Genomic DNA, 57,671 nt, shown 5'->3' with positions numbered 1-57,671 from the left:
TGCAGTTATTTTTAATCACATTTGGACTTTTTATATTAGTCATTTTGGGTATGTCTCTTGGCTACATTATTAAGAGAAAGTCAATTACAGGAAGTTGTGGAGGAATCTCCGCATTAGGTATGGAGAAAATGTGCGATTGTGAAGTACCTTGTGATAATTTACAAGCTAAGCTTGATGTGGGCGATGAAAAAGCTCAGAAAGAGTTTGAAGAAAAGTTTACTCAGAAAAAATCTGATTTTTATGAAGTGAAATAAAATGCTTTATGTCATATTAAATTGACTAATAGTTTAGAAGCTTCTGCACAAAAATAGAACGTAGAGCTTATCCTAAGGACTTACCAAATTATTGGCTCGTGTTCTTAATAAAAATCCGGAAATTACCGTTGTTGTAACTGACGAGGTAAATATGGATAACTGGGGAATTGCTTGAAAGACTGCGATTGAAAAATCTAAAAAGTAATTTACGATAAAACGTTGTAAAAAATGACCGCACTTTATTAATAGTATAGTAGATAATAATGATTTCAAAAACTTATAAACAATATTTTCCTGAATTGACAGAAGAACAATTACTAGCAAATTCACAAAAAAAAGTGATTTGTGGTATGTCTGGTGGTGTTGATTCATCAGTTTCTGCCTTTATTCTTCAGCAACAAGGCTATCAAGTAGAAGGGCTTTTTATGAAGAATTGGGAAGAAGATGATGATACCGATTATTGCACAGCAGCAGTTGACTTAGCTGATGCACAAGCGGTGTGTGATAAGCTTAATATCAAGCTACATAAAATTAATTTTGCAGCAGAATATTGGGATAATGTATTTGAACTTTTTCTTGCAGAATATAAAGCTGGGCGTACGCCAAATCCTGATATTTTGTGTAATAAAGAAATTAAGTTTAAAGCTTTCTTAGAATATGCCGCAGAAGATTTAGGGGCTGATTATATTGCAACGGGGCATTATGTTCGTCGTCGAGATATTAATAACGAAACCCAATTGCTTAGAGGTTTAGATAATAATAAAGATCAAAGCTATTTTCTTTATACGTTAAGTAAAGAGCAAGTCGCACAAAGTTTATTTCCTGTTGGTAATATTGAAAAATCGGTTGTCCGATCGATAGCAGAAGATCTTGGGTTAGCAACAGCGAAGAAAAAAGATTCCACAGGTATTTGTTTTATTGGTGAGCGTAAATTTAAAGATTTTCTTGCTCGTTTTTTACCCGCTCAACCGGGTGATATTAAAACAACCGAAGGTGAAGTTATCGGTCGCCATCAAGGTTTAATGTATCATACTTTAGGACAGCGTAAAGGGCTTGGTATTGGTGGCGTAAAAGGTAAAGATGAGAATGCGTGGTATGTAGTTGAAAAAGATCTGATAAATAATGTGCTTGTAGTTGCACAAGGATTAGATAATTCCGCATTATTATCATCCGGTTTAATTGCTCAACAATTACATTGGGTAGATCGTAAAGTTATTCTATCGCCTTTTCGTTGTACAGTAAAAACGCGTTATCGACAAACTGATATTCCTTGTGAAGTTATACCAATTAATAATGATTGCATTGAAGTGCGGTTTGATGAACCACAAATTGCTGTTACGCCTGGACAGTCTGCCGTTTTTTATTTAGACGATGTATGCCTTGGTGGTGGAATTATTGAAAAACAAATTAAGTAATTAATTTTGTTTACTATGGATAAAGAGTAAATTAAAAGATGATACGTTTTGAGAATGTTAGTAAGGCATATCTTGGTGGTAAGCCAGCATTACAAGGATTAAATTTTCATTTGCCCGTTGGAAGTATGACGTATTTAATTGGTCATTCAGGCGCTGGTAAAAGTACCTTATTAAAGCTCATTATGGGAATGGAAAGAGCGAACGGTGGGCGGATTTGGTTTAATGGGCATGATATTACTCGGTTATCAAGATATGAAATTCCTTTTTTACGACGCCAAATTGGTATGGTTCATCAAGATTACCGATTACTTCCAGATAAATCTATTATAGAAAATGTTGCTTTACCTTTGATTATTGCTGGAATACATCCAAAAGAAGCAGATGTTAGGGCGTTAGCTGCTTTGGAACGAGTAGGGTTGAGAGAGCGAGCTAAACATCTTCCAAGCTATCTTTCAGGGGGAGAACAGCAACGTGTTGATATAGCAAGAGCGATTGTACATAAACCACAGTTGTTACTTGCGGATGAACCAACGGGAAATCTAGATGATGCGCTCTCATTAGATATATTTAGTCTTTTTGAAAGTTTTAATCAATTTGGTATGACTGTTTTAATTGCTACTCACAATATTAGTATTATTCAACAAAAACCAAAACCTTGTCTTATGCTTGAAAATGGTTATTTACGTTAGCTAAGGAAATTTTATGAGTTCTCGCCCTGTTTATGCTTCATTTTTGGTACAATTTATTTATAGTTTAAAAAGTGTTTTAAATGATTTATTTCATAAAAAATATACAACATTACTTACCGTATTTGTCATTTCTGTATCACTAACTATTCCTACTGTCGGCTATTTGTTTTGGAAAAATATTAATAATACTAGTCTTTCCTTTTATCCAGATGCTGAGATAACAGTTTATTTACATAAAAATTTATCAGAAAGCGATGCTAATCTTGTCGTAGATAAAATTCGAGATCAAGATGGCGTTGAAAGTTTGAATTATATTTCTCGCCAACAAAGTTTAAATGAGTTTCGTAATTGGTCTGGTTTTTCTGATGGATTGGATATTTTAGATGATAATCCCTTACCTGCAGTTGTTACTGTTAAACCAACCACTGATTATAATCAACATGAAAAGCGTGATGAATTGAGAAGAAAATTAAATAGTATTAAAGGTATTCAGGAAGTTCATTTAGACAATTCTTTATTTGGAAAATTTACCGCACTTTCTTGGCTGGTGGCTCAGATCACTATTTTAGGTACTATTTTGATGTTTTTATCAGTATTTCTTATTATAAGTAATAGTATTAGTGCCGATATTTATAGTAAGCGAGCTAATATAGAAGTTTCTAAATTATTAGGTGCTACCGATCAGTTTGTTTTAAGACCGTTTCTATATACTGGTATTATTTACGGCATCTTAGGGGGGCTGTTTGCTTGTATATTTAGTGCCGCAATTATTCTTTATTTTAAAAATGCTATTCAATATGTGACTGATTTATTCTCAGTAACATTTCAGTGGCAAGGAATAAGAATTAGTGAACTCTTTTTCTTAATGATTGTTTGTTCATTAATGGGATATGTTTCGGCTTGGATTTCTGCTAATAAATATATTAGGATTTTAGAAAAGAAAAATTGATTTTTCTTTAACTTTCCCGAAAGCGATATTTTTTTTATAAAATACTTGATTTTATTTGTAGATTCTGTAATTAATTAAGCTTTAAATTTTATTAAAACACAACATCAAAAATTAAGGAAAATTAAAATGAAAAATGTCGGTTTTATTGGTTGGCGTGGAATGGTTGGCTCAGTATTAATGGATCGTATGGTTCAAGAAAATGACTTTGCAAATATCAATCCTATCTTTTTTACCACTTCTCAAGCAGGACAAAAAGCCCCTGTTTTTACAGGAAAAGAAGCGGGTAATCTTAAAAATGCCTTTGATATTGAAGAGTTACAAAAGTTAGATATTATTGTAACTTGTCAAGGCGGCGATTACACAAATGAAGTCTATCCAAAATTAAAAGCAACAGGTTGGAATGGCTATTGGGTCGATGCAGCATCGGCGTTGCGTATGGAAAAAGACGCTATTATTGTTTTGGATCCTGTCAATCAAAATGTGATTACTGATGGCTTAAAAAATGGCATTAAAACTTATGTAGGTGGAAATTGTACTGTAAGTTTAATGTTAATGGCATTAGGTGGATTATTTGAAAAAAATCTTGTGGAATGGATCTCTGTTGCTACTTATCAAGCCGCTTCTGGTGCTGGTGCTAAAAATATGCGTGAGCTTCTTTCACAAATGGGTGAATTGGAAGATTCTGTTAAAGCGGAACTTGCTGATCCTGCTTCTTCTATTTTAGATATTGAACGTAAAGTTACAGCAAGAATGCGTGCTAGTGATTTTCCAACAGATAATTTTGGTGCAGCATTAGGCGGTAGCTTAATTCCTTGGATTGATAAATTGCTCCCAGAAACAGGGCAAACAAAAGAAGAATGGAAAGGCTATGCTGAAACAAATAAAATTTTAGGATTAAGTGATAACCCTATTCCGGTTGATGGATTATGTGTGCGTATCGGAGCATTACGTTGTCATAGCCAAGCATTTACCATCAAATTGAAAAAAGATTTACCATTAGAGGAAATTGAACAAATTCTTGCAAGTCATAATGAATGGGTAAAAGTAATCCCTAATGATAAAGAAACTACATTAAGAGAGCTTACACCAGCTAAAGTAACAGGCACATTATCTGTACCAGTTGGGCGTTTGCGGAAACTTGCAATGGGACCTGAATATCTTGCTGCTTTCACTGTTGGTGACCAATTATTGTGGGGGGCTGCTGAGCCTGTTCGCCGAATTCTAAAACAGCTTGTTAATTAACATATTGATATCAAAAATGCGGTCAAAATTGACCGCATTTTTTTAGATGAATTTAAATCTAATTAAACATCGTAAGTTGTTGATGCCGTATTACCGCCACGACCAGTCCAGTTAGTATGGAAAAATTCGCCACGTGGTTTATCTGTACGCTCATAAGTATGAGCACCAAAGTAATCACGTTGTGCTTGCAATAAGTTTGCAGGAACACGCTCAGAAGTATAACCATCTAAGAAGGTAATTGCAGATGCCATACAAGGCATTGGAATACCCACCTCAATAGATTTTGCTACCACTTTACGCCATTCGCCTAATGCATTTTCTAAGATATCTTTGAAATAAGGATCTGAGCCTAAGAAAATCAAATCAGGATTGGCTTCATAAGCGTCACGAATATTACCTAAGAAACGGCTACGAATAATACAACCTTCACGCCATAATAATGCTGTTGCTCCGTAGTTAATATCCCAACCAAAGTTTTCTGATGCTTCACGTATTAACATAAAACCTTGTGCATAAGAGATAATTTTTGAAGCAAGTAATGCTTTACGCACAGCTTCAATCCAAGATTTTTTATCTCCTTCTATTTTTCCAATAGTCTTATTGAATAATTTTGAGGCTTCAACACGTTGATCTTTGAAGGAAGATACGCAACGAGCAAAAACAGATTCAGTAATTAATGTTAATGGAATACCAAAATCTAAGGCATTAATTCCTGTCCATTTACCTGTACCTTTTTGACCAGCGGTATCAAGGATTTTTTCCACTAATGGCTGACCATCCGTATCTTTATGACCTAGAATATCTGTCGTAATATCAATTAAATAGCTATCAAGTTCCGTTTTTTTCCATTCTTGGAAAATAGCTTGCATTTCATCGTAGTTTAACCCTAAACCATCTTTTAAGAATTGATAAGCTTCACAGATTAATTGCATATCACCATATTCGATACCATTGTGTACCATTTTTACAAAATGCCCTGATCCTTCTTTTCCAACCCAATCACAACAAGGCTCGCCTTTATCTGTTTTTGCGGAAATAGCTTGTAAAATTGGTTTTACATATTGCCACGCCTCTTCGTTTCCACCCGGCATAATTGAAGGTCCGTGTCTTGCTCCTTCTTCTCCACCAGATACGCCAGTACCGACAAAACGAATCCCTTTTTCAGCTAATGCTTTTACACGGCGATTAGTATCTGGATAGTTTGAGTTACCACCATCAATAATAATATCGCCTTCTTCTAAGTGCGGTAGTAATGAGTCAATAAATTTATCTACCACTTCACCTGCACGCACCATTAACATTACTTTACGCGGTTTTTCTAATTTATTAGCAAGTTCTTCTAATGAGTAAGCTCCAATAATATTAGTATCTTTTGCAGGACCCGCCAAAAATTCATCCACTTTTGAGGTGGTACGGTTATAAGCGACAACTTTAAATCCGTTATCGTTCATATTTAAAATTAAGTTCTGTCCCATTACCGCTAATCCGATAACACCAATATCGCCTTTTGTTGACATATTTTTCTCCTGTTGTTAATTTTTATAAATCTTTTATATAATTACGGTTCTATTCCACCTTAATTAAATACTTATTAGTTAAGTTTTATTTTGTATCACAATATAGTCTTGTAAAATAATTTCCTTAAATTCTGATGAAGTTGTTGCCCAATCTATAATATCTACTTTCCAAGGTAAATCACTTTCAGAAAAAGCATTCACTAAATCAGCATGTGTCGCTAAATCTAATGGGGTATTGGTAATAATTGCTAAATCTAAGTCAGAATAAGGTTTAGATTGTGCCTTTATTCTTGAACCAAATGCCCAAATAGTAAAGTGCGGTACAAATTTTTGAAGAATATTTTGCACAATTTTCAGTTCTTCGTTTGTAAGGTTTAGTCCCATTATAAACGTTCCTGTAATACTTTAACTAAATGTTTAACTTCTAACAAAAATTTTGGAATACCACTCACTACCATAATAGCAGTCTCTTCATCATAAGTATGGCTAGTACGGCTTCGCATATCTCGATACTGTTTCCAATCAGTCCAATTTCCCATTAATAAACCATATTCATTGGCTGAACGAATTAAATCTTGAAAATTCATTTGATCGTATATTTCAGGATTTGGCGAAATATATTCTAAATAACGTTTTAATATTTTATGACTAATTTCATAAGTAAATTCAAAACGTTGAATTAAACCATCACGAATTTGTAAATCATTAATATTTTGTTGATAACGAATTAAACCTTCATCTAATCGATTAACGATATTTTGTAACGGTAAAACACTGAAATTAGTCATTCTTTCTCCACTAAATAAAACGTATTGAAAAACAACCGCACTTTATAATAATCTTGCTGCATCCTTATCCAAATACCATTCTGTAACCCCATTTTTTGCCTTAATTTTAGCAGCAGGATAAGGCAAGTCTTTTGCATCTGTTGTTGCAATTTCTTGTAAAATTTTTGCTTTACTTTCGCCTGTTACTAGATAAGTAATACGTTTTGCTTTCTCAATGAGTTTAGCAGTTTTTGAGATACGAATTTGTCCTGTTTCTGGGTGTTTAGCTATCACTGCCAAATTAGGATCATCAAAATTAGTTTGATTTGGGAACAATGAAGCGGTATGTCCATCGGTTCCCATACCTAAAATAATCCAGTCAAAAACTTGATCAGAAATGACCGCACTTATTTCTTCTTGGAAACGTTTTAATTCACTCTGTGGATCCGCTTCACCACGAATACGATGAATATTTTCAGCAGGAATATTAATGTGATCAAATAGTAGCTTTTGCACTTCACCATAGTTACTTTCTGGATCTTGTGGCGGAACCATACGATCGTCGCCCCACCAAAAATGCAAGTTTTCCCATTGAATTGCTGTATTATGTGGTGCTTGAGCGAGGGTTTTAAATAATAATTTTGGGGTGCTACCTCCCGATAGGGATATATGCACAGGGCGACCTTGTTCGCTATAATCTTGAAGCTCTTCTGCTATTTTTTCTACCGCACTTTGGGCATTTTCAAAAATAATGGTTTTCATTTTATTCCTTAATTTTTAGGTTATACTTTTTTCTTCATACAACCACTAGGTTTACGCCAAACACGTCCTGTTCTGGCGATCAATTTATCTGCTTGAGTTGGTCCCCAAGTGCCTGCTTCGTATTCATAAATACGATTATTTTCTGCTTTATAATCAATGATAGGTTGTACGAATTTCCAACAAGCATGCACTGCATCAGTGCGAGCAAATAAAGTTGCATCGCCTTTTATAGCATCTAGAAGTAAGCGATCATAAGCTGTAAGAACACTTGGTGAGGCGAGATCTGCATATCTAAAGTCCATCGAAACTTCTTTTGCTTCAAATCCAGCACCTGGTTTTTTCAAACCAAATCGCATTGAAATCCCCTCATCTGGTTGAATACGAATAATTAATTTATTCTCAGGGGCTTTTTGGCTAAAAACTGGGTGTGGGGTAGTTTTGAAATGGATAACAATTTCAGTTACACGAGTGGGTAAGCGTTTACCTGTTCTCACATAAAAAGGCACACCAGCCCAACGCCAGTTGTCAATTTCACAACGTAATGCCATATAGGTTTCAGTTGTTGAGCCTGCTGGCACGCCAACTTCTTCAAGGTAACCATTAACTTTTTTATCGTCAATAATTGAACTTGTGTATTGACCTAGCACAAGATTATGTTCCAAATCATCATCACTTAATGGGTGTAAGCTATGTAATACTTTTGCAACCTCATCACGCATTGAGTCAGCATTTATAATTGCAGGCGGCTCCATTGCGACCATTGCGAGAACTTGCAACAAATGATTTTGGAACATATCACGCATAGCACCAGAGCCATCATAATAGCCACCTCGTTTCTCTACACCCAGTTGTTCAGCACCAGTGATTTCCACATAATCAATAAAGTTACGGTTCCATAATGGTTCAAATAGTCCATTGGAGAAGCGTAAGACAAGCAAATTTTGTACAGTTTCTTTACCTAAATAATGGTCAATACGGTAAATTTGGTGTTCTTCAAAAAAGCGATGAATTTGTGTATCAAGTGCTTTTGCTGTTTTCATATCGTAACCAAATGGTTTTTCAACAATAATTCGTTTCCAACCAAATTCTTCGGTATTTAGTCCATGAGCAGCTAAACATTCGGGAATAATGCCATATAGGCTTGGTGGAGTAGATAGGTAATATAATGTATTTCCACCTGTTTGATATTTATCATGTAACTCATCTAAACGGGGAACAAGTTTACCATATTCTAGTGCATCTGAAGTATTAATCGCAATGTAGTACAAGTGTTGACAAAAATTATCTAGCTTTTCGCCTTCTGCACCTTCAAATTCAATGAGTGCAAGTCGCATTTTTTGGCGAAAATCGTCATCTGTTAATTCTGTTCGTGAAACCCCTAATACTGAAAAATTTTCAGTTAATCGTCCAATTTTATAGAGATTGTAAAGTGCTGGAATGAGTTTTCTATAAGTTAAATCGCCAGAAGCACCAAAGATGACGATACAGTTATTTTCGGCATTTATATTCATGTTGTGTTTATGTCCTTTATTTTTATTAAAGTATTTATATCATATTTTGATAAATAGTGAATAGCTAATAGGTTTAATAAATTGAATTAACAGTTATTTATGATTTTGTATTGAATATTGTTCTCCAATCAAATTTATTATCTATGACCATTATAAAATCTGGATTAATCAGTGTCTCTCGTTGATTATAGGTTAATGGTTGAAATTGTAAATCATAGATTGCACCACCTATTTCGGAGAGTAATATTTCAGCGGCAGCAGTATCCCATTCTCCTGTTTTTCCTAATCGGATATAACAATCTGCATCACCATTTGCAACTAATGTTGTTTTTAAGCTACTTGAGCCATAAATTTTGAATTCATATGCTTGATTAGGATTTAATAATTTTTGCAGTTGATTTTTTGTGCCTATACTACCAATACTAATTTTTATTGGTGAAGCTTCAGATAGTGTCTTAGGATGTAATTGAATCTCTTTATTATTTACGAGTTTATGTGCACCGTAGTTTTTCATAGCATAATAAGTTTGTTTTAAAATAGGAGAATGGATTACACCTAAGGTTGGTATATGGTTTTGTACTAAGCTTATGATGATAGAAAATTGATCCGTTTTATTAATAAATTGTTGTGTACCATCAAGTGGATCTATTAACCAGTAAGCATCCCAAGTTAATCGTTCGGATAGTGGAAGATTACAACTTTCCTCTGATAAAACGGGAATATTAGGCGTTAATTTATTAAGTTGTTCAATAATAAACTGATGAAGAAAAAGATCCGCATTAGTAACGGGAGTTTTATCTGATTTAATATAAATATTAATATCTTGTTTATAAAATTCTTTAAGATATTCACCTGCTTGTAATGTTATGTTGAGTACAGATTGAAGAAGTGATTGACTTAAAAGCACGGTGTTTTCCTTAGTAATTTGATAACTGGAAAGAAACTTCTATTTAACCTTTTCAGTATATCAAAATTATTAAAAAAAATACCGCACTTTTAGTTTAATTAATGACTATTCTGGTTTTGTTGATAAAAATCCATATTTATATTCAGGAATCATATTATAGTCCGTTGTGACTTCTGGAGCCCGCCCCAAACGAGTAAAGTCAATATCATGATAATCAATAATAGGGTATTTCATCATTTCATCTGTAGCATTTGCTAATTGAATATCAGAGTTAAAAACAGGTTTATTATTTTTTTGAAAAACTAACTTAGCTAATGATTTGCTAATTTCATCTTCTGTTGGTTTTTTTATTGGTATTAATGATGCTAATGACATATTTTTATATTGATAAACATAAGGATAAACAGATTTTGATGTATAAAATGAATCGTGAAATCCTGTGGTGTTAAAATAAATAAATCCATTAGGATTTAACCTTTCTTTTGCTAGAGATAGAAACTCTTTACTTAATAGATTAGTTGTATAGCTACGCCAATACCAAGTTGTATTCATTAAAATATAATCAAATTTTTTATCTGGATGTTTATTTAACCAACGACGTCCATCATCAGCAATAACGTTTACGCGTTTATCTTTTAGTAATTCAGCCATTGGCGGATAAAAATCTGCAAACTCATTGTAATCAGGGTTAAGTTCTACTACGGTGATGGATTCAAGAGTAGGAACTGATGTTAGCACATCAACCCATGATCCTGTACTTAATCCAATAACAAGTATATTTTTTGCATCTGGCGCAATAATTGGGAGCATATAAGCTCTATCAATCATGTTAGTATTATTGAGTAGATCAATATTTAATTTTCCATCATAAACATTATTGCCAAAAACAATCTGTTCATTATTTTTATCTCGATAAATCTGGATAAAACCATGTTTATTCTCAATTAGTTTCTCTAATTTTATTCCTTCATTTTGGGCTAAAGCTGTAATGATTTTTTCTGGTAATTGCACTAGAGAAATAATACTTAATGCCCCTAGGACAATCGCTGTTATTTTAAGGAGTTTTGATGATATACAAAAATAGGCAACGAAAAAAGTACTGGCAATAATCAATAAATAGGTTTGCTGAGTACTAAAAATATCTAGCAAATAAAATCCAACTATAATTGGAGCAAGGGTACAGCCTATAACATTAGAAAAGTAAACATTTGAAATAGCCGCCCCTGTTTTTTGTTTTTCTGAACCTAAATGATGAACAATTGGAAAAATAATACCTCTAACAACAGAGCATAGTAATACAGATAAACCTAACACTAGTAATGTAGTTGGTTGAACACTATATATAATGCCAAGGATAGCTAATATATCTAATAAAGCGGCTAGTATAAAAATACGACCAATATAATTGATAGAAGCTTTTTCTTCATTACATATACGTTTACCTATAAAAGCGCCAATAGCAATTCCAACTAAAAAAATAGCTAAAGTTAATGAGAAAAACTGTGGTAAAGGGTAACTGAATGTAAATAAGCGTATCCAAATAATTTCAATACTTAAACTTAAAAAACCACCTAAAAAGGAAAGTAACATTGCTTTTCTAGTCATTTTTTGTTTCCTTTCTTCCATATGTAATAAAAACAGTGAATGCAACGAGATAATTTATTATTCCTGCAATATAAATTACATCTATTAAAGTAAAACTATTAAATAAAATAAATCCTGTTACGATACAAGCGGTCGCTGCACCTAAAGTATTTGTAAAATATAACCATCCAATGTTATGACCTACATTATTGAAATATTGATTTAAATATTGAGTAAGCAATGGAAGAGTTGAACCCATTAAAAAAGTGGGAAATAAAAGTAAGATAAAATTAGCAAAAGCGATCGTTAGTGTGCTTGAATGTAGGAAATAATTTTGCGTAATTTCAATTAGCGATGGGCTTAGGATTCCAAAAGAACCAATTCCTATTTCAGTTAGTGCAAAGAAGCCAATAATCTTAGTGGGGAATTTGTCAGCAATTCTCCCCCCCCCCCACGCACCAACGCCTAAGCCTGCCATGAAAACGGAAATGATGATTGTGATTGATTCAAGATCAACCCCAAAAGCAGTAAATAGCATTCGTTGCCAAGCAATCTGATAAATTAATGCAGAAAAGCCAGACATAAAGAACACTATTTTAATAATTCGTTCTCTTGATAAAATCATTTCAATATCCTTGATGATAATTACAACTGTAAATTTGTATGGTTATATTTTGTAGTACGATAGAATAAAAAAACTAGACCTATTTAGTCTAGTTTTTTACATATTTAGTTAATTATTTCTTTGCTCGTAAAATACGAGATGAGAAAATAATCATACCTAAAACAAAGACTACTAGTCCTAGTATTTTGGCAACATTATCCCAATTTTCTAATTGTAGAGCCAATGGGGCTTCAGAACCACCAGAGGTAACTGATGCCGCAATAATGAATGCGAGAATAACGCCCATTAAACTTTCACCAACAATTAGACCAGCTGCAAATAATGTACCATATCTCTCGGCTTTTTTCTCAATATTACCTGTTTTATCACCTTTACGAGCAGCGTAGGCTTTCAGATGACGAGTGATTAACCAAGACATAATCGCACCAATAACAATAGGCATATTGATTGACGGCGGTAAATAAATACCCATACCGACAGCTAAAGCTGGAAGTGCGAAGCTATTATGACTGATTTTTTTCAATACAATATCAATAATGATAAGTAACACACCAAGTGCAATACCCATAAAAATATAAGTCCACTCAAGGTTACTGTTAAAAATACCTTGTGCGATGGTGGTCATTAATGTTGCTTGTGGAGCAGATAGTGCTTGTGTCGGATCCATATCTGGACGTGGTAATGCCCCTGTAAATCCATAAGCGTGGTAAAGAATTTCAAGAACTGGAGCGATAACTAATGCACCGACTATACAGCCGATAATCAAGGCAACCTGTTGTTTCCAAGGTGTTGCTTTGACTAATAAACCCGTTTTCAAGTCTTGTAGATTGTCATTAGAGATAGCGGCGGTACTTACTACTATTGAGCCAGAGAAAATGGTTAATGCCGTTAAAAATTGCTGACCTTCTAGTGTTTCTAATAAACCTGTTATTTTTCCTACTAGCATTAATGTTAATGAAATTAATACAATAGAAATAATACCAATACCTGAAATTGGGCTAGATGACGAACCGACAAGACCTGCCATATACCCACAAGCAGCAGCTACAAAGAAACCAATAAATACGGCAAGTGCGGTACAAACAATTACCAATAAAACAGAGGCTTCTGCAGAAATTGGTGCTTTCTCGATGAAATTATGTAGTGCAATTACGATTAAAATAATTGATACTAAAACTACTGCAATCATTGTTTTTGGAGAAAGATCTTGTTGTGTTCTATCTTGCGTTTGACCATTTGGATCTCTTAAGGCTTTAAATGATTGTGTCATACCTTCAATCATTGGTTTCATTAATACTAATAATGTCCAAATTGCCGCAATACCGATCGTTCCTACACCAATAAAACGTACTTTGGTTTTCCAAATAGTCATTGCATAGCCAACCATATCTGTATTTGCTGGTATTTCTGATGTGGCAGTAAAATATGGTACGGCAACTTCCCAAGTTAAGAAGATACCCAGTAAAATAGCGATACCGCCAAGAATACCAACGAGATAGCCAGCACCTAATAATGCAAGTGAGAAGCCCATTGGTATTTGGAATACGGCATTGCCACCTTTAAACCAAAGCCCAGCACTATCAGAAATAATGCGTAAACCGTTAGTTAAAAATCCAACAGTAGCGGCGATAAAACCACCAGTAGCAATTTCTTTGATACCGCTATCTCCAGTTCCTTCTTCTCCTTCGTGATTACCTGCTTTTAAGATTTCAGCAGCAGCAACACCTTCTGGATAAGGGAGGTTGGTATTGACAACCATTGCGGTTCTTAGTGGAATAGTAAAAATAACTCCTAGAATACCACCAGCGGTACAGATTAATAATGTTTGTAGGAATGGAAATCCTTGCCAGTATCCCATCATTAGTAGTCCAGGAATAACAAATATTACAGAGGAAAGTGTTCCTGCTGATGAGGCTTGAGTTTGAACCATATTGTTTTCTAGGATATTGGATCCTGAAAACATTTTTAATACTGCCATTGAAATGACCGCAGCAGGAATTGATGAGGCGAATGTTAACCCAACTTTTAAGCCTAAATAAACATTTGAGGCTGTAAAAATAACGGTAATTAACGCACCAAGCAACATTCCTCTGAATGTTAATTCTTGCATTGTTGGTGCAAGATTATTAGCTTTTTGCATAAATTGCTCCATATGTTGATATTATTTTAGAAAAACGCTTCAATATAACGCTAAATAATTAGGAATAAAAAAGTTTGTGCATAAAATGTGATTTAGATCACGATTTTATACTAAGATAATCTTTTAATAAATAAAGTGCGGTCAAATTTCTCGCCTCATAAAAATCAGGATCAGCGAGTAATTGATCAATTTTATTTAAAGGGTATCGGATAAGTTGTAATGGCTCTGGTTCATCGCCTTCTAACTTACAAGGATAGAAATCTTTAGCAATGAAAATATGCATTGGGTTATTCATAAAACTTGGCGAACTGTTAATCGTTCTTAAATGAGTGAGTGAATTTGCCCCTAAACCTATTTCTTCTTTTAATTCTCTATTGGCACTTTCTTCTGGCGTTTCATTAGGGTCCATTAATCCTTTGGGGAAACCTAGTTCATAACGTTCCGTTCCGACTGCATACTCTTTTATCATTAACAAATCATCACCATCAATAGCTAAAATCATTACTGCGGCACGACTACTTGGTTTGATACGCTCATAAACACGGTATTCACCATTAGAAAATTTTAGCTCGATACTCTGTATTTCAAAAATACGTGATTTACTTACAGTCGAAATAGACAGTATTTCTGGTTTTTGTAATATGTTCATATTGCCTCATAAAATAAGTTTTAATTTTGATATGAAAATAGGGGGGTAATTTGGTTATGATACTCTCTAAGTTGATGAAATGGAAAGGTTAAAAATAATATTTTTTAAATTGAAGATAAAGCAGAAAATAAAAAAACCAGAGCGTTTATGGTATTTATTATGCTCTGGTTTTGCTTACGATGTTGTGTTTTTACTTTATATTTATGCTAATTCTTTGCGTAATTTTTTTGTTACATCAATCATTGTACGTAGTTGTTCAATGGTTTCCGTCCAACCTCGTGTTTTTAATCCACAATCTGGATTGACCCATAAACGTTCTTTTGGTACCACTTTTAATGCTTTACGCAATAAATGCTCAATTTCATCTGCCGTTGGCACTCTTGGGCTATGAATATCATAAACACCTGGACCAATGTCATTTGGATATTTAAAATCTGAAAATGCTGTTAATAATTCCATATCAGAACGTGATGTTTCGATGGTAATCACATCAGCATCTAATGCCGCAATCGCAGGAAGAATATCATTAAATTCTGAATAACACATATGTGTATGAATTTGTGTATCGTCTTGTACTCCCATATAGCTTAATCTAAAGGCTTCTCCAGCCCATTTTAAGTAGCTATCCCAATTTGCTCGTTTTAGTGGTAAGCCTTCACGAATTGCAGGCTCATCAATTTGGATAACTTTAATGCCAGCTTTTTCTAAATCTAAAACTTCATCAGATAATGCGACACCAATTTGCTTACAAACAGTTGAGCGAGGAATATCATTACGCACAAAAGACCATTGTAAAATCGTAACTGGGCCAGTTAACATTCCTTTCATTACTTTTTTCGTTAAACTTTGTGCATATTGAGACCAGCGAACAGTCATTGGTGTTGGACGAGCGACGTCACCATAAATTACTGGCGGTTTAACACAGCGTGAACCATAGCTTTGTACCCAACCGAATTTAGTAAATGCGAAGCCATCTAATAGTTCTCCAAAATATTCGACCATATCATTACGTTCTGCTTCACCGTGAACTAGAACATCTAAATCAAGCTCTTCTTGACGGCGAACAACATATTCAATTTCTTTTTTCATTGCCGTTTCGTAGTCTTCAAGGCTTAGTTCACCTTTTTTGAAACTTGCACGAGCATAACGAATTTCAGGGGTTTGTGGGAATGATCCAATAGTTGTTGTTGGTAATAATGGTAAATTTAGCCATTGATTTTGTTCTTTAATGCGTTCTGCAAAAGGTGATTTACGTTTGTCTGCATTTTCTGGTAAATGAGCTAATCTAGCAGTGACTTCGATACGATGAATATCTTTACTTTCTGCTCTTGTTTGTGCTGCAAGTTGGCTTTGTTCTAATTCCGCTGCAACAGCATCACGACCTTGATTAAGTGCGGTCTTTAATATATGTAATTCTTTAATTTTTTGTAAAGTAAAAGATAACCAGTTGTATAAATCAGGTTTTTTATCTTGTAATTCTGTTTCAACACTTAAATCATAAGGCGTGTGCAATAATGAGCAGCTTGGTGCGATCCATAGGCGTTCACCGAGTGTTGCTTTTAATGGTTCTAATAAATTAAGCGTTTCATTGAGATTTGCTCGCCAAATGTTACGTCCATCAATTACCCCTAATGAAAGTACTTTTTCATAATCGGTAAAAGCAGATAATTGTTCTGGTGCTCTGACTAAATCTAAATGTAAGCCATCAACTGGTAGTGATTTTAATAATGGCGCGTGTTCAGCTACGGATCCAAAATAGGTGGTTAATAATAATCTTGCATTAACTTTTGCTAGTTCTGTATAAACATAATTGTAAGCTTCTAGCCATTCTTTTGGAAGATCTAGTGCTAATGCAGGTTCATCAATTTGAATCCATTCCACTCCTTCTGCAATGAAGGCATTTAAAATTTCAGTATAAATAGGCAGTAGCTTTTCAAGAAGTTGTAGGCGATTAAAGGTCTCTCCTTTTTCTTTACCTAACCATAGAAATGTTAGTGGACCGACAATAACAGGTTTGGTATTGAAACCTAATGCTTTCGCTTCTTTAATTTGCTTAACATAATGACTTGGATTTGCTTTAAACTCTGTATTTTTATGAAATTCAGGGACAAGATAATGGTAATTGGTATCAAACCATTTTGTCATTTCAATGGCAAATTGATCTTTATTACCACGAGCAAGTTCAAAATATTGCTCTAAAGTGAGTTTTTGGCTATCAAATCCAAAACGTTTTGGTATCGCACCTGTTGCAACTTGTAGATCTAAAATATGATCATAAAATGTGAAGTCTGCAACGGTAACATAATCGGCATTTTCTTTGGCTTGATTTTGCCAATTTATTTCTCGTAGTTTTTGTGCGATATCAAGTAAATCTTGTTCAGATAATTCTTTACGCCAATAACGTTCTTGTGCAAATTTAAGTTCACGTTTTGCACCCACACGTGGAAATCCTAAGTGATGAAGTGTTGTCATAAAATTTTCCTTTTTTAAAATAGTTATAATCAGAGTAATTGGTTTTAGAAGTCTAAACATCTAAACGTCTTTATGTATAATGACAAAAAAATTTAATTATGCAAGATAATAATTTTCACATTGATTATGAAAAATTTTAATAATCAAAAAATATCATTAAAATTATATGGTTATATTCTATTTTTGTTATTTTATTTGATCTGTAAGTTGTATTTTCTGATAAATTAATTATATTTTTTTGATTAAATGTTATAATTTTCATCAATATTTTATTAATTATGAGTATTTTTAATAATGAAACCAATATTTTTGGAGCTTCGTCATTTAAAAACATTGTTAGCACTTAAAGAAACTGGCAGTGTATCTCTTGCGGCTAAGCGAGTGCATTTGACTCAATCGGCACTTTCACATCAGATTAAATGTTTGGAAGATCAATATGATTTGGCATTGTTTGAACGAAAAACACAGCCCATACGTTTTACACCTGCGGGAGAACGTTTAATTAAATTAGCAAATGATGTTTTACCTAAAGTAATTGATGCTGAATTGGATCTTGTTAGGGTAAAACAAGGTAAGGCTGGAGAATTACGAATAGCAGTAGAATGTCATACTTGTTTTGACTGGTTAATGCCCTCAATGGATAGGTTTCGTCAAGGATGGCCATTAGTTGAGTTGGATATTTTATCAGGATTTCATACAGATACTATCGGTTTATTATTAAGTTATCGAGCAGATTGGGTGGTGGTTTCAGAATTAGAAGAGAATGCGGATATTAGCTATTATCCTTTGTTCTCTTATGAAATGGTTGGTATTTGTTCTAAAGATCATCCTTTAGCTGAAAAAAATGTTTGGGAAGCGGAAGATTTCCGAGAGGAAACACTTATTACTTATCCTGTTTCTGATGATATGCTAGATTTAATTCGTAAAGTTTTACATCCTAAGGGGATTAATCCCGTGCGTAGAACCAGTGAATTAACTATTGCGATTATTCAACTTGTGGCAAGTAAAAGGGGAATTGCAGCATTGCCTTATTGGACAGTAAAACCTTATTTAGAAAAAGGTTATGTTGTAGCCAAGCGTATTACTCAAGGTGGATTATATAGTAATCTTTATGGTGCGATTCGTAAAACGGATACGAAGGTGGCATATATTTCAGATTTTCACAACACGGTACAAGCTGAAAGCTTTGCTACTATACCTGATTTGTTAACACTTGAAAGTGCGGAAAAATAATACCGCACTTTTGATTATTGTGTTTATCAAGAAAAGTGCCATTTTAAGGACGTATTCCAAGGGTATGGCAGATAGCATAAGTCAATTCTGAGCGATTTAGTGTATAAAAATGAAAATCTTTTACGCCTTCTTTTGATAAAATTTTTACCATATCAATAGCAATACTTGCCCCAACTAAATTGCGGGTAGTCTGATCATCATCTAAACCTTCATACATTTTTCTCATCCAGCTAGGAATTTTTACATTAGTGATTTTTGCCATTTTATCCAATTGTTTAAAATTAGAAACAGGTAAAATACCTGGGATAATTTCTACATCAATCCCAACAGTTACACAACGATCTCGAAAGCGGAGGTAGCTGTCAATATCAAAGAAAAATTGAGTAATAGCACGATTTGCTCCTGCTTCAATTTTTTTCTTTAAATAGAGAAGATCCGCTTGTGCTGATTTTGCTTCTGGATGTACTTCAGGATAAGCAGCAACAGAAATATCAAAGTCAGCAACATCTTTGAGTAATTTAACCAAGTCAGAGGCATAAAATGGTTTTTTAGCGTATCCAGCTGGTTCATCACCTCTTAATGCAACGATATGGCGAATACCGCTTTCCCAATAATCTTGTGCAATTTGGCGTAATTCATCGGTAGTTGCATCAATTCCTGTTAAGTGAGGGGCGGCAATAATACCTGTTTCACTCTGAATATTTTTCACAATGTTGTGTGTTCGATTTCTTTCTCCTGAATTGGCACCATAAGTAACAGATACAAATTTTGGTTTTAGTACTTTAAGACGTTGAATTGAATCTTTTAATAAAACTTCCATATTTTCATTTTTCGGGGGAAAAAATTCAAAAGAAACATTTATTTTTCCTTCTAAATCAGCGATATTTTGGTTAAGTAGATCAATCTCTTTTGCATAGCTCATAATATAGTCCTTACCTGTATAAAATTATAATTAGATGTCTGGGCGTTTAGATGTCTTTATGGCTAATTTAGAGCGATAAGAATGTTATGTCAATTTTATTATTTTCATTTATCTATGAATTTGATTCATATTGGGTGTTTTGAAGTATTGGAATTAACGGGCTTTGAACAAGGGGATTTTTGGTGAGAATAATGATAATGTTCTGTGATAGAATGGTAAAGTAACCATTTTTATTAAATTGTTATAAATTAAGGGGGAGTGTTTGAAAATTAATTGGCAGAATATTGATACGGTAATTTTGGATTTAGATGGGACGCTAATTGACCTTTATTTAGATCATTCCTTCTGGAAATATATTGTCCCTGAAGCCTATTCTCGTAAGTATGCTATATCAATAGATGATAGTCATCGCTTACTTAAACGATATTATGATGAAATTGAGCATAGTATGGATTGGTATGATATTGATTTTTGGGAAAATAAACTTAATTTGCCTATAAGGGATTTATTGGCATTACAAGCTAAGCAAACTAAGGTTCGAGAAGATGTTTATCCATTTTTACAAGCAATAAAAACAAAAGGAAAACACTTAATTTTGTTGACGGATAGTCACCCTTTTAGTTTACAGGTAAAATTAAATCATTGTAATTTATCACCGCACTTTAATGCATTATTTTCGACACATCAGTTTGGTTTTCCAAAAGTAGAGCAAGCATTGTGGAATAGTTTACAGTCTTATTATCCTTTTGATCCCAGCCGAACTTTTTTTATGGACGATACAGAAAAAGTACTAGACAGTGCAAAACAGTTTGGTATTGCTTATACCATCGGGGTAGAAAATCCAGATAGCAGTGTGCCAATTAAGACATTCAAAAATCATATTAGTGTAAAAAATTATTTGGAGTTAATTTGATATATTATGGCAAAAAAGAATTTAGATGATATAAACCAAGATAATGATATTCGGTTAGATAAGTGGTTATGGGCAGCTCGTTTTTACAAAACACGTTCACTTGCTAAGGCAATGATTGATGGTGGTAAAGTACATTATAATAATCAGCGAGCTAAGCCAAATAAAACCGTGGAAATTGGTGCTATTATTAAATTACGTCAAGGAAATGAAGAAAAAGAAGTTGAAGTATTACAGTTATCTATTCAACGACGAGGGGCATCTGAGGCACAGCTTTTATATAAAGAAACACAAAAAAGTATTGAAACAAGAGAAAAATTAGCTATAGCAAGAAAAAATAATGCACTTTCTATGCCACATCCTGATCGTCGTCCAAATAAAAAAGAGCGTCGAGATTTGATTAAGTTTAAACATCAATAGGGTTGTAATTGTTAATTTTATCTCAATATTTCTTTTCATTATTAACAAAAATTGGATTTTATTATGAATAATTATATACAAGATAACGATAAGCTTTACCGTTATTTATTTAAAGACAGAGCTGTTCGTGGTGAATGGGTGAGATTAAATCAAACTTTTATTGATACCCTCAATACCCATCATTATCCCATAGCTGTACAAAATTTGTTGGGTGAAATGATGGTGGCAACCAATTTATTAACAGCAACTTTAAAATTTAAAGGGAATATTACTGTACAAATTCAAGGTGATGGACCTTTAAAATTAGCATTGGTTAATGGTACTGATACACAAAATATTCGAGCGTTAGCTCGTGTTGATGGTGTAATTGACGAAAAGATGTCGTTAACTGATATGATTGGCAAAGGTGTACTTGTTATTACTATTGCACCAGAAGAAGGGGAGCGTTATCAAGGAGTAATAGCACTTGATAAACCAACTATTACTGAATGTTTAGAGGATTACTTTGTACGTTCCGAGCAATTAAAAACCAAATTATTTATCCGTACAGGCGTTTTTGATGGAAAGCCTGTTGCTGCAGGTATGCTATTGCAAGTAATACCAGATGGTACTGGAACAGAAGATGATTTTGATCATCTAGCAACATTATGTGCGACAGTAAAAGACGAAGAACTGTTTGGTTTGACAGCAGAGGAATTGCTGTATCGTTTATACCACGAAGAAATGGTAGAAATTTACCCGTCTCATAAGGTGCAATTCTTTTGTGGTTGTTCAATGGAGCGATCAGGTGCGGCATTATTGCTGTTATCCGATCAGGAATTGAATGAAGTATTGGAAGAACATAAAGGCAGTATTGATATGCAATGTGAATGTTGTGGTACGCATTATTTCTTCAATAAAGAAGCCATAGATAAATTAAAGTGCTAGTCAAAGTGTTAAAGTAAAAGTGCGGTAATATTTTGTTGAATTTTGCTTAATTCTTGACTTTTGATTTTTTCAATATTAGAATTTGACGTCTATCTAATAATGGATAGGTTAATAAATATACATTTTATTATGAATAACTATTAAACTGGAGTTTTTAATGGCAACTATCAACCAGCTAGTACGCAAACCGCGTGTTAAAAAGGTTGTAAAAAGCACCGTTCCTGCATTAGAGGCTTGCCCGCAGAAACGTGGCGTGTGTACTCGTGTATACACAACTACACCTAAAAAACCGAATTCAGCATTACGTAAAGTATGTCGTATTCGTTTAACTAATGGTTACGAAGTAACCTCATATATTGGCGGAGAAGGTCATAACCTTCAAGAGCATAGTGTTGTGCTTATCCGTGGCGGTCGTGTTAAAGATTTACCTGGTGTGCGTTATCACACTGTACGTGGAGCATTAGACTGTGCTGGCGTAAAAGATCGTAAACAAGCTCGTTCAAAATATGGCGTTAAACGTCCTAAATCTTAATGGTTCTCCGTTGAGTAAGGCCAAACGCTAATTAAATTAATTAACCATAAACTCCAGTACATTTAGCAACTCGCTTATATATTGAGTTTTGGGTAATCCTGAAGATTATAAATACGGAGAAATTACAATGCCACGTCGTCGTGTTGTTGGACAACGCAAGATCCTTCCAGATCCGAAATTCGGTTCAGAATTACTTGCGAAATTTATTAATGTTTTAATGGTAGATGGTAAAAAATCTATCGCGGAAACTATTGTTTATAATGCACTTGATACCTTAGCAGAACGCACAGGTAAAGAAGCTCTAGAAGCTTTCGAAATTGCATTAGAAAATGTACGCCCTACTGTCGAGGTTAAATCTCGCCGTGTGGGTGGTTCTACTTATCAAGTACCAGTTGAAGTACGTCCAGTTCGTCGTAACGCATTAGGTATGCGTTGGATTGTTGAAGCTGCACGTAAACGTGGTGATAAATCAATGGCTTTACGTTTAGCGAATGAATTATCAGATGCGTCTGAAAACAAAGGTGCTGCGGTGAAAAAACGTGAAGATGTTCACCGTATGGCTGAAGCTAACAAAGCATTTGCTCATTACCGTTGGTAATAAGTTAGTAATCAGTTTTTCAGGCTTCATCTCATTATTATGCGATGGAGCCTTATCCATATTAAAAATTTATTTTATAAAATTCCAAAAAGGAAATATTAATGGCTCGCGTAACCCCTATTGAGCATTATCGTAATATCGGTATTAGTGCTCACATTGATGCAGGTAAAACAACTACCTCAGAGCGTATCCTTTTCTATACAGGCGTAAGTCACAAAATCGGTGAAGTTCACGATGGTGCGGCAACTATGGACTGGATGGAACAAGAACAAGAGCGTGGTATTACTATTACTTCAGCTGCAACAACAGCATTCTGGAGTGGTATGTCACAACAATACCCTAAACACCGTATTAATGTTATTGATACTCCGGGACACGTAGACTTTACTGTTGAAGTAGAGCGTTCTATGCGTGTTCTTGATGGTGCAGTAATGGTATATTGTGCGGTTGGTGGCGTTCAACCTCAATCAGAAACTGTATGGCGTCAAGCTAATAAATATAAAGTTCCACGTATCGCATTTGTTAATAAAATGGACCGTACGGGTGCGAACTTTTTACGTGTTGTTGAACAAATTAAAACACGTTTAGGTGGAACAGCTGTACCTTTACAATTACCAATTGGTTCAGAAGAAAACTTCAAAGGTGTTGTTGATTTGCTTAAAATGAAAGCAATCAACTGGAATGAAGCTGATCAAGGTATGACGTTTACTTATGAAGATGTGCCAGCTGATATGTTAGAAGCTTGTGAAGAATGGCGTCATAATCTTGTTGAAGCAGCGGCAGAAGCTTCAGAAGAATTAATGGAAAAATACCTTGGTGGTGAAGATTTAACTGAAGATGAAATTAAATTTGGTTTACGTCAACGTGTTTTAGCGACAGAAATTATTCTTGTTACTTGTGGTTCAGCCTTTAAAAATAAAGGTGTTCAAGCAATGCTTGATGCAGTAATTGATTATTTACCAGCACCAACAGACGTTGAATCTATTAAAGGTATTAATCCAGATGAAACAGAAGGTGAACGTCATGCGAGTGATGATGAGCCTTTCTCAGCGTTAGCATTTAAAATTGCAACAGACCCATTCGTGGGTAACTTGACTTTCTTCCGTGTGTATTCTGGTGTAATTAACTCTGGTGATACAGTTGTTAACTCTGTTAAACAAAAACGTGAGCGTTTTGGTCGTATTGTTCAAATGCACGCAAATAAACGTGAAGAAATTAAAGAAGTTCGCGCTGGTGATATTGCTGCTGCTATCGGATTAAAAGATGTTGCTACTGGTGATACTCTATGTGCAATTGATTCGCCAATTATCCTTGAGCGTATGGAATTCCCTGAGCCTGTAATTTCTGTTGCGGTAGAACCTAAAACAAAAGCTGACCAAGAAAAAATGGGGCTTGCATTAGGTCGTCTTGCACAAGAAGATCCTTCTTTCCGTGTTCACACTGATGAAGAATCTGGTGAAACTATTATCTCTGGTATGGGTGAGTTACACTTAGATATCATCGTTGATCGTATGAAACGTGAATTTAAAGTTGAAGCGAATATCGGTAAACCTCAAGTATCATATCGTGAGACAATTCGTGCACGTGTTAACGATGTTGAAGGTAAACATGCAAAACAATCTGGTGGTCGTGGTCAATATGGTCATGTTGTTATTGATTTATATCCATTAGATCCTGAAGGTCCAGGATATGAGTTTGTTAATGAAATCAAAGGTGGGGTGATTCCAACAGAATATATTCCTGCAGTTGATAAAGGTATTCAAGAACAACTTAAATCTGGTCCATTAGCTGGTTATCCAGTAGTTGATTTAGGTGTACGTTTACATTTTGGTTCGTACCATGATGTTGACTCATCTGAATTAGCATTTAAGCTTGCTGCATCTCTAGCATTTAAATCGGCGTTTAATAAAGCTGATCCTGCTTTACTTGAACCAATTATGAAAGTTGAAGTAGAAACTCCACCTGAATATGTTGGTGATGTAATTGGTGATTTAAGTCGTCGTCGTGCGATGGTTAATGGTCAGGAAGCAAATGAATTTGTAGTTAAGATTGATGCCGAAGTACCACTTTCTGAAATGTTTGGTTATGCAACAGATCTTCGCTCACAAACTCAAGGTCGTGCATCATATTCAATGGAACCATTGAAGTATGCTGAAGCACCTAAGAACGTAGCGGAAGCAGTTATTGAAGCTCGTAAAAAATAATATTTACCAAAATCTGTAGTGCATTGTGCACTACAGAATTTTAATTAAGGAAACATTAGTAATGTCTAAAGAAAAATTTGAACGTAAAAAACCACACGTTAACGTGGGTACAATAGGCCACGTTGACCATGGTAAAACAACTTTAACAGCAGCAATTACAACTGTATTATCGAAAAAATTCGGTGGTGCTGCACGTGCATTTGATCAAATTGATAATGCACCAGAAGAAAAAGCACGTGGTATTACTATCAATACTTCACACGTTGAATATGATACAGAAACACGCCACTATGCACACGTTGACTGCCCAGGACACGCGGATTATGTGAAAAACATGATTACTGGTGCGGCACAAATGGATGGTGCTATTTTAGTAGTAGCAGCAACAGATGGTCCAATGCCACAAACACGTGAGCATATACTTTTAGGACGCCAAGTAGGTGTACCTTACATCATCGTATTCTTAAATAAATGTGATATGGTTGATGATGAAGAATTATTAGAATTAGTAGAGATGGAAGTTCGTGAACTTCTTTCACAATATGATTTCCCAGGTGATGATACACCAATCGTACGTGGTTCAGCATTACAAGCATTAAATGGTGTACCAGAGTGGGAAGATAAGATTGTAGAATTAGCAGGTCATTTAGATAGCTATATTCCAGAGCCAGAGCGTGCAATCGATCAGCCATTCTTATTACCAATTGAAGATGTATTCTCAATTTCAGGACGTGGAACGGTAGTAACAGGTCGTGTAGAGCGTGGTGTTATCCGTACAGGTGAAGAAGTTGAAATTGTTGGTATTAAACCAACAACAAAAACAACGGTAACAGGTGTGGAAATGTTCCGTAAATTGTTAGACGAAGGTCGTGCAGGTGAGAACGTAGGTGCATTATTACGTGGAACAAAACGTGAAGAAATCGAACGTGGACAAGTATTAGCGAAACCAGGTTCAATCACACCACATACAGACTTTGAATCAGAAGTTTACGTATTATCAAAAGATGAAGGTGGACGTCACACTCCATTCTTTAAAGGTTACCGTCCACAATTCTATTTCCGTACAACAGATGTAACAGGAACGATTGAATTACCAGAAGGCGTAGAAATGGTAATGCCAGGCGATAATATCAAAATGGTAGTAAGCTTAATTCACCCAATCGCGATGGACCAAGGTTTACGCTTTGCGATTCGTGAAGGTGGACGTACAGTAGGTGCGGGTGTTGTTGCAAAAATTATTAAATAATTAAGCAGAACATGAATGATAAAAAGGGATCTTATGATCCCTTTTTTATTGCTTATAAAAGTTTAATTAGATTAAGTATATTGAAATAGGTATAAATTTTGTGATTTTTATATGGATATTTAATTTTTAAATTTTTTAGCTAAATAAAATATAAAAATTAAACATTTTATCTTTTATTTTTGATATAGTAAGGATGTTCTCTTTAATTTACTTATCTAAGGAAAATATGTCAGAAAAAATTATTATTAATGAATCGCAGTTTATGCGCACAATTTCTCGTATTTCTCATGAAATTATTGAAAAACATCGTAGTTTAGACGATATTGTTATTGTTGGCATTAAGCGTCGAGGTGCTGAAATTGCTGAATTAATAAGACGTAAGATCGTTGATTTAACAGAAATTGATTTGCCTTCTTTAGAACTGGATATTACTTTTTATCGAGATGATCTTGATTACTTAGAAAACAAACATCAAGCGCCAGTATATAGTGGAGCTTCTGATTATATTGATATTGAAAATAAAACAGTAATTTTAATTGATGATGTGCTTTTTACTGGGCGTACAATTCGTGCGGCACTGGATGCTTTGATTGATTTTGGACGAGCAGCAAGAATAGAACTGGTTATTTTTGTGGACAGAGGACATCGAGAATTACCAATTCGAGCAGATTATGTTGGTAAGAATGTTCCAACTAGCCGTTTAGAGGAAATTCAGGTAAGAACAATGAATTTTGATAACTGTTATGAAGTAGCTTTACTTTCCAAATAAAGATAATGAACCTTTTAAAATAAATAAGGTCTAAGAGTGACAATTGTTGTAATTTAATAATGGGATAAATAATGAATATATTCAATGGTAAGAAAATTTTATTTTCTGTATTAGGTTTGTTTGCTATTGCAACGACTTCTCAAGCAATAGAAAAAGTGAGTGCAACAGTAAATGGAATCCCAATTCTTGAAAGTCAGGTTAAGAAAAAGTTGGGACTGGCAGCTAATACGAAAGCAAACTATAAAGTTGCAGTTGATAAAGTTATTGATGAGATATTAGTTGAGCAAGCAATTAAAGATTCAAAAGTTAAAGTAGATTATGCTCAGATAGATCGTATTATAGAAGGTATTGCCGCTCAAAATGGATTGACTTATGGTCAGTTTTTAGATGCCTTGGATTATCAAGGTATTAATTTTAATACTTATCGTAATCAGATTGCTAATCAGTTGATAATGAGCGAGGTACGTAATCAGGCAATAGGTCAAGGGATAGATGTAAGTCGGGAAGAAGTACAGGCTTTAGGTCAAAAAATGTTGAAAGAAGCAAAGAAACAAGGGACAGAAAGGAAAGTTTCAGGAACAGAGTATCAGGTTCGCCATATTTTGTTAAAACTTAATCCATTGCTCAATGATGCACAAGCAAAAGCTAAATTAACTCAAATTAGAAATGATATTATTTCCAAAAAAATTACTTTTGCTGATGCGGCATTAAAATATTCAAAAGATTATTTATCAGGAGCTAATGGTGGTAATTTGGGATTTGCATTTCCAGAAACCTATGTTGGAGAATTTGCTAAGACAGTTGCTCGATTGAAGAAAGGTATTATTTCACAACCAATTAAAACTGAATTTGGTTGGCATATTCTTGAAGTGACTGATACTCGTCAAGGTGATAGAACACAAGAAGCCTATATGCAAAAAGCGTATGAAAAATTGGTAAATCAGCAGGTTGAGCTGTATTCAAAAGATTGGGTAAAGGCGTTACGTAAACGAGCGAATATTCAATATCTTAATTAATTTAATAAAATCCCAGCAATAAGCTGGGATTTTGATTTATAATGTCATTAACATTTTTTATTTAAGAACAATTATGAATTCAAAAAAACATCTAGGTCATACTGCTCGTAAACGTTTCGGGCAAAACTTTTTACAGGATAATAATGTTATTCAAAATATTGTGTTATCTATTTATCCACAAAAAGATCAATTTTTAGTTGAAATTGGTCCGGGATTAGGTGCGTTAACAGAACCTGTTGCTGAACAAGTAGAGAGATTAACCGTAGTTGAGCTTGATCGAGATTTAGCAGAGCGTTTACGTCATCACCCATTTTTACATCAAAAATTAAATGTTATTGAAGCAGATGCAATGCAGTTTGATTTTCGAAAATTATATGAAGATGAAAATTTAGCAGAAAAGAATCAAAAATTACGAGTATTTGGTAATCTTCCTTATAATATTTCTACACCATTAATGTTTCATTTATTTGAATATCATGAGATTATTCAAGATATGCACTTTATGTTGCAAAAAGAAGTAGTCAAACGTTTATGTGCAGCACCGAATAGTAAGGCTTATGGACGTTTAACGGTAATGGCACAATATTTCTGTCAAGTTATTCCTGTGTTAGAAGTTCCCCCTTCAGCGTTTAAGCCTGCACCTAAAGTAGATTCTGCGGTGGTTCGTCTAATTCCTCATACAGTATTACCTCATCCTGTAAAAGATCTTTATTGGTTAAATAGGGTATGTAGTCAAGCATTTAATCAGCGTAGAAAAACCTTACGTAATGCATTATCAAGTTTATTTACATCTGAGCAATTAGTTGATCTAGGTATTAATTTAATGGATCGAGCTGAGAATTTAACGATTGCGGATTATGCTCGTTTAGCTAATTGGTTATTTGATAATCCACCTGTTGAAAATCAGCAAGTTACTGATGATATTTAAAATTAAAACCTAAAAGTGCGGTGAAAAAATGGCAACATATTTAGTTGGTGATTTACAAGGTTGTTATGATGAATTACGACTTTTACTGGATAAAGTAAACTTTGAACCGAGCGAAGATGAGCTTTATTTGGTTGGAGATTTGGTTGCTAGAGGGGATAAATCTTTAGAGTGCTTACGTTTCGTAAAATCTCTGGGCGGTGCAGGGCATACAGTTCTTGGAAATCATGATTTGCATTTAATTTCTACCGCACTTGGTATTAAAAAGGTGAAACCTAAAGATCATGTTGATGCAATTTTTACTGCACCTGATTTTCAAGAATTAATGGACTGGCTAAGAAAGCAGCCTCTACTTATTCATCATCAAATTCATAATTTTTTAGTTGTGCATGCGGGGATTTCACCTGATTGGGATCTGGATACCGCTAAGGCTTGTGCGAAAGAAGTCGAATGTATTTTACGATCAGATGATTATGCTGACTTACTAAAAAATATGTATGAAAACAAGCCAGATCGCTGGTCGGAAGATCTACAAGGTTTAGAGCGTTTACGTTATATTATTAATGTATTTACAAGAATGCGTTTTTGTTATGTTGATAATCGTCTTGATTTTGATTGTAAAGTACCCCCTGAACAAGCGCCAAAAGAATTAACTACTTGGTTTAGTTTAGCGAATCCATTATTTAAACAACAAAATATTATTTTTGGGCATTGGGCGAGTTTAGTCGATAGTAAAACACCCTCCAATATTTATGCTTTAGATACAGGTTGTGTTTGGGGAAATAGAATGACTATGTTGCGTTGGGAAGATAAACAATATTTTGAACAACCCGCAGTAAAAGATTATCGTTAGATTTTCCTTAAATAATCCCCTTATTCATTATTAATAAATTCTGTTATTTCCCCTTATTTTACGTTATTCTATAAGGTATTTTCTACGTTTAATTTAGACCGCTATTTATTCAAAGTGTGGTGGTTTTTTTATAAAAAGGTAAAGCTATGCAAGAACATTATCGTCCTGATTTGATTGAGGCTGAAGTTCAACAATATTGGAAAGACAATCAAACATTTAAAGCTGTTAAAGATGAAACTAAAGAAAAATATTATTGTTTATCTATGTTTCCCTATCCTTCTGGGCGTTTGCATATGGGGCACGTGCGTAACTATACAATCGGTGATGTGATTTCTCGTTATCAGCGTATGAATGGTAAAAATGTATTACAACCAATGGGGTGGGACGCATTTGGTTTACCTGCGGAAGGAGCCGCAATAAAAAATAAAACGGCTCCAGCCAAATGGACATATGAAAATATTGAGTATATGAAAAATCAGCTTAAAACATTAGGTTTTGGGTTTGATTGGGATCGTGAAGTAACGACCTGTCGTCCTGAATATTATAAATGGGAGCAATGGTTTTTTACTGAATTGTATAAAAAAGGTTTAGTATATAAAAAGACTTCGACTGTAAACTGGTGCCCAAACGATGAAACTGTACTTGCCAATGAACAAGTTCATGAAGGTTGTTGTTGGCGTTGTGATACTCCAGTAGAACAAAAAGAGATACCGCAATGGTTTATTAAAATTACCGACTATGTAGAGCAGTTGCTTACTGATTTAGAACATTTACCTGAATGGCCTGATATGGTTAAAACGATGCAGCGTAACTGGATTGGGCGTTCTGAAGGGGTTGAAATCACTTTCCGTATTGAAAATTCTGATGAAACTGTCGCCGTATATACGACACGCCCTGATACTTTTTATGGTGTATCTTATATGGCTGTGGCTGCAGGACATCCATTAGCTGAGCAAGCAGCTAAAACAAATCCAGCACTCGCTCAATTTATCCAAGAGTGCAAAAATACGAAAGTAGCAGAAGCAGAATTGGCTACGATGGAAAAGAAAGGAATGGCAACAGGTTTATATGCTGTTCATCCTATCACGAATAAGCAAGTACCAATTTGGGTAGCCAATTTCGTATTAATGCACTATGGTACTGGTGCAGTAATGGCAGTTCCAGCACATGATCAACGTGATTATGAATTTGCTCAAAAATATAATTTACCATTATTTCCAGTGATTACACCAGCAGATGGCTCGGTATTAGATCTTTCTGAAAAGGCTTATACTGAGTATGGTGTGAGTATTAATTCTGAAGAATTTAATGGTTTAGATTTTGAAGCGACATTTAATGGTATTGCTGATAAATTAGAAAAAATGGGCGTAGGTAAACGACAAGTGAATTACCGCTTACGTGACTGGGGGGTTTCTCGCCAACGTTATTGGGGGGCTCCAATCCCAATGCTTACGCTTGAAAATGGCGATGTCGTTCCTGCACCATTAGCGGATTTACCAATTCAGCTACCTGAAGATGTGGTAATGGATGGGGTAAAAAGTCCAATTAAAGCGGATCCTAATTGGGCAAAAACGACTTATCAAGGTCAACCAGCATTAAAAGAAACGGATACTTTTGATACCTTTATGGAGTCCTCTTGGTATTATGCTCGTTACACTTCACCAACTTTCCAACAAGGTATGCTAGACAGTGATGAAGCAAATTACTGGTTACCAGTGGATCAATATATTGGTGGTATTGAACACGCCACTATGCATTTATTATATTTCCGTTTCTTTCATAAATTATTACGTGATGCAGGTCTAGTAAATTCAGATGAACCTGCAAATAAATTATTATGTCAAGGTATGGTGCTAGCGGATGCCTTTTATTATACCAGTCCAACGAATGAACGTATTTGGGTTTCACCAACAAAAGTTACATTAGAACGAGATGAGAAAGGACGTATTGTCAAAGCAATTGATGATGAAGGTCATGAACTTGTTCACACAGGTATGACAAAAATGTCTAAGTCAAAGAATAATGGTATTGATCCACAAGAGATGGTAGAAAAATATGGCGCAGATACTGTTCGTTTATTTATGATGTTTGCTTCCCCTGCTGAAATGACATTAGAATGGCAAGAGTCTGGTGTAGAGGGAGCAAATCGTTTCTTACGTCGTTTATGGAACTTGGTATTTGAATATAGCAAGGTTGCAACAACAAGTTTAGTTGATAGTGCGATACTCTCTCGTGAGCAGAAAGCGTTACGCCGTGATGTTCATAAAACTATTGCCAAAGTAAGTGATGATATTGGACGCCGCCAGACGTTTAATACAGCTATTGCAGCTGTAATGGAATTGATGAATAAACTTACTAAAGCACCATTAGTTGATGAGCAAGATCGGGCGATTATGGCTGAAGCATTGAGTGCGGTAGTACGTATGCTTTATCCAATTACCCCACATATTTGTTTCCAACTATGGAAAGATCTAGGTAACAAGGATACCATTGATTTCGCCGCTTGGGTGCAAGCAGATGAGAAAGCAATGATTGATGATGAAAAATTAGTGGTTGTTCAGGTAAATGGTAAAGTCCGTGCGAAAATAACTGTACCAGCGGATATGGCTGAAAATGAGATTAAAGAGGTTGCATTGGCAGAACCTAATGTAACTAAATTCCTTGAAGGCTTAACTATCTTGAAAGTTATTTATGTACCGGGTAAATTATTAAGTTTTGTTGCAAAATAATTTAAAAAAATGGCCGCACTTTTTAAAAGTGCGGTTAAAATAAAAAAGGTTTTTTATGCAAAAGAAAATTAAAGTAGCGCTTGCTACAATCGGATTATTCTTAACAGGTTGCGGTTTTCACTTCCAGACAGGTGAATTATTACCCGTTTCCTTAAAGACGTTAACATTAGAAAGCAATGATCAATACAGTCGTATGACAATGGCACTAAGAAAACAGTTATTAATAAATAACGTAAGATTAGTTGACAGTCAGAAAGATATTCCTGTATTGAGACTTAATAAAACATCTATTAGCGATGAAGTTGCCTCAATATTTAAACAAGGTAAAGAAGCAGAAAAGCTACTTATACTAGATGTAGAAGCAACTGTACGGTTAGCTAATTCTAAAAGTTATCCATTAACAACAAGGGTAACTCGTACGTTCTTTGATAACTCTCGAGCTGCATTAGCAAAATCAGCAGAAAAAGAAGTGATTTGGAATGATATGCGTGAGCAGGCTGCAAGACAAATTTTAAGTCAAATGGTCGCCTTACAAAATAAAATTGTTGAAAAATAACCGAATAAAATATGAAACGTATTTTTACGGAACAACTTGTAAAGAATCTCGAAAGAGAATTGGCTAATATCTACTATCTAGTCGGTCAAGATTTATTACTACAAACAGAAAGTCGAGATCTTATTTTAAAGACTGCCTTGTCAAACGGATTTGATGAGAAATTTGAGATAATTATTGATAATTCAACAGATTGGGATAGCCTTTTTGAACAAGTACAATCTATGGGATTGTTTTTTAATCGTCAGGTTATTTTTCTTACTTTGCCTGAAAACATTTCCGTATCAATACAAAAAAAATTACAACAACTCATCTCATTACTACATTCTGATATATTATTAGTGTTGCAATTTCCCAAATTAACTAAGTTAATGGAAAAGCAGTTGTGGTTTCTTGAAAGTGAGCAATATGATCCACTGGCTACCTTAATTAATTGTCAAACTCCGAATGCAAATCAATTACCTACTTGGATTGTTAATCGAGCCAAGTCAATGTCGCTTACCATTGATGAGGAGGCTGTTGAGTTACTTTGTTACAGTTATGAAAATAATTTATTAGCATTAAAACAAAGTTTACAGCTTCTTGCATTGTTATATCCAGAGCAGAAAATAACTTATAAAAGAGTAGAGGAAGTGGTGGAACAATCCTCTATTTTTACCGTATTTCAGTGGATAGATGCGTTATTTGATGGGAATTTACCTCGAGCAAAACGTATTTTAAATGGATTACAAGTTGATGATGTTCAACCTATTATTTTATTAAGAACATTACAACGTGAATTAGTGACAATTTTAGATCTCACTAAGCCACAGGATAAATTAATGAATATTGATGAACCTTTGCACCGAGATCAACTACGTGAGAATTTTGATCGCCTAAAAATTTGGCAAAATAGACGTCCTTTTTTTATCCAAGTGATACAACGCTTTAATTATCGTAAACTGTATTTAGTTATTCAACAATTAGCCGATATAGAGCGGATAGCCAAACAAGAATTTACTGATACTTTATGGGAAAAGTTACTTGATATTTCTATTGAAGTATCGCAATCAAAAATATAATAAAAATTCTTTGAGCAAGTTTATATTAGATATAAATTAAGGTAACATAATGATAATACTTGTATTTTTACATGGATTGCTTGGTGATAAGTCTGATTGGAAACATATTGTAGCAAAATTATCACCAATACCTTGTGTATGTGTTGATCTTCCGTTTCATGGTGATGCTCAAAATATTACAGTTTCTAATTTTGAAGAAACCGTTTGTTATATCTCAAAACAAATACAAAATAAATTATCACAAAAACCTTATATTATTGTTGGTTATTCTCTTGGGGGGCGTATTGCTCTGTACTATGCTTTGCAATCACTATTACCTAAAGGACAATTAAAAGGTATTGTGTTGGAAGGGGCTAATTTAGGACTTACTTCTCAAATAGAGAAACTACAGCGTTGGGAAAATGATATGTATTGGGCAAATAGATTTGCCAAAGACAATCTTTATTCCGTATTAAATGATTGGTATCAACAATCTGTATTCTCTCATCTCGATATGGAGCAGAGAGAAAATATAATCAAAAAACGTACTGCTCTTTTAAATAAAAGTGGGGGTAAATCTATTTCATTAATGTTAAAAGCTACATCATTAGCTAAGCAACCTAACTTTATTGAAAAAGTGCGGTCAACATTATTACCTATTTATTATATTGTTGGGGAAAAAGATCATAAATTTAAAAATATAGCAATCAATAATCAGCTTAATCATTATATAGTGGAACAGAGCGGTCATAATACTCATCAAGAAAATCCAAGTAAGTTTGTCGAAATATTAAATATTATATTAAAGGACTTTGAGATGAATAAAAAAGAGTAACTTTTATTTGTTATATTTGAAATAAAAGGATATACGAATCACGGATTGATTATTATAATGATGAACAAATAACAGGATTATGTTTTAAGGAAAGGAAGATGCAATTTTCCAAAATGCATGGATTAGGAAATGATTTTGTAGTGGTGGATGCAATAACGCAGAATGTTTATTTCCCTACTGAAGTAATTAAAAGGCTTGCTGATCGTAATAGAGGTATTGGTTTTGATCAATTATTAATTGTCGAGCCACCTTATGATCCTGAAGTTGATTTTCATTATCGTATTTTTAATGCTGATGGTAGCGAAGTTGCACAATGTGGTAATGGTGCTCGCTGCTTTGCTCGTTTTGTTACCTTAAAAAATTTGACGAATAAAAAAGACATATCTGTTAGTACGACAAAAGGGAAAATGATCCTTACAGTAAAAGATGATGGTACTGTCCGAGTGAACATGGGGGAGCCTATTTGGGAGCCAAGTAAAGTACCATTTAAAGCAAATAAATTTGAAAAAAATTATATTATCCGTACTGATATTCAAACAGTCCTCTGTGGTGTAGTATCTATGGGTAATCCTCATTGTGTTGTTCAAGTGGATAATATTGATACTGCGAATATAGAACAACTTGGTCCTTTACTAGAAAATCATGAACGTTTTCCTGATAGAGTTAATGCTGGATTTATGCAGATTATCAATCCTAACCATATAAAACTACGTGTTTACGAACGTGGAGCTGGTGAAACTCAAGCTTGTGGAAGTGGCGCTTGTGCTGCAGTGGCTGTGGGGATAATGCAAGGTAGTCTTTCTAATAAGGTAAAGGTTGATCTTCCTGGTGGAAATTTATTCATTGAATGGCAGGGGATAGGATCTCCCCTTTATATGACAGGTGAAGCAACTCATGTTTATGATGGCGTTATAAGGTTATAAACAAATAGTTAATATTAATAACTAATAATTTTAACTGTTTACATCCACGCATTATTACGAATTATGCCAACGGCAATTCCTTCTATTTCAAATTGTGGTTGTTCTTTTAAATCTACAATAATGGGGTCGAATTCTTCGTTTTCTGCATGTAGATAAACAACAGAACCTTTCCGTTCTAAGCGTTTTACGGTAACTTCATCTTCAATTCTCGCAACGACAATTTGTCCATTTCTAACATCTTTTGTACTATGGACTGCGAGTAAGTCGCCATCTAATATACCTATATTTTTCATAGATTGGCCATAAACTTTAAGTAAGAAATTTGCTTGAGGTTTAAACATATTAGCATCAACTTTATAGGTAGCCTCTATATGCTGTTCAGCTAAAATAGGTTCTCCTGCAGCGACTCTTCCAATGAGTGGTAATCCATCAATATCATCTTCTATGTTTGTTTCCCCTCCAATAATGCGGATACCCCGAGAAACACCAGAAATAATTTCGATAACCCCTTTTCTTGCAAGAGCCTTTAAATGCTCTTCAGCTGCATTAGGTGATTTAAACCCTAATTCTTTAGATATTTCTGCTCTTGTTGGAGGCATTCCAGTGCTATCAATATGTGATTTTAATAGATCATATATTTCTTTTTGTCTTGCGGTAAGGGTTTTTAATAATCCCATTAATAACTCCTGTTTTTATATACAGATTTACTGTTATTATATACAGAAAATGCTTTAGTGCAATATTTCTTTTATGTAAATTCTTTTAAATATTGAGTATTTTTATTGTAGAATGGGTAACAATGTATTATTGAAATCTATAACTGGTTTATTTTATGTCAAAAATTCTCAATTTATATCGAAAGTGTTTAGAGTTTCCGCTTTCTTTTCTAGTTAAAAATAATCCCATCCCACAAAAACCAATTGAAGAACTAGAATTAGATTTAGAGCAACCTATTATTTATATTTTGCCTTATACTTCACAGACGGACTTTGTTATTTTTAGACGAAATTGTTTATCAGTAGGACTCCCCGATCCTATTGAAAAAAATAGTTTTAATGGTATCGATTTACCGCGTTATGTATTTTTAGATGAGGGACGACATTTTTTTAAGTCAAAAGGTGCAAAAGCAGAAACGGTTGATACAATAAAAAAATATCTAACATTGCATCGTACATTTCTTGGTTTGAATGTACAACTTGTTCCTGTGTCAGTGTTATGGGGGCGTTCACCAGGTCATGAAGATCAATCAGAGTTACCTAAACTTAGGTTGTTGAATGGTATTCAGAAAACCGCCGCCGCTATATGGTTTGGGCGAGATACTTTTGTTCGTTTTTCGCAAGCACTATCATTGCGTTATATGATCGATGAATATGGTTTTAATGAAGGTATGGCAGTAAAATTGGCTAGAGTTGCAAGAATACATTTTGCCAAGCAGCGAATTTCGGCAACAGGCCCAAGATTACCTAATCGTGAGGCAATGTTTAATAAGCTATTACAATCACCAGCTATTTTATCCGCTATCTCTGATGAGGCAAAGACCAAAAAGATTTCCGAAGAAAAAGCACGAAAAGAAGCTTATAAAATATTAGATGAGATAGCCGCCAATGTAAATTATGAAGGGCTAAGGTTAGCAAATCGATTTTTACGTTTATTATGGAATAAGTTGTATCAAGGCATTGAAGTTGAAAATGCAGATCGTGTTCGTAAGTTAGCTTTAGAAGGGAATGAGATTGTTTATATCCCTTGTCACCGTAGTCATATTGATTATCTCTTATTATCTTATTTATTGTATCATCAAGGGCTTGTTACACCGCATATTGCCGCTGGAATTAATTTAAATTTTTGGCCTATTGGAGCATTATTCCGTCGTGGTGGTGCCTTCTTTATTCGTCGTAGTTTTAAAGGTAATCGACTTTATTCGACAATTTTTCGTGAGTATTTATCGGAATTATTCCATCGTGGTTATTCTGTCGAATTTTTCATTGAAGGGGGACGTTCACGTACTGGTCGTTTGTTGACACCTAAAACAGGTATGATGTCGATGACATTGCAAACATTAGTACAAGGACAAACTCGCCCGATTGCTATTGTTCCTGTTTATATTGGTTATGAGCATGTGATTGAAGTAGATACTTACGCGAAAGAATTAAGAGGTGCAGAGAAAGAGAAAGAAAATGCAGGTTTAGTTTTACGAGTAATTAGAAAATTACGTAATCTTGGTAAGGGATATGTGAATTTTGGTGAGCCAATTAAATTAAATAATTATTTAAATGAGAATTTTCCTAGTTGGAAAGATAATTGTGATGTTGAAAGACCCGCTTGGTTTAGTCAAGCTGTTGATTCGGTATCAAATCAAGTTATGGTCAATATGAATAAAGCGGCTGCAATTAATTCAATGAATTTAACAGGCACTGTTTTATTGTCAGCTCGTCAGAGAGCATTGTCAAAAGAACAGTTGATCGAACAATTGGATAGCTATATCAGATTGTTTAAAAATGCACCATATTCACAAGATATTATTGTACCTGAAGAGTCTCCTGAAGAAATTTTGACTCATGTTTTAAGTTTAGAGCGAGTAGGTATTATCGTTGAGAAAGATAATTTTGGTGAAATTATTCGTTTAGAACGTAATTCAGCGGTATTAATGACTTATTACCGCAATAATATTCAACATCTATTTGTACTGCCATCATTGATTGCAAGTATTGTTTTACATTATGAAGCGATTCAAAAAGATTTAATACTTGAGGCAGTTCATAAGATTTATCCTTTCTTAAAATCAGAACTATTTTTACATTTTTCAGAAAATGAATTAAATACCCGTATTGAGCAAATTATTAATGAGTTTCAAGAACAACAGTTAATAAAATGTAGTGCTAATTTTGTGTCCATTAATAGACTTAAAGTAAGAGTATTACAATTATGGTCAGCTAATGTTCGTGAAATATTGCAACGTTATTATATTACCATTAGTATTTTGAGAAATTCCCCTTCTATATCTCGTGTTGCATTGGAGAAAGAGAGTCAGTCTGTAGCACAACGTTTATCCGTATTACATGGTATTAATGCGCCAGAATTTTTTGATAAAGCCGTTTTTTCTACATTCATTGCAAGTTTAAAAGATAATGGTTATTTTGATGAAAATGCTGTAGCAATAGGTGAAAAATTAGACTTTATTACAGAATATCTTGATCGTATGATATCAGATGAAGTGATATTAACAATAAAAAGTGCCGTTGATAAAACTGATTAATTTTGTTGTGAGCTAGTATTTTGTATTATATAAAAGACCGCATTTTATTTCATATAAAGTGCGGTCTTATTTTTATAAGATTTTAAATATTAAAGAAATTTAGCTTTTAATTCTTTGGCAACTGCTAATTGTTTTTCAGTTGCTGCTTTTGTCATTGGTTCACGACAATATCCAGCTTCAACACCTTCAAGTTTCAATAACTCTTTAATTGTTAGGTATAAACCATTTGCTAAGATACCTTCAATTAAATCATTAGTTACATTTTGAATTTCAAGAGCTTCTTTTAATTTACCTGCTTGAGTTAATTCAAAAATTTGTCTTGCACGAACGCCGTTTACATTAAATGTACTACCAATCGCACCATCAACACCTAATGCTGCTGCAGGTAACATCATTTCGTCAAAACCAGCCCAAATTAAGTGATTTGGATAAGCTTTTTTCAAACGTTCTAATAAATAGAAGTCACCAGCTGTGAATTTAACACCAATGATTTTTGGATTTTTGTAAAGTTCACCAAATTGTTCAACACCAATATTAACACCAGTTAAGAATGGGATTGAATAAACGATCATATTATTACCTGTTTCGGCTATAATTGTATCGTAGTAGTGTTTGATTTCAGGGAAGCTAAATTTATAGTAGAATGGCGTTACTGCAGATAGACAGTCATAGCCTAGTTCAGTTGCATATTTACCTAATTCGATAGATTCTTGTAAATTTACACTACCTACTTGTGCAATTAAAGCAATTTGATCTTTTGCCTCATCTTTAGCAATACGGAAGATTTCTTTTTTCTCAGCGGTTGAAAGCATAAAGTTTTCGCCCGTACTACCACCGACATATAGACCATCGACTTTCATTTTATCGATGTTATGACGGATAATTTGGCGTAAACCTTTTTCATTTACTGAGCCATCTTCGTTAAAAGACACTAACAATGCACTGTAAATACCTTTTAAATTTTTCATTTTTTTCTCCTAATTGAAGGGGGTTATTTTATTCTTTGTTCCAAAATAACATTAACTGTTTTTTGTTTCGTTGCTATTGCTTGCTCTTCTTCAACTTGCACAATCAAAGTATAGATTAAATCTAATACAAAGAGTTGAGCTATTTTGGTACCAATAGAGTCGCCTTGTAACTGACCTTGGCGATTGCCATTAGTCAATACATAATCAGCAACTAATGTTATTGGTGAACGTAAATTATGAGTAAGAGCGACGGTAGTTGCACCATTTTTTTTGGCAATACTAAGAGCTTGTATTGTTTCTTTTGAATAGCCAGAATGGCTTATACCTAATACTACATCACCTTCTTTCATCAGCGAGGCTTGCATATACATAAAATGATTATTGCTCGTTGCATCTACTTGTAGGCCAATTCGCATTAATTTATTTTTTGCATCTTCTGCCGTAATACCTGATGATCCAACACCAAATAAGAAAATTCTTTTGGCATTTCGTATTTGTGTGACTACTTGTTCTAATTGTTCTATATCCAATAGATTAACGGTTTCACTAATTACACCATTAATTGCATTTTGTAATTTTTCAGCAATATGCTGTGCATCATCATTTTTAGTAATATCACTTTCTAATAATGAATTTGGTTGCCTATCTTTGGTTGCTAGTTCAATAGATAATTGTAATTTAAAATCAGTAAATCCTTTAAAACCTAATGTTCTACAGAATCGGATAAAAGTTGCTTCTCCTACATCAAATTGATGTGATATTTCAGCTAAGGAGCATTGGCTTAATAAATGAGGAGAAGACAGAATAGTTGTTGCGATCTTTTTTTCTGTTTTAGTGAGGCTATGATATAGCGCTCCTATCGTATCTAAAATATTGCCACTAGTTACAGCCATAATGTGATATCTCCTCTAATTTGATCAGTTGATTTTTCTTTAATGAATTATTTAATTAACTCAACAGGTACTTTCACGACTAGTTTTTTTAAGTTCACTACTTTTCCATCAACGTTACAACAAGGTTTATGAGGCTCGTAAGGAAAGAAAATAGCAAACATATTAGGAGTTAATTTAATTGTACTTTTATTTGGGATATCTGGAATAAGCTGATAATCATCTTTTTCATCATATGGTGTATATTGAGATAAATCAGGTGTATTAACAGCGTATTCAATCCATTCTTGACCTGAAATTAGTACCTGTACATCAATATATTGTCGATGTAATTCTGCTTGTTTGCTTTCTGACGCTGCAGTTTCAGGCTCCATAACGTTCATATAAATTTGATCAGTAAGATCATGACGACCTTTTTCTAAATTAATTAGATCTAATGTTTTTAGATGATCACAAACATCAGCGATTACTTTTGGTAAATTGAGTTTGAAATTTTCTGTTGTTAAATCACCAAAAATCATATTCACTCCTTAAAATCTATTGTGGATTATAGTAAATTTTTTGTTAATTGTTTTTCGATCCAATATGCGGCTCCAATTAATCCCGCATCACCACCATGTACAGCTGATTCTACTTCACATTGATAGAATGTTGGCATCGTACTCAAATATTCTTTTACTAATGGTAAGTAGCCTTCTGCAAGACCCACACTACCGCCTAATGATACTTTTTGTATATCCAATCCAATCGCCATATCTGCGATTAAATTGGCGATTGCTGATGCTGAACGTCTAATAAGTGCGATCGCTTTTTCATCACCTTTTCTAAATAACTCAAATGCTTCTTTAGGGGAACAAGGTGGTGTCCATTGACTTGATACTGCTTCAATTGCTCGTCCTGCTGCAATTGCTTCGACACAACCTCTTCGTCCGCAACCACAGATTGGTCCATTAGGATCAGCTAGAGTATGACCAATATGTCCCACGACACCATTTGGTCCTGTGGATAGTTCACCATCTAAGATGATTCCTCCTCCGACACCAGTAGAAACGGTAATGAATACAAAATTTTTAATTTTATTTTGATCTTGCTCTTTATACTCTGCACAAACAGCAGCTTGAACATCGTTTAATAATCCAATAGGTTTATCTGTATGTTGGGCAATACTATTTTTTAATGGAAAATCAGCCAAACCACCCAAGTTTTTAGGATTTAAGGCAGTTAAAATACCATTATTAATAATACCTGTTGAGGCAACGACTACTGCATCAAATTGCCCTGCATAATATGCCATTATCTCAGCTATTGTATTATGCATTTCGACGGCAACATTAGTTGTTGGTGTGGCAACTTGGCGACGATTTTTAATATTACTATTTGTAACAATCGCTGAGGCTATTTTTGTACCACCAATATCAAGAGCTAAACAACGCATTTTATATTCCTTATACTTTTGCCTTTTCAATAGATTTTGCAAACCAACTTACGATATGTTCTAAGCGAGTTAATGCAGATCCTACGGTAACTGAATGTGCACCAATTTCAATAGCAATTCTAGCTAATTCAGGTGTGTTATATCTGCCTTCTGCCATCACTGTACAACCTGCTACTTTTAGATCTTTTACTAATTGATAATCTGGTTCTTCAGGAATTTCACCACCGGTATAGCCTGACATTGTGCTACCAACGATATCAAAACCTAATTTTTGACAATACAGTCCCTCTTCTAGATTTGAACAATCAGCCATTGCGAGACAACCTAATTCATGGATTTTTTTCACCGCACTTTCGATATCAACAGGGCGAGTTCTATTCGTTCCATCTACGGCGATAATATCGGCGCCAGCTGCAGCAAGATCTTCTATATCATGTAGAAATGGTGTAATTCTTACGGGACTGTCTGATAAATCTCTTTTTACAATACCAATTATCGGTGCTGTTACGACCTTACGTGTTGCTTTCAAGTTTTCAATACCTTCAATACGTAATCCTTTTGCACCACCAATCAAAGATGCTTGTGCCATTGCGGCGACAATATTAGGATCATCCATTGGACCATTATCTACAGGTTGACAAGAAGCAATTAATCCATGCTTTATTGTATTTAAAACTTCAGAATGTGATAATTTTGACATAACGACTCCGATATTTTTCTTAGTTTAGAAGTTAATATTCACGATGATAAGAATAAACCTATCAAAATAAAAAACAAGAAAAATAATTAAAAATTGAGATCTTGATCAAATAATGGAGTAAAATTTCAATAAATAGTTTGCAGATGAATTAAATGTCAAGTATTGTATGGTAGAAGTTTAAGTATCCATTTTAATTTGAGTGGATTAATTGATATTAAATTACTTGTAAAAGTTAAAGGAATTTTTCACTTTTATTCGCATTTTTTATGTAGTTTTCTGGAGGCATTATGAAAGTCTTAAATAAATTAGAAGAATGGCTAGGCGGAACCCTTTTTCTGATTATTTTTGGGATACTGTTAGCACAGATAGTCTCGCGCCAAGTCTTTGATTCACCATTGATTTGGAGTGAGGAATTAGCAAGGTTATTATTTATCTATGTAGGTATGTTTGGAATTAGTATGGCGACTAGGACGCAACAACACGTTTACATAGATTTTTTAACCAATAAAATGCCAGTGGGAGTAAGAAAAGGGGTTAATTCATTTGTTCAAATCTTGACATATATTTGTCTTTTTTTATTTTTTCATTTGGGGTTAAAGATATTTCTGGATTCAAGTTTTGAAATAGTTTCATTAGAGATATCAGAAAAATGGTTATATGCGGCATTGCCGTTAATTACGGTATTGATGTTTTACCGTTTTTTACAAGCACAAAATGAAAACTATAAAAATAATTTAAGTCATTTACCCCCATTATTTTATATAGTTTTGACAGTGGTATTACTTGGGATTTTATTTTTCCAACCTGATTTATTTAAGGCGTTGAGAATCACTAATTATGTAAAATTGGGTAGTGATGCAGTTTATGTTGTTCTAGTGGTTTGGTTAATTATTATGTTTCTTGGCTCACCGGTGGGTTGGTCATTATTTATTGCCACAATCTTATATTTTGCGATGACACGTTGGAGTATAGTAAATTCAGCCTCAACGAAGTTAACGGATAGTTTAAATAGTTTCTCATTACTTTCAGTACCGTTCTTTATTTTAACAGGTATTTTAATGAATACTGGTGGGATAACAGAAAGAATTTTTAACTTTGCGAAAGCGTTATTAGGTCATTATAGTGGTGGAATGGGACACGTTAATATTGGTGCGAGTTTGATTTTTTCTGGAATGTCAGGTTCAGCCTTAGCGGATGCGGGTGGTTTAGGTCAATTAGAAATCAAAGCGATGCGAGATGCGGGTTACGATGATGATATCTGTGGTGGGATAACGGCAGCATCTTGTATTATTGGACCGCTGGTTCCGCCGAGTATTGCGATGATTATTTATGGTGTTATTGCGAATGAGTCTATTGCCAAATTATTTATAGCAGGGTTTGTGCCAGGCGTATTAATTACCATTGCGTTAATGACGATGAACTACTTTGTGGCGAAAAAGCGTGGTTATCCAAAGACAGCAAAAGCGACATTAGAAGAGCGTTGTGTAGCGTTTAAGAAAGCGATTTGGGCGGTATTAACTCCAATTTTAATTATAGGTGGTATTTTCTCTGGATTGTTTACACCGACAGAGGCGGCGGTAATTGCGGCAGCATACTCAACGATAATTGGTATGTTTGTTTATAAAGAATTAACATTAAAGTTATTCTTTAAGAGTTGCGTAGAAGCAATGGCGATTACGGGTGTAACGGCATTGATGGTAATGACAGTAACTTTCTTTGGAGATATGATTGCACGTGAACAGGTTGCGATGCGAATCGCGGAGTTTTTTGTTGCGGTAGCGGATACACCGACAATGGTATTAATAATGATTAACTTACTGTTGTTGTTCTTGGGAATGTTTATTGACGCATTAGCATTACAGTTTTTAGTATTACCGATGTTAATACCGATAGCGGTGCATTTTGGAATTGATTTAGTGTTTTTTGGCGTAATGACAACCTTAAATATGATGGTGGGTATTTTAACGCCACCGATGGGAATGGCGTTGTTTGTGGTAGCTCGAGTGGGTAATATGTCGGTAAGTACAGTAACCAAAGGTGTGTTACCATTCTTAGTGCCAATATTTGTGACATTAATATTAATTACATTCTTCCCGAGTATTATTACTTTTATTCCTAATTTGATTATGCCGTAATTGAGATGGGTAATAAGTAATTTGAGTATAGAATGAAATAGTCAATGAATTAATAATTATTGACAGTTAATGATAGAAAAGATGAGTGTAATGCTCATCTTTTTTATTTTTAGTATAATATTGTAATAAACAATAAAAATATTTTTAATAGTTTGAGTAAAATTGAAGAAAATTTTTATGTAAAAAAGTTGTTTTTAATTGCTAAGTTTATAGTAAATAAAAACCGCCTGTTTTGGTATGGACCCCAAAAGTTAGGCGGTTTTGTTGTTTTAGTGTAGGGGATTATTGGATTAATTGTTGATGTAATTCTTGTAAGGAATACACATCGCAATTATCAATACTTTTAACTCCTTCGACTAAGGCTTCTGCACCAGCCAATGTTGTTTGGATAAACACTTTTTGTTGCAATGCACTGCGACGAATAGAATGGCTATCAGTAATACTTTCAGGTAGGCTTCCTACGGTATTTATTACCATCGCAATTTCCCCGTTTTTGATTGCGTCTACAATGTGTGGGCGACCTTCACGTACTTTTTTGATAGTTTGAGCAAAAATCCCTTGTTCTTTTAAGAATTTTGCCGTACCAAGTGTTGCGCATAATCCATAGCCTTGTTCTTGTAAGGCTCGAGCCACAGGTAATAAACGCTCTTTATCTTTATTATCTACGGATAAAAATACCTTTCCTGTTTTAGGGATTTTTTCATTGGCAGCTAATTCAGCTTTTAAGAAGGCTTCAGAGAAGGTTTTTCCAACCCCCATCACTTCACCTGTTGAACGCATTTCAGGTCCTAAAATTGTGTCAACCCCAGGGAACTTAATAAATGGGAATACCGCTTCTTTCACTGCATAAAAGTGCGGTACAATTTCGCCGAGAATACCTTGTTCTCGTAAACTAATACCAGCCATTGCTCTGGCGGCAATTTTAGCTAGAGGTTGACTTGTTGCTTTACTTACAAACGGCACAGTACGACTTGCCCTTGGGTTTACTTCTAATACATAGATTTGATTATCTTGTACTGCAAATTGTACATTCATCAAGCCCACAACATTTAATGCTTTTGCCATCGCAATAGTTTGACGACGAATTTCATCTTGAATAGTTTGGCTTAATGAATAAGGTGGTAGAGAACAAGCACTATCACCACTGTGAATACCTGCTTGCTCAATATGTTGCATAATGCCACCAATAATTACTTGCTCTCCATCAGAAATACAATCAACATCTACTTCAATCGCATTATTTAAGAAATGATCTAATAATATTGGGCTATCTTCCGAGACTTGTACCGCTTCACGCATATAACGGTTAAGTTCATCAACATGATAAACTATTTGCATTGCACGTCCGCCCAAAACATAGGATGGTCGAACCACCAAAGGATAACCTACTTCTTCAGCAAGAGTAATAGCTTCCTCAACATTTCGTGCAGTACGGTTATTAGGTTGTTTTAAATGCAAATCTTGTAGGATTTTTTGGAAACGTTCTCGATCTTCTGCCGCATCAATGCTGTCAGCAGAGGTACCAATAATATTAACCCCATTTTTTTCTAGATCATTTGCCAATTTTAAAGGAGTTTGACCACCATAATGCACAATTACCCCATAAGGTTTTTCAATATGGACAATTTCCAAAACATCTTCAAGAGTAAGAGGTTCAAAATACAAACGATCAGAGGTATCAAAATCAGTTGAAACGGTTTCAGGATTACAATTCACCATAATAGTTTCAAAACTACTTTCTCGTAATGCGAGTGCGGCGTGAACGCAGCAATAGTCAAATTCAATCCCTTGTCCTATACGGTTTGGACCACCGCCTAAAATCATAATTTTCTTGTTATCAGTAGGACGACTTTCACATTCTTCTTCATAGGTTGAATAGAGATAAGCTGTATCAGAACTAAATTCGCCAGCACAAGTATCCACACGTTTATAAACAGGGTGGAGATTTAAAGAATAACGTTTATTTCTGACCGCACTTTCAGTAGTTTTTGTTAATTGAGCAATTCGTTTATCTGAAAAACCTTTGCGTTTTAAACGGCGTAATTCTGCATAATCTAGTTCATCAAGAGAACGTTTTTCTAGGGAAAGTTCTTCTTTTACAAGATCTTCAATTTGTACTAAGAACCAAGGATCAATTTTAGAATAATGGTGAACTTCTTCTAAACTCATACCTAAACCAAAAGCGTCGGCAACATAAAGAATGCGACTTGGACCAGGATTACCTAATTCCATTCGTACTTTTTCTTGATCATCAGACAGTAAGTTAAAACCACAAATTCCTGTTTCTAAACCTCGTAAGGCTTTTTGTAAACTTTCTTGGAAAGTTCGTCCCATCGCCATCACTTCGCCTACGGATTTCATTTGTGTGGTTAAACGATCGTCGGCTTGAGGGAATTTTTCAAAAGCAAAGCGAGGCACTTTTGTAACCACATAATCAATAGAGGGTTCAAAGGACGCTGGAATTAAGCCACCAGTAATATCGTTACGCAATTCATTTAGGGTATAACCTACGGCTAATTTAGCTGCTACTTTGGCAATCGGGAATCCCGTTGCTTTTGACGCTAAAGCAGAAGAGCGACTAACACGAGGGTTCATTTCAATAACAATCATTTCGCCATTTTCAGGATTAATGGCGAACTGAACATTAGAGCCACCCGTATCAACACCGATTTCACGTAATACTGCAAGAGAAGCATTACGCATAATTTGATATTCTTTATCAGTTAAGGTTTGAGCGGGAGCAACGGTAATCGAATCACCCGTATGCACACCCATAGGATCAAAGTTTTCAATGGAGCAAACGATAATGCAGTTATCAGCTTTATCACGCACAACTTCCATTTCATATTCTTTCCAGCCTAAAACTGATTGTTCAATTAATAGTTCGTGAGTTGGGGAAGCATCAAAGCCACGCTCACAAATAGTATAAAATTCATCTTTATTATAAGCAATACCACCACCAGAACCACCCATTGTAAATGAAGGACGAATTAAGGTTGGAAAACCGACTTCTTCTTGGGCTGCCCAAGCCTCTTCAAAACTATGGCAAACAAAAGATTTAGGGGTATTTAAGCCAATCTTCTCCATTGCTTCTTTAAAGCGACCACGATCTTCCGCTTTATCAATGGCATCTTCTGTGGCTCCAATCAATTCTACATTATATTTTTTCAGAACACCTTGTTTTGATAAATCTAATGCACAGTTTAATGCAGTCTGCCCGCCCATTGTGGGTAAAATGGCATCTGGGCGTTCTTTTTCAATGATTTTTTCTACTGTTTTCCATTCAATCGGCTCAATATAAGTGACATCCGCCATATCTGGATCGGTCATAATAGTTGCAGGGTTAGAATTGACTAATACGACTTTATAGCCTTCTTCTCGCAAGGCTTTACAGGCTTGAGCGCCTGAATAATCAAATTCACAGGCTTGACCAATTACAATCGGTCCCGCTCCGATGATTAGTATTGTATTTATATCTGTACGTTTTGGCATTTTTAAATTCCTTTAGTCAGTCTTAAATGATCAACAAACTTATCAAACAAATAAGCGACATCATTTGGACCAGGGCTTGCTTCTGGGTGTCCTTGGAAAGAAAATGCCACTTGGTCGGTTAATTCAATCCCTTGAACTGAATTATCAAATAAAGAGCGGTGAGTAATTTTTACGTTTTTAGGTAAGCTATTTTCATCCACTTCAAAACCGTGGTTTTGGCTAGTAATTAACACTTTTTGCGTTTCAAGATCTTGTACTGGGTGATTTGCTCCATGATGACCAAATGCCATTTTTTTAGTTTTTCCACCAGCAGCTAATCCTAAAAGTTGATGCCCTAAACAAATACCAAAAATAGGTTTTTTCATTTTTAATAATTGTTGAATAGCGATAATTGCATAGTCACAAGGCTCGGGATCACCGGGTCCATTAGATAAGAAAATACCATCAGGGTTTAGGGCTAGGACTTCTTCGGCAGTTGTTTTTGCTGGTACCACGGTAATATTACAACCACGCTCTGTAAGCATACGTAAAATATTGTGTTTGATGCCAAAATCATAAGCCACAATATTAAATTGGGTATCGGTGTTCTCAAGATAGCCTTTACCTAATTGCCATTCTTTTTGAGTCCATTGGTATGGTTTTTCGCAAGATACTTCTTGTGCGAGATCTTTTCCTGCCATTGAGCCAAAGCTTAGTGCAAGTTCGAGAGCTTTCTTTTCATCAATATTACCCGCCATAATACAACCCGCTTGTGCACCTTTATCTCTTAAAATTCGAGTAAGGCGACGAGTATCAATATCGGCAATTGCAATCACATTATTTTTTATAAGGTAATCACTTAAATTCATTTTTGAGCGGAAATTACTGTGTAGCAAAGGTAAATCTCGAATGATTAAGCCAGCGGCATAAACAGCGTTGCTTTCAATATCTTCCGTATTCGTTCCTGTGTTGCCAATATGGGGATAGGTTAAAGTAACGATTTGCTTAAAATAGGAAGGGTCGGTAAGAATTTCTTGATAGCCAGTCATTGCCGTATTAAAAACGACTTCGCCAATGGTATGACCGACTGCACCAATAGATGTACCACGAAAGATACTACCATCAGACAATACTAAGATTGCTGGTTCAGACATAAATTACTCCTGTTATGTAATTGGTTGAACACTTACGAATGTTCATTAACCTCAATTTAATAATGTGTAAAACTTTCTAAAAAACGACCGCACTTTTGATAATAGACGTTAGGTTAAAAAATGTCACGTATTAAATTGAATTTCTTGAATCAACTAATTTTAGTTAATACTTTTTCATTCTAAATGACAAAATTTGCTTATTCAAGAGATAAGTTAGAGATTATTTTCAGTTGTACTAAGGGATACGTATAAAATAAACGGTCAATTTTATTTTTATTAAAATTGACCGTTTGTTCATGATAGATTACGCGATAAATTAAGTCGATTTTTTTGTATTTCGTTCGATTTTTATTACAGGATTATTTGGTAAATTTAAATCTAATTTATTATAAGGAATGGATATTCCTACTTTATCAAATTCAATTTTAACCTTTTCTGTAATATCAAAATGTACTGCCCAATAATTAGTGGTTTGTACCCAAGGACGAACAAAGAGTTGTACGCTACTTGCGGCTAAGGCCCCTACTACCACAAGAGGCTGAGGATCTGCTAGTACTCTAGGATCATTTTCTAATATTTGGTGTATAACAATTTTTGCTTTTTCAATATCAGCTTCATAGCTTATATCAAAAATAAAGTCTATACGTCTAGTTTCATTACTAGAATAGTTGGTAATGCTATTATTAAAAACAGAGGAATTCGGTACTAAGATAGTTTTATTATCTGCGGTGCGTAATTCTAAAACAATCAATCCCATTTGCGTTACTGTGCCTGAGATATTGCCTGCCTCAATAAAATCCCCTTTATTAAAGGGTTTGAAGATTAAAATCATTACTCCTGCTGCAAAATTTTGTAGCGAATTTTGTAATGCTAAACCGACAGCTAAACCAGCCGCACCAATTAATGCCACTAATGAGCTAGTATTAATACCTAATTGTGAAAGGGACGCAATAATAATGACCAACAAAAATAGGAAGTAGGCGATAGATGTAACAAAACTTTGTAACATTTCATCTTTTGTTGATACTAAGATTGCTCGTCCGACTAATCGACTGACTACTCTAGCTAAATATTTCCCCACCATAAAAATAATAATAGCAAGTATAATTTTTGTTCCATAGGGAATAACCCATTTCTCTAGAAGTGTCCCTATCTCGATGGATTTTATTGCATCTATTGTTTCCATTATTTATCCTAAAGTTTCTCTACTAACTTAATTGCATCACCAATGTAGGTTGCAGGAGTCAACTGTTGTAAACGTACTTTTTCTTCTGCGGGAATAGCTAATGTTTCTACAAATTCACGCATTGCTTTTTCATCTACTCGTTTACCACGGGTTAATTCTTTAAGTTTTTCATAAGGTTTTTCAATGCCATAACGACGCATTACCGTTTGAATTGGTTCAGCTAATACTTCCCAGTTTTGATTTAATTCATCAAGTAGGTGTTGTTCATTGACTTCTAATTTGCTGATACCTTTACGAGTGGCGGCATAAGCAATCAAACAATAGCCTAATCCTACGCCTAAATTACGTAATACTGTTGAATCGGTTAAATCACGTTGCCAGCGAGAAATCGGTAGTTTTGCCCCTAAATGCCCCATAATCGCATTAGCTAAGCCCAAGTTACCTTCTGAGTTTTCAAAATCAATTGGATTGACTTTGTGTGGCATAGTAGAAGAGCCTATTTCACCAGCAATAGTACGTTGTTTAAAGTGATTTAATGCAATGTAGCCCCATAAGTCACGGTCAAAATCAATAATAATCGTATTGAAACGTGCTACATTATCAAAATATTCTGCGATGTAATCGTGAGGTTCAATTTGTGTGGTGTAGGGATTCCAATTTAAGCCAAGTGATGTAACAAATTCTTCACTGAACTTATGCCAATCAATATTTGGATAAGCAGACAAGTGAGCATTATAGTTTCCTACCGCACCATTAATTTTACCCAAAATTTCAACTTGTTGTAATTGATTAAATTGACGGCGTAAACGATAGGCTACATTTGCCATTTCTTTACCAATAGTTGTTGGTGAAGCTGGTTGTCCGTGGGTGCGAGATAATAATGGTATTGTTTTATATTCATTCGCAAGGCGAGTCACTTCATCAATGAGTTTTTGCCATTCTGGTAGAATAACGGTTTCTCTTGCGGTTTTTAACATTAATGCGTGAGAAAGATTGTTAATATCTTCTGAAGTACAAGCAAAGTGAATAAATTCAGATACTTTTTCTAATTCTGGAAGTGCGGTTGTTTTTTCTTTTAAAAAGTATTCTACTGCTTTAACATCGTGGTTCGTTGTGCGTTCTATCTCTTTGATACGTTCCGCATCTTGTAAGTTAAAATTTACAACGATTTGATCTAAGTAATCGTTTGCTTGTTTTGACAAAGAAGCAACTTCAGGAATTTGGGTGGTTGTCGCGAGTTTTTGTAGCCAGCGAACCTCTACAGTTACACGGAATTTTAATAAGCCAAATTCACTAAAAATACCACGTAGTGCATCGGCTTTATCTTGATAACGTCCATCAATAGGGGAAATTGCAGTTAATGCGTTAAGTTGCATACAGTGTTGCTCCTCGTATTAAATTAAATAGATGAATAAATTTGTTGTGCCATATTGCTGATTTTCTGACGAAAGAATAACAGTTGCCATTTTGTTCCGCCCATTTGTCGCCAGAGTATTGCTGAACGAATACCCGCTAATAAACAAGAACGAATACGATTATGTATAGATAATTGTTGTAGATGTGTTGGTGAGCCTTTTACTTGTATTCTTGCTCCAAGTGGACTAATTACATCAACATAAGTACCAGCAAGCGTTGATAACATCTGTTCATCAAAAAGATCATAATGGGCTAGCTGTGTTGGAATACGTTGAATACGGCGTGCTAATTCTGATTTTGCTTCCGCATTTTTATTGAGTTTACTTTCCAGTGCAAGCATACCTAGCCAGTAACGACTTAAATCGGGATTCTGTGCATTCATTTGTTCCAATAAAACTTCAAGCCCTAGTTTTAGATTCATTTCATCGGCACCATACACATCAAGTGTTGAATTTGGTGTCATTTGAGTCAGGCTTTTAATCGTTGTTTCAAACGCATTCTGTGTCGCCTCGCCATTTACCGCAAATTCTTGAACCAATTTTGCAGCTTGACAAACTCCAGCTAGTGCTAAGGTAATATCATAATAATTTTTCATTGTTTTAATTGAAACAAACCTATAAAAATTCTCTAAAGTGCGGAGCAATATAGCATTTTTTTTGCTTTTTTTAAAGCTAAGGTAGCCATAATGCCTTGCGTATTTAATGATCTACTAAATACTTGCTCGTAAAATAGTTAACATACTATATTAAAAATAACCTATTTTATGAATTTTGATTTTCTTCCACATTTTCTATTTTCGGTTTACGACGTTTACCAATATTTTTTGTTTCTTTGTGGCGTAGCTTGATTTTCTTCGTGCTATCTTTTTTCTTTTCACTACGTTTAGCTTTAATGCGAGCTTTCTGTTTTTTGGTGGTGGTTTTTAGTTCTCCGTCTTTTGGTGGTTTAGTTCTTGGCTCTAAGCCTTCTAAAATACGGGCTTTTAAAATTTCGTCAGTATAACGTTTAATTTTTCCTAATAGCTTATAATCATGGCTTTCAACAAAAGAAACTGCTGTACCTTTTTTTCCTGCACGAGCGGTACGTCCAATACGGTGTGTATAAGTATCGGCACTATATGGCAAATCAAAATTCATTACGTGGCTAATGTCATCAATATCAATACCGCGAGCCGCAACATCTGTTGCCACTAAAATGGTTACAATGCCATTTTTAAGCTTATCAATGGCATTATTACGTTGCGTTTGTGCCATTTCTCCTTCCAAATAGGTACTGCGAATGCCTCGTTTACGTAAAATATCCGAGAGTTCTCTTACATCTTCACGACGACGAACAAATACAATTCCTTTGCTTACTTCTTCTGTTTCGATAAAACGAGCTACTAACTTAATTTTATGTTCTTTATTATCGGCATGATAATACCATTGATTGATTTTTTTTCGTTCACGGCGACTCGGTTCCGCATCAATTTCTACTGGATTTTCTAAAATACGACTTGCAAAATCTGTAAGTAATTCACCCTCTAAGGTCGCTGAAAATAATAAGGTTTGTTTACGCCAGCGAGTTTCCACAGAGATTTTTTCTGCATCTTGACCAAAGCCCATTTGTAGCATTCTATCGGCTTCATCAAAAATAAGCATTTCCACAGAACGACAATCAAAGTTTTCTTCTTTGATATATTGCAATAAGCGTCCTGGTGTTGCGACAACAATATCCTGATTTTTATTAAATATTTCCCCGTGATTTTGATAAGCCACACCTCCAGTAATTGTTGCAATACTCAAATTGGTAAAACAAGCTAATTCTTCTGCTTGTTCGGCAACTTGCATAGTGAGTTCTCTAGTCGGTGTTAAAATTAAAATACGTGGTGCACCAGGTTTCCGACGAGGATAGTCTAATAAATGTTGAATGGCCGGTAATAAAAATGCTGCCGTTTTTCCCGTTCCAGTAGGAGCAGAGCCTAATACATCACGTTGTTCCATTGCAGCTGGAATCGCTTCAGATTGCACTGTCGTTGGGCGTTTATAGCCTTTTTTAGTAATGGCTTTTAGGAGTTCTGGTGCTAAGTCAAATTCTTCAAAATTTGTGGTTGTCATATAATTATTTCTATTTTTATTTCGCTTAATATTAATTTATGGCAAATTATACCGCACTTTTGCTTAAAATTTATGAATAAACTTATATTTAACACATTTCATCTTGGAATAACAATAAATGTCAGCTAATACAGAACAAAAACAGCTATTAAAAAAAGCTGGATTTACTTTTAAACAGTTTCAAATTAATCACGATAATTGTGCAATGAAAGTCGGGACAGACGGTATTTTACTTGGATCTTGGGTGAATATTGATAATGTTCAATCAGTCGCTGATTTTGGTACGGGAACAGGGCTAATAGCTATTATGTTGGCACAACGATTGTCAGAAAAAAGTGTTGCTAATTATAAAATTTCTGCTGTTGAATTAGATGTTAATGCCTATAAACAGGCTCAGGAAAATATTAATCAATCAAAATGGAAAGAATGTATTCAATTATTTCATCAAGATATTAATGTATTCTCAAAAAATAGACAAAAGTGCGGTCAAAAATTTGATCTCATTGTCGCGAATCCCCCTTATTTTCCACAAGGAGTAGATTGTGCTAATGAACAACGTAATTTAGCACGTTATACAGCAAGTCAGACACATTTAGATTGGTTAAATATAGCTGAGAATTGTTTAGCTGATAAAGGGCAAATTAGTTTTATTTTACCTTTTGATGCAGCAAAAAAACTCATAAAAGCTTCCGCACTTTATTGCACGGATTATTGCGAAGTGATTACTAAACAAGGTAAAGTGCCACAACGCTTACTGTTAACTTTTAGTCGAGAAAATACAAGCAGAAAAGAAACTCGCTTAGTCATTTATAACGAAAGAAATCAATATACAGAACAGTTTATAGAATTAACAAAAGCGTTTTATTTGAATATGTAAACTAGCAATGATCTATATTGAAAAAATCTGCATCTCTATTGATTATACTTAATTCAATTTTGAGATGCAGATGGGATATTTTATTAAGGAAATATATTACCAGTTGTAGCTTAATTTTAATCCTACAGTATGTTGTTTCTTGATTTCATTACCATTTAATAAACTACCATGGATTTTAATATTCCATTGACCATATTGTGTAGTTATTCCTAATTCATTTTCAATATATCGTCCAATTTGTTGATTTAATCTATTATTATTAATTTTAAAATTAATATTTTTATATAGAGTATCAACAAAATTTAGATTGTACTCTGGTTTGATAATTAACTTATTAAATATAAATGATTTATTTATATTAAGACCAATCTGATACGTTACAAAATCTAATGGTGATATGGAAATTTTCGCACCATCAAAATTATAGTTTGTTTTAGATATATGATAATAACGGATACCCAATGATGGTTTTATGTCAAAATCATTAAATTTCCAAGATTTTCCTAATATGGAGCCGATACTGAAAATATTACGATTAAAAGATACTCTATTCTTATAATTTATTTCGTTATGTGATTTTCCATAACTTATGTCAATATTGGAGATAATTTGGTTATCCCATATTTTTTTCGTATATAACGTAAATTGAGTTAATCGAGCCTTCCCTACAATGTTATCATCAAATATATTAGATATTTTGGCATTAGATAATATTCCTCCTATCATAATGTCATTGTGTAGAGATTTTTCTATGCCTAATTGAATTAAATTACCAGATTGCTGATATTCACGATAATTAACAGAAGATGAAAATAAAGTTGAGCGTTGGATATTTGTCCAAACATTTAGATCTTGTGCATTATTGTTAATCACTTCTTTATTAATAGTTGAGTTAACATTTACTAATGTATGAGTTTGTGAAGACAACTCTGATAACCCAGTATTAGAATAACGACTGATAATTTCAGACTGTTGAGTATTAGGTATTTTTCCAATATTGTCTTGTTGTACTAAATTAAGTATTTCAAAATTAAGATAAGGTTTATCTTCAGCTTGGACACTTTTCCCGTTTTTAAACTCAACGTTTGGTTTATTTTCAACGTGGACGCTTTTCCCGTTTTTAAATTCAATAGTTGGTTTATCTTCAGTTTGGACGCTTTTCCCATTTTTAAATTCAACAGTTGGTTTATCTTCAGCTTGGACACTTTTCCCATTTTTAAATTCAACAGTTGGTTTATCTTCAGCTTGGACACTTTTACCATTTTTAAATTCAATAGTTGGTTTATCTTCAGTGTGGACGTTTTTACCATTTTTAAACTCAACAATTGGCTTATCTTCATTAAAAATAACATCGCCGTTTTGATGAATGAGTTTCGGTATTCGATATTTTTCTTCGGTTACACCAGAGCCATTTTTATGGGCAATAGATAAAACATAGCTATCATCTTTATGTCTTAATTGATATCGGTAAGTACCCAAATCAACAGATTCATTAGGATTAGCAAGAGAAACATTTAGATTTATGGCATTTTGAGAGAAATTCTTTACAGTCAATAAGGTTAATTTGTCCGTCTTTGGTTCCTGTCCTGAATCTGTGACATATAATTTATGTTCTCCTGTTGCTTGATTTGAAACAATTATGCGATCCCCTTGGTTAGCATTTAAATTAGTAAAGTATTCAAAGAATCCGTTTCCTGATAATTGGGAGATATTTAATACATTATATTTATTGGAGATATCAGAATTTGAAGTATGGCTCAATTTTATTTTAGAACCTTTTGTGAGTTGAAGATTACCAACTGTACTATTTTCAGTCATTTTCCAATAACTATCGGCATTTAGTATAGTTTCGCTATTATCAGTCCCTTGAATAGATCCTGTTAATATGGCTCTTCCTAATTTTAAAATAGACTGATCAGACAAGGTAATATTACCATTAATTGTAGTTATAGGTAGAGATGATAATGTGTCG

General features: G+C 34.4%; 51 protein-coding genes (2 of these 51 cut by a window edge). 26 read left to right on the top strand and 25 right to left on the bottom strand.

Annotated features, from left to right (window positions below):
• From nqrM to asd, 6 genes are all read left to right on the top strand, one after another.
• A protein-coding gene (gene nqrM, locus EV697_RS07975) for a (Na+)-NQR maturation NqrM (RefSeq protein ID WP_132024434.1) crosses the window boundary here: on the top strand, positions 1 to 254 show its 3' portion. 1 nt of this gene lie to the left of the window's left edge; only the last 254 of its 255 coding nucleotides appear in the window; its start codon straddles the left edge of the window (only 2 of its three bases are visible, at positions 1 to 2); it ends in the stop codon at positions 252 to 254.
• Positions 255 to 345: 91 nt separating this feature from the next.
• Complete coding sequence (locus EV697_RS10100; RefSeq protein ID WP_418883961.1) at positions 346 to 429, top strand: tautomerase family protein; 84 nt, start codon at positions 346 to 348, stop codon at positions 427 to 429.
• Positions 430 to 517: 88 nt separating this feature from the next.
• Positions 518 to 1,669, top strand: a complete 1,152-nt coding sequence (gene mnmA, locus EV697_RS07965) for a tRNA 2-thiouridine(34) synthase MnmA (protein WP_132024432.1) — start codon at positions 518 to 520, stop codon at positions 1,667 to 1,669.
• 38 nt (positions 1,670 to 1,707) lie between these two features.
• Complete coding sequence (ftsE, locus tag EV697_RS07960) at positions 1,708 to 2,358, top strand: cell division ATP-binding protein FtsE (protein WP_132024430.1); 651 nt, start codon at positions 1,708 to 1,710, stop codon at positions 2,356 to 2,358.
• A 13-nt stretch (positions 2,359 to 2,371) separates the two neighbouring features.
• The gene (gene ftsX / locus EV697_RS07955; RefSeq protein WP_132024428.1) at positions 2,372 to 3,307 is read left to right on the top strand and encodes a permease-like cell division protein FtsX; all 936 of its coding nucleotides are present in this window, start codon (positions 2,372 to 2,374) and stop codon (positions 3,305 to 3,307) included.
• A 126-nt stretch (positions 3,308 to 3,433) separates the two neighbouring features.
• Positions 3,434 to 4,549 (top strand): aspartate-semialdehyde dehydrogenase, encoded by a 1,116-nt coding sequence (asd, locus tag EV697_RS07950; RefSeq protein WP_132024426.1) that lies wholly within the window; start codon positions 3,434 to 3,436, stop codon positions 4,547 to 4,549.
• Between the two features lie 62 nt (positions 4,550 to 4,611).
• On the opposite strand, the gene gnd is transcribed toward asd, so the two are convergent.
• From gnd to metE, 11 genes are all read right to left on the bottom strand, one after another.
• Positions 4,612 to 6,066 (bottom strand): decarboxylating NADP(+)-dependent phosphogluconate dehydrogenase, encoded by a 1,455-nt coding sequence (gene gnd / locus EV697_RS07945; protein WP_132024424.1) that lies wholly within the window; start codon positions 6,064 to 6,066, stop codon positions 4,612 to 4,614.
• Positions 6,067 to 6,144: 78 nt separating this feature from the next.
• Positions 6,145 to 6,450 (bottom strand): nucleotidyltransferase family protein, encoded by a 306-nt coding sequence (locus tag EV697_RS07940; RefSeq protein ID WP_132024422.1) that lies wholly within the window; start codon positions 6,448 to 6,450, stop codon positions 6,145 to 6,147.
• Positions 6,450 to 6,854, bottom strand: coding sequence for a nucleotidyltransferase substrate binding protein (locus tag EV697_RS07935; RefSeq protein ID WP_132024420.1), 405 nt, complete (start codon positions 6,852 to 6,854; stop codon positions 6,450 to 6,452). The genes EV697_RS07940 and EV697_RS07935 overlap by 1 nt, the downstream gene beginning before the upstream one ends.
• Positions 6,855 to 6,896: 42 nt before the next feature.
• Positions 6,897 to 7,595 carry a 6-phosphogluconolactonase gene (gene pgl / locus EV697_RS07930; RefSeq protein ID WP_132024418.1) on the bottom strand — a complete coding sequence of 233 codons (699 nt, stop codon included), beginning with the start codon at positions 7,593 to 7,595 and terminating at the stop codon, positions 6,897 to 6,899.
• A 20-nt stretch (positions 7,596 to 7,615) separates the two neighbouring features.
• Positions 7,616 to 9,106: a glucose-6-phosphate dehydrogenase gene (zwf, locus tag EV697_RS07925; protein ID WP_176672802.1), complete on the bottom strand. Its 1,491-nt coding sequence runs from the start codon at positions 9,104 to 9,106 to the stop codon at positions 7,616 to 7,618.
• Between the two features lie 97 nt (positions 9,107 to 9,203).
• A complete protein-coding gene (gene cysQ, locus EV697_RS07920; protein WP_132024416.1) occupies positions 9,204 to 10,013 on the bottom strand; it encodes a 3'(2'),5'-bisphosphate nucleotidase CysQ in 810 nt (269 codons plus the stop codon).
• A gap of 105 nt (positions 10,014 to 10,118) precedes the next feature.
• A complete protein-coding gene (locus EV697_RS07915) occupies positions 10,119 to 11,618 on the bottom strand; it encodes a spermine/spermidine synthase domain-containing protein (RefSeq protein ID WP_132024414.1) in 1,500 nt (499 codons plus the stop codon).
• The gene (locus tag EV697_RS07910) at positions 11,611 to 12,222 is read right to left on the bottom strand and encodes a fused MFS/spermidine synthase (RefSeq protein ID WP_132024412.1); all 612 of its coding nucleotides are present in this window, start codon (positions 12,220 to 12,222) and stop codon (positions 11,611 to 11,613) included. The genes EV697_RS07915 and EV697_RS07910 overlap by 8 nt, the downstream gene beginning before the upstream one ends.
• A 112-nt stretch (positions 12,223 to 12,334) precedes the next feature.
• A complete protein-coding gene (locus EV697_RS07905; protein WP_176672801.1) occupies positions 12,335 to 14,362 on the bottom strand; it encodes an OPT family oligopeptide transporter in 2,028 nt (675 codons plus the stop codon).
• A 97-nt stretch (positions 14,363 to 14,459) separates the two neighbouring features.
• Positions 14,460 to 15,011 carry an ADP compounds hydrolase NudE gene (gene nudE, locus EV697_RS07900; RefSeq protein WP_132024410.1) on the bottom strand — a complete coding sequence of 184 codons (552 nt, stop codon included), beginning with the start codon at positions 15,009 to 15,011 and terminating at the stop codon, positions 14,460 to 14,462.
• A 201-nt stretch (positions 15,012 to 15,212) separates the two neighbouring features.
• Complete coding sequence (gene metE / locus EV697_RS07895) at positions 15,213 to 17,483, bottom strand: 5-methyltetrahydropteroyltriglutamate--homocysteine S-methyltransferase (RefSeq protein WP_132024408.1); 2,271 nt, start codon at positions 17,481 to 17,483, stop codon at positions 15,213 to 15,215.
• 294 nt (positions 17,484 to 17,777) lie between these two features.
• On the opposite strand from metE, the gene EV697_RS07890 reads away from it, so the two are divergent.
• Positions 17,778 to 18,716, top strand: a complete 939-nt coding sequence (locus tag EV697_RS07890; RefSeq protein WP_132024406.1) for a LysR family transcriptional regulator — start codon at positions 17,778 to 17,780, stop codon at positions 18,714 to 18,716.
• Positions 18,717 to 18,759: 43 nt separating this feature from the next.
• On the opposite strand, the gene metF is transcribed toward EV697_RS07890, so the two are convergent.
• Positions 18,760 to 19,638 carry a methylenetetrahydrofolate reductase gene (metF, locus tag EV697_RS07885; RefSeq protein WP_132024404.1) on the bottom strand — a complete coding sequence of 293 codons (879 nt, stop codon included), beginning with the start codon at positions 19,636 to 19,638 and terminating at the stop codon, positions 18,760 to 18,762.
• A gap of 262 nt (positions 19,639 to 19,900) precedes the next feature.
• Here metF and yrfG point away from each other — a divergent pair, with 262 nt between their 5' ends.
• The 16 genes from yrfG (at position 19,901) to dapF (ending at position 36,118) form a co-directional block, all read left to right on the top strand.
• Positions 19,901 to 20,551 carry a GMP/IMP nucleotidase gene (gene yrfG, locus EV697_RS07880; protein ID WP_236824055.1) on the top strand — a complete coding sequence of 217 codons (651 nt, stop codon included), beginning with the start codon at positions 19,901 to 19,903 and terminating at the stop codon, positions 20,549 to 20,551.
• 6 nt (positions 20,552 to 20,557) lie between these two features.
• On the top strand, positions 20,558 to 20,968 hold the full coding sequence (gene hslR, locus EV697_RS07875; RefSeq protein WP_132024402.1) for a ribosome-associated heat shock protein Hsp15: 411 nt from the start codon (positions 20,558 to 20,560) through the stop codon (positions 20,966 to 20,968).
• A gap of 63 nt (positions 20,969 to 21,031) precedes the next feature.
• On the top strand, positions 21,032 to 21,895 hold the full coding sequence (gene hslO, locus EV697_RS07870; RefSeq protein ID WP_132024400.1) for an Hsp33 family molecular chaperone HslO: 864 nt from the start codon (positions 21,032 to 21,034) through the stop codon (positions 21,893 to 21,895).
• Between the two features lie 157 nt (positions 21,896 to 22,052).
• Complete coding sequence (rpsL, locus tag EV697_RS07865; protein ID WP_115316225.1) at positions 22,053 to 22,427, top strand: 30S ribosomal protein S12; 375 nt, start codon at positions 22,053 to 22,055, stop codon at positions 22,425 to 22,427.
• A 127-nt stretch (positions 22,428 to 22,554) separates the two neighbouring features.
• Positions 22,555 to 23,025: a 30S ribosomal protein S7 gene (gene rpsG / locus EV697_RS07860; RefSeq protein WP_132024398.1), complete on the top strand. Its 471-nt coding sequence runs from the start codon at positions 22,555 to 22,557 to the stop codon at positions 23,023 to 23,025.
• Between the two features lie 101 nt (positions 23,026 to 23,126).
• Positions 23,127 to 25,229, top strand: a complete 2,103-nt coding sequence (fusA, locus tag EV697_RS07855; protein WP_132024396.1) for an elongation factor G — start codon at positions 23,127 to 23,129, stop codon at positions 25,227 to 25,229.
• Between the two features lie 61 nt (positions 25,230 to 25,290).
• Positions 25,291 to 26,475 (top strand): elongation factor Tu, encoded by a 1,185-nt coding sequence (tuf, locus tag EV697_RS07850; RefSeq protein WP_132023998.1) that lies wholly within the window; start codon positions 25,291 to 25,293, stop codon positions 26,473 to 26,475.
• Between the two features lie 226 nt (positions 26,476 to 26,701).
• Positions 26,702 to 27,244: a bifunctional pyr operon transcriptional regulator/uracil phosphoribosyltransferase PyrR gene (gene pyrR / locus EV697_RS07845; RefSeq protein WP_132024394.1), complete on the top strand. Its 543-nt coding sequence runs from the start codon at positions 26,702 to 26,704 to the stop codon at positions 27,242 to 27,244.
• Between the two features lie 71 nt (positions 27,245 to 27,315).
• Complete coding sequence (locus EV697_RS07840; protein WP_132024392.1) at positions 27,316 to 28,260, top strand: peptidylprolyl isomerase; 945 nt, start codon at positions 27,316 to 27,318, stop codon at positions 28,258 to 28,260.
• A gap of 73 nt (positions 28,261 to 28,333) precedes the next feature.
• Positions 28,334 to 29,188 carry a 16S rRNA (adenine(1518)-N(6)/adenine(1519)-N(6))-dimethyltransferase RsmA gene (gene rsmA, locus EV697_RS07835; protein ID WP_132024390.1) on the top strand — a complete coding sequence of 285 codons (855 nt, stop codon included), beginning with the start codon at positions 28,334 to 28,336 and terminating at the stop codon, positions 29,186 to 29,188.
• Between the two features lie 28 nt (positions 29,189 to 29,216).
• Positions 29,217 to 30,038 (top strand): bis(5'-nucleosyl)-tetraphosphatase (symmetrical) ApaH, encoded by an 822-nt coding sequence (gene apaH / locus EV697_RS07830; protein WP_132024388.1) that lies wholly within the window; start codon positions 29,217 to 29,219, stop codon positions 30,036 to 30,038.
• 146 nt (positions 30,039 to 30,184) lie between these two features.
• Entirely contained in the window at positions 30,185 to 32,767 is a 2,583-nt protein-coding gene (gene leuS, locus EV697_RS07825) for a leucine--tRNA ligase (RefSeq protein ID WP_132024386.1), read from the top strand.
• A gap of 55 nt (positions 32,768 to 32,822) precedes the next feature.
• Positions 32,823 to 33,323: an LPS-assembly lipoprotein LptE gene (locus EV697_RS07820; RefSeq protein ID WP_132024384.1), complete on the top strand. Its 501-nt coding sequence runs from the start codon at positions 32,823 to 32,825 to the stop codon at positions 33,321 to 33,323.
• A gap of 11 nt (positions 33,324 to 33,334) precedes the next feature.
• A complete protein-coding gene (holA, locus tag EV697_RS07815; RefSeq protein ID WP_132024382.1) occupies positions 33,335 to 34,381 on the top strand; it encodes a DNA polymerase III subunit delta in 1,047 nt (348 codons plus the stop codon).
• A 49-nt stretch (positions 34,382 to 34,430) separates the two neighbouring features.
• The gene (menH, locus tag EV697_RS07810) at positions 34,431 to 35,195 is read left to right on the top strand and encodes a 2-succinyl-6-hydroxy-2,4-cyclohexadiene-1-carboxylate synthase (protein ID WP_418883942.1); all 765 of its coding nucleotides are present in this window, start codon (positions 34,431 to 34,433) and stop codon (positions 35,193 to 35,195) included.
• Between the two features lie 98 nt (positions 35,196 to 35,293).
• Positions 35,294 to 36,118: a diaminopimelate epimerase gene (dapF, locus tag EV697_RS07805; protein WP_132024379.1), complete on the top strand. Its 825-nt coding sequence runs from the start codon at positions 35,294 to 35,296 to the stop codon at positions 36,116 to 36,118.
• Positions 36,119 to 36,156: 38 nt separating this feature from the next.
• Here dapF and lexA read toward each other — a convergent pair whose 3' ends face one another.
• On the bottom strand, positions 36,157 to 36,795 hold the full coding sequence (gene lexA, locus EV697_RS07800; protein WP_132024377.1) for a transcriptional repressor LexA: 639 nt from the start codon (positions 36,793 to 36,795) through the stop codon (positions 36,157 to 36,159).
• 155 nt (positions 36,796 to 36,950) lie between these two features.
• Here lexA and plsB point away from each other — a divergent pair, with 155 nt between their 5' ends.
• A complete protein-coding gene (gene plsB / locus EV697_RS07795; protein ID WP_132024375.1) occupies positions 36,951 to 39,371 on the top strand; it encodes a glycerol-3-phosphate 1-O-acyltransferase PlsB in 2,421 nt (806 codons plus the stop codon).
• An 89-nt stretch (positions 39,372 to 39,460) separates the two neighbouring features.
• Here the strand turns inward: plsB and nanA are convergent, their stop codons facing one another.
• From nanA to EV697_RS07770, 5 genes are read right to left on the bottom strand one after another with little or no spacing between them, the layout of a single operon-like run.
• On the bottom strand, positions 39,461 to 40,339 hold the full coding sequence (gene nanA, locus EV697_RS07790; protein ID WP_132024373.1) for an N-acetylneuraminate lyase: 879 nt from the start codon (positions 40,337 to 40,339) through the stop codon (positions 39,461 to 39,463).
• Between the two features lie 23 nt (positions 40,340 to 40,362).
• On the bottom strand, positions 40,363 to 41,232 hold the full coding sequence (locus EV697_RS07785) for a MurR/RpiR family transcriptional regulator (RefSeq protein ID WP_132024371.1): 870 nt from the start codon (positions 41,230 to 41,232) through the stop codon (positions 40,363 to 40,365).
• Between the two features lie 47 nt (positions 41,233 to 41,279).
• Positions 41,280 to 41,750, bottom strand: coding sequence for an N-acetylneuraminate anomerase (nanQ, locus tag EV697_RS07780; RefSeq protein WP_132024369.1), 471 nt, complete (start codon positions 41,748 to 41,750; stop codon positions 41,280 to 41,282).
• Between the two features lie 26 nt (positions 41,751 to 41,776).
• Entirely contained in the window at positions 41,777 to 42,664 is an 888-nt protein-coding gene (locus EV697_RS07775; RefSeq protein ID WP_132024367.1) for an N-acetylmannosamine kinase, read from the bottom strand.
• Positions 42,665 to 42,674: 10 nt separating this feature from the next.
• Positions 42,675 to 43,364, bottom strand: coding sequence for an N-acetylmannosamine-6-phosphate 2-epimerase (locus EV697_RS07770; RefSeq protein ID WP_132024365.1), 690 nt, complete (start codon positions 43,362 to 43,364; stop codon positions 42,675 to 42,677).
• A 287-nt stretch (positions 43,365 to 43,651) separates the two neighbouring features.
• On the opposite strand from EV697_RS07770, the gene EV697_RS07765 reads away from it, so the two are divergent.
• Positions 43,652 to 45,499 carry a TRAP transporter large permease subunit gene (locus EV697_RS07765; protein WP_132024363.1) on the top strand — a complete coding sequence of 616 codons (1,848 nt, stop codon included), beginning with the start codon at positions 43,652 to 43,654 and terminating at the stop codon, positions 45,497 to 45,499.
• Positions 45,500 to 45,781: 282 nt separating this feature from the next.
• Here the strand turns inward: EV697_RS07765 and carB are convergent, their stop codons facing one another.
• The 6 genes from carB to srmB form a co-directional block, all read right to left on the bottom strand.
• On the bottom strand, positions 45,782 to 48,991 hold the full coding sequence (gene carB, locus EV697_RS07760) for a carbamoyl-phosphate synthase large subunit (RefSeq protein ID WP_132024361.1): 3,210 nt from the start codon (positions 48,989 to 48,991) through the stop codon (positions 45,782 to 45,784).
• Positions 48,992 to 48,993: 2 nt separating this feature from the next.
• Positions 48,994 to 50,124 (bottom strand): glutamine-hydrolyzing carbamoyl-phosphate synthase small subunit, encoded by a 1,131-nt coding sequence (gene carA, locus EV697_RS07755; RefSeq protein WP_132024359.1) that lies wholly within the window; start codon positions 50,122 to 50,124, stop codon positions 48,994 to 48,996.
• Positions 50,125 to 50,440: 316 nt separating this feature from the next.
• Entirely contained in the window at positions 50,441 to 51,310 is an 870-nt protein-coding gene (locus EV697_RS07750; RefSeq protein ID WP_132024357.1) for a mechanosensitive ion channel family protein, read from the bottom strand.
• Between the two features lie 8 nt (positions 51,311 to 51,318).
• Positions 51,319 to 52,686, bottom strand: coding sequence for an adenylosuccinate lyase (gene purB / locus EV697_RS07745; RefSeq protein WP_132024355.1), 1,368 nt, complete (start codon positions 52,684 to 52,686; stop codon positions 51,319 to 51,321).
• 23 nt (positions 52,687 to 52,709) lie between these two features.
• On the bottom strand, positions 52,710 to 53,321 hold the full coding sequence (gene hflD / locus EV697_RS07740) for a high frequency lysogenization protein HflD (protein WP_132024353.1): 612 nt from the start codon (positions 53,319 to 53,321) through the stop codon (positions 52,710 to 52,712).
• A gap of 166 nt (positions 53,322 to 53,487) precedes the next feature.
• A complete protein-coding gene (srmB, locus tag EV697_RS07735; RefSeq protein ID WP_132024351.1) occupies positions 53,488 to 54,822 on the bottom strand; it encodes an ATP-dependent RNA helicase SrmB in 1,335 nt (444 codons plus the stop codon).
• 118 nt (positions 54,823 to 54,940) lie between these two features.
• Between srmB and EV697_RS07730 the strand changes: the two genes are divergently transcribed.
• Complete coding sequence (locus tag EV697_RS07730) at positions 54,941 to 55,699, top strand: tRNA1(Val) (adenine(37)-N6)-methyltransferase (protein ID WP_132024349.1); 759 nt, start codon at positions 54,941 to 54,943, stop codon at positions 55,697 to 55,699.
• A 96-nt stretch (positions 55,700 to 55,795) separates the two neighbouring features.
• On the opposite strand, the gene EV697_RS07725 is transcribed toward EV697_RS07730, so the two are convergent.
• Positions 55,796 to 57,671 carry the 3' end of a S6 family peptidase gene (locus tag EV697_RS07725; protein ID WP_132024347.1) on the bottom strand. It continues 2,267 nt past the right edge of the window, so only the last 1,876 of its 4,143 coding nucleotides appear in the window; the start codon falls outside the window, past its right edge — the gene reads right to left on this strand; its stop codon occupies positions 55,796 to 55,798.

This window comes from Bisgaardia hudsonensis, from assembly GCF_004345785.1.
Taxonomy (GTDB): domain Bacteria; phylum Pseudomonadota; class Gammaproteobacteria; order Enterobacterales; family Pasteurellaceae; genus Bisgaardia; species Bisgaardia hudsonensis.
Note: the sequence above shows the minus strand (reverse complement) of the source record. Positions and strands in the feature narration are given on the sequence as shown.

What these genes read in the sequence shown, in the direction of transcription:
- asd (WP_132024426.1), top strand. Translation starts at nt 3,434, where the DNA reads ATGAAAAATGTCGGTTTTATTGGTTGGCGTGGAATGGTTGGCTCAGTA.
- metE (WP_132024408.1), bottom strand. Translation starts at nt 17,483, where the DNA reads ATGACAACACTTCATCACTTAGGATTTCCACGTGTGGGTGCAAAACGT.
- hslO (WP_132024400.1), top strand. Translation starts at nt 21,032, where the DNA reads ATGAATAATTATATACAAGATAACGATAAGCTTTACCGTTATTTATTT.
- EV697_RS07840 (WP_132024392.1), top strand. Translation starts at nt 27,316, where the DNA reads ATGAATATATTCAATGGTAAGAAAATTTTATTTTCTGTATTAGGTTTG.
- EV697_RS07910 (WP_132024412.1), bottom strand. Translation starts at nt 12,222, where the DNA reads ATGATTTTATCAAGAGAACGAATTATTAAAATAGTGTTCTTTATGTCT.
- rsmA (WP_132024390.1), top strand. Translation starts at nt 28,334, where the DNA reads ATGAATTCAAAAAAACATCTAGGTCATACTGCTCGTAAACGTTTCGGG.
- dapF (WP_132024379.1), top strand. Translation starts at nt 35,294, where the DNA reads ATGCAATTTTCCAAAATGCATGGATTAGGAAATGATTTTGTAGTGGTG.
- nudE (WP_132024410.1), bottom strand. Translation starts at nt 15,011, where the DNA reads ATGAACATATTACAAAAACCAGAAATACTGTCTATTTCGACTGTAAGT.
- tuf (WP_132023998.1), top strand. Translation starts at nt 25,291, where the DNA reads ATGTCTAAAGAAAAATTTGAACGTAAAAAACCACACGTTAACGTGGGT.
- EV697_RS07770 (WP_132024365.1), bottom strand. Translation starts at nt 43,364, where the DNA reads ATGTCAAAATTATCACATTCTGAAGTTTTAAATACAATAAAGCATGGA.
- EV697_RS07935 (WP_132024420.1), bottom strand. Translation starts at nt 6,854, where the DNA reads ATGACTAATTTCAGTGTTTTACCGTTACAAAATATCGTTAATCGATTA.
- gnd (WP_132024424.1), bottom strand. Translation starts at nt 6,066, where the DNA reads ATGTCAACAAAAGGCGATATTGGTGTTATCGGATTAGCGGTAATGGGA.
- EV697_RS07820 (WP_132024384.1), top strand. Translation starts at nt 32,823, where the DNA reads ATGCAAAAGAAAATTAAAGTAGCGCTTGCTACAATCGGATTATTCTTA.
- pyrR (WP_132024394.1), top strand. Translation starts at nt 26,702, where the DNA reads ATGTCAGAAAAAATTATTATTAATGAATCGCAGTTTATGCGCACAATT.
- EV697_RS07750 (WP_132024357.1), bottom strand. Translation starts at nt 51,310, where the DNA reads ATGGAAACAATAGATGCAATAAAATCCATCGAGATAGGGACACTTCTA.
- hslR (WP_132024402.1), top strand. Translation starts at nt 20,558, where the DNA reads ATGGCAAAAAAGAATTTAGATGATATAAACCAAGATAATGATATTCGG.
- pgl (WP_132024418.1), bottom strand. Translation starts at nt 7,595, where the DNA reads ATGAAAACCATTATTTTTGAAAATGCCCAAAGTGCGGTAGAAAAAATA.
- srmB (WP_132024351.1), bottom strand. Translation starts at nt 54,822, where the DNA reads ATGACAACCACAAATTTTGAAGAATTTGACTTAGCACCAGAACTCCTA.
- leuS (WP_132024386.1), top strand. Translation starts at nt 30,185, where the DNA reads ATGCAAGAACATTATCGTCCTGATTTGATTGAGGCTGAAGTTCAACAA.
- EV697_RS07940 (WP_132024422.1), bottom strand. Translation starts at nt 6,450, where the DNA reads ATGGGACTAAACCTTACAAACGAAGAACTGAAAATTGTGCAAAATATT.
- carA (WP_132024359.1), bottom strand. Translation starts at nt 50,124, where the DNA reads ATGTCTGAACCAGCAATCTTAGTATTGTCTGATGGTAGTATCTTTCGT.
- lexA (WP_132024377.1), bottom strand. Translation starts at nt 36,795, where the DNA reads ATGGGATTATTAAAAACCCTTACCGCAAGACAAAAAGAAATATATGAT.
- menH (WP_418883942.1), top strand. Translation starts at nt 34,431, where the DNA reads ATGATAATACTTGTATTTTTACATGGATTGCTTGGTGATAAGTCTGAT.
- EV697_RS07775 (WP_132024367.1), bottom strand. Translation starts at nt 42,664, where the DNA reads ATGCGTTGTTTAGCTCTTGATATTGGTGGTACAAAAATAGCCTCAGCG.
- nanA (WP_132024373.1), bottom strand. Translation starts at nt 40,339, where the DNA reads ATGAAAAATTTAAAAGGTATTTACAGTGCATTGTTAGTGTCTTTTAAC.
- EV697_RS07785 (WP_132024371.1), bottom strand. Translation starts at nt 41,232, where the DNA reads ATGGCTGTAACTAGTGGCAATATTTTAGATACGATAGGAGCGCTATAT.
- plsB (WP_132024375.1), top strand. Translation starts at nt 36,951, where the DNA reads ATGTCAAAAATTCTCAATTTATATCGAAAGTGTTTAGAGTTTCCGCTT.
- rpsL (WP_115316225.1), top strand. Translation starts at nt 22,053, where the DNA reads ATGGCAACTATCAACCAGCTAGTACGCAAACCGCGTGTTAAAAAGGTT.
- ftsX (WP_132024428.1), top strand. Translation starts at nt 2,372, where the DNA reads ATGAGTTCTCGCCCTGTTTATGCTTCATTTTTGGTACAATTTATTTAT.
- purB (WP_132024355.1), bottom strand. Translation starts at nt 52,686, where the DNA reads ATGCAACTTAACGCATTAACTGCAATTTCCCCTATTGATGGACGTTAT.
- EV697_RS07765 (WP_132024363.1), top strand. Translation starts at nt 43,652, where the DNA reads ATGAAAGTCTTAAATAAATTAGAAGAATGGCTAGGCGGAACCCTTTTT.
- hflD (WP_132024353.1), bottom strand. Translation starts at nt 53,321, where the DNA reads ATGAAAAATTATTATGATATTACCTTAGCACTAGCTGGAGTTTGTCAA.
- ftsE (WP_132024430.1), top strand. Translation starts at nt 1,708, where the DNA reads ATGATACGTTTTGAGAATGTTAGTAAGGCATATCTTGGTGGTAAGCCA.
- EV697_RS07890 (WP_132024406.1), top strand. Translation starts at nt 17,778, where the DNA reads ATGAAACCAATATTTTTGGAGCTTCGTCATTTAAAAACATTGTTAGCA.
- zwf (WP_176672802.1), bottom strand. Translation starts at nt 9,106, where the DNA reads ATGAATATAAATGCCGAAAATAACTGTATCGTCATCTTTGGTGCTTCT.
- carB (WP_132024361.1), bottom strand. Translation starts at nt 48,991, where the DNA reads ATGCCAAAACGTACAGATATAAATACAATACTAATCATCGGAGCGGGA.
- rpsG (WP_132024398.1), top strand. Translation starts at nt 22,555, where the DNA reads ATGCCACGTCGTCGTGTTGTTGGACAACGCAAGATCCTTCCAGATCCG.
- metF (WP_132024404.1), bottom strand. Translation starts at nt 19,638, where the DNA reads ATGAGCTATGCAAAAGAGATTGATCTACTTAACCAAAATATCGCTGAT.
- fusA (WP_132024396.1), top strand. Translation starts at nt 23,127, where the DNA reads ATGGCTCGCGTAACCCCTATTGAGCATTATCGTAATATCGGTATTAGT.
- EV697_RS07730 (WP_132024349.1), top strand. Translation starts at nt 54,941, where the DNA reads ATGTCAGCTAATACAGAACAAAAACAGCTATTAAAAAAAGCTGGATTT.
- nanQ (WP_132024369.1), bottom strand. Translation starts at nt 41,750, where the DNA reads ATGATTTTTGGTGATTTAACAACAGAAAATTTCAAACTCAATTTACCA.
- holA (WP_132024382.1), top strand. Translation starts at nt 33,335, where the DNA reads ATGAAACGTATTTTTACGGAACAACTTGTAAAGAATCTCGAAAGAGAA.
- mnmA (WP_132024432.1), top strand. Translation starts at nt 518, where the DNA reads ATGATTTCAAAAACTTATAAACAATATTTTCCTGAATTGACAGAAGAA.
- EV697_RS07915 (WP_132024414.1), bottom strand. Translation starts at nt 11,618, where the DNA reads ATGACTAGAAAAGCAATGTTACTTTCCTTTTTAGGTGGTTTTTTAAGT.
- apaH (WP_132024388.1), top strand. Translation starts at nt 29,217, where the DNA reads ATGGCAACATATTTAGTTGGTGATTTACAAGGTTGTTATGATGAATTA.
- EV697_RS07905 (WP_176672801.1), bottom strand. Translation starts at nt 14,362, where the DNA reads ATGCAAAAAGCTAATAATCTTGCACCAACAATGCAAGAATTAACATTC.